General features: G+C 63.5%; 53 protein-coding genes, 1 pseudogene and 1 riboswitch (2 of these 55 running past the window's edge). Of the genes and pseudogenes, 23 read left to right on the plus strand and 31 right to left on the minus strand.

Annotation, left to right across the window (positions count from 1 at the left end):
• On the plus strand, positions 1 to 48 hold the 3' portion of the coding sequence (gene thrS / locus LB566_RS19195; protein WP_224625521.1) for a threonine--tRNA ligase. 1929 nt of this gene lie to the left of the window's left edge; 48 of the gene's 1977 nt are visible here — the last part of the coding sequence; the start codon falls outside the window, past its left edge; the stop codon is at positions 46 to 48.
• Positions 49 to 149: 101 nt separating this feature from the next.
• Entirely contained in the window at positions 150 to 1088 is a 939-nt protein-coding gene (locus LB566_RS19200; RefSeq protein WP_224625522.1) for a lysophospholipid acyltransferase family protein, read from the plus strand.
• 54 nt (positions 1089 to 1142) lie between these two features.
• Here LB566_RS19200 and LB566_RS19205 read toward each other — a convergent pair whose 3' ends face one another.
• Complete coding sequence (locus LB566_RS19205) at positions 1143 to 2105, minus strand: hypothetical protein (RefSeq protein WP_140551510.1); 963 nt, start codon at positions 2103 to 2105, stop codon at positions 1143 to 1145.
• 154 nt (positions 2106 to 2259) lie between these two features.
• Here LB566_RS19205 and LB566_RS19210 point away from each other — a divergent pair, with 154 nt between their 5' ends.
• The 3 genes from LB566_RS19210 to LB566_RS19220 all read left to right on the plus strand — a co-directional run bounded on the left by LB566_RS19210 (position 2260) and on the right by LB566_RS19220 (position 4331).
• Positions 2260 to 2844, plus strand: coding sequence for a nitroreductase (locus LB566_RS19210; protein WP_224625523.1), 585 nt, complete (start codon positions 2260 to 2262; stop codon positions 2842 to 2844).
• Positions 2845 to 3453 (plus strand): flavin reductase family protein, encoded by a 609-nt coding sequence (locus LB566_RS19215; RefSeq protein WP_224625524.1) that lies wholly within the window; start codon positions 2845 to 2847, stop codon positions 3451 to 3453.
• Positions 3454 to 3656: 203 nt separating this feature from the next.
• A complete protein-coding gene (locus LB566_RS19220) occupies positions 3657 to 4331 on the plus strand; it encodes a methyltransferase family protein (protein ID WP_224625525.1) in 675 nt (224 codons plus the stop codon).
• A 3-nt stretch (positions 4332 to 4334) separates the two neighbouring features.
• On the opposite strand, the gene LB566_RS19225 is transcribed toward LB566_RS19220, so the two are convergent.
• Both LB566_RS19225 and LB566_RS19230 read right to left on the minus strand, forming a co-directional pair.
• Entirely contained in the window at positions 4335 to 5216 is an 882-nt protein-coding gene (locus LB566_RS19225) for an HpcH/HpaI aldolase/citrate lyase family protein (RefSeq protein ID WP_224625526.1), read from the minus strand.
• The gene (locus tag LB566_RS19230) at positions 5216 to 5668 is read right to left on the minus strand and encodes a MaoC family dehydratase (RefSeq protein WP_224625527.1); all 453 of its coding nucleotides are present in this window, start codon (positions 5666 to 5668) and stop codon (positions 5216 to 5218) included. Before LB566_RS19230 ends, LB566_RS19225 begins: the two co-directional genes overlap by 1 nt.
• Positions 5669 to 5819: 151 nt before the next feature.
• Between LB566_RS19230 and LB566_RS19235 the strand changes: the two genes are divergently transcribed.
• Positions 5820 to 6944, plus strand: coding sequence for a DUF2336 domain-containing protein (locus LB566_RS19235; protein ID WP_224625528.1), 1125 nt, complete (start codon positions 5820 to 5822; stop codon positions 6942 to 6944).
• 15 nt (positions 6945 to 6959) lie between these two features.
• Here the strand turns inward: LB566_RS19235 and LB566_RS19240 are convergent, their stop codons facing one another.
• Both LB566_RS19240 and parE read right to left on the minus strand, forming a co-directional pair.
• A complete protein-coding gene (locus LB566_RS19240; RefSeq protein WP_224625529.1) occupies positions 6960 to 9026 on the minus strand; it encodes an FUSC family protein in 2067 nt (688 codons plus the stop codon).
• Between the two features lie 38 nt (positions 9027 to 9064).
• Positions 9065 to 11125: a DNA topoisomerase IV subunit B gene (gene parE / locus LB566_RS19245; protein WP_224625530.1), complete on the minus strand. Its 2061-nt coding sequence runs from the start codon at positions 11123 to 11125 to the stop codon at positions 9065 to 9067.
• 235 nt (positions 11126 to 11360) lie between these two features.
• Between parE and cpaB the strand changes: the two genes are divergently transcribed.
• From cpaB to LB566_RS19295, 10 genes are all read left to right on the plus strand, one after another.
• Complete coding sequence (gene cpaB, locus LB566_RS19250; protein WP_318012860.1) at positions 11361 to 12287, plus strand: Flp pilus assembly protein CpaB; 927 nt, start codon at positions 11361 to 11363, stop codon at positions 12285 to 12287.
• 84 nt (positions 12288 to 12371) lie between these two features.
• A complete protein-coding gene (locus tag LB566_RS19255; RefSeq protein ID WP_411910491.1) occupies positions 12372 to 13787 on the plus strand; it encodes a type II and III secretion system protein family protein in 1416 nt (471 codons plus the stop codon).
• A 4-nt stretch (positions 13788 to 13791) separates the two neighbouring features.
• Positions 13792 to 14061, plus strand: a complete 270-nt coding sequence (locus LB566_RS19260) for a hypothetical protein (protein ID WP_140551522.1) — start codon at positions 13792 to 13794, stop codon at positions 14059 to 14061.
• A gap of 24 nt (positions 14062 to 14085) precedes the next feature.
• Positions 14086 to 15300 carry a CpaE family protein gene (locus tag LB566_RS19265; protein WP_224625531.1) on the plus strand — a complete coding sequence of 405 codons (1215 nt, stop codon included), beginning with the start codon at positions 14086 to 14088 and terminating at the stop codon, positions 15298 to 15300.
• Positions 15297 to 16718, plus strand: a complete 1422-nt coding sequence (locus LB566_RS19270) for a CpaF family protein (RefSeq protein ID WP_224625532.1) — start codon at positions 15297 to 15299, stop codon at positions 16716 to 16718. Before LB566_RS19265 ends, LB566_RS19270 begins: the two co-directional genes overlap by 4 nt.
• Before the next feature lie 4 nt (positions 16719 to 16722).
• On the plus strand, positions 16723 to 17688 hold the full coding sequence (locus LB566_RS19275; RefSeq protein WP_224625533.1) for a type II secretion system F family protein: 966 nt from the start codon (positions 16723 to 16725) through the stop codon (positions 17686 to 17688).
• 1 nt (position 17689) lies between these two features.
• Positions 17690 to 18652 carry a type II secretion system F family protein gene (locus LB566_RS19280; RefSeq protein ID WP_224625534.1) on the plus strand — a complete coding sequence of 321 codons (963 nt, stop codon included), beginning with the start codon at positions 17690 to 17692 and terminating at the stop codon, positions 18650 to 18652.
• Between the two features lie 68 nt (positions 18653 to 18720).
• Complete coding sequence (locus LB566_RS19285) at positions 18721 to 19551, plus strand: hypothetical protein (protein WP_224625535.1); 831 nt, start codon at positions 18721 to 18723, stop codon at positions 19549 to 19551.
• A 157-nt stretch (positions 19552 to 19708) separates the two neighbouring features.
• Entirely contained in the window at positions 19709 to 20179 is a 471-nt protein-coding gene (locus tag LB566_RS19290; protein WP_224625536.1) for a tetratricopeptide repeat protein, read from the plus strand.
• A 174-nt stretch (positions 20180 to 20353) separates the two neighbouring features.
• The gene (locus LB566_RS19295; RefSeq protein ID WP_224625537.1) at positions 20354 to 21529 is read left to right on the plus strand and encodes a GGDEF domain-containing protein; all 1176 of its coding nucleotides are present in this window, start codon (positions 20354 to 20356) and stop codon (positions 21527 to 21529) included.
• Positions 21530 to 21538: 9 nt separating this feature from the next.
• Here the strand turns inward: LB566_RS19295 and gcvP are convergent, their stop codons facing one another.
• The 13 genes and pseudogenes from gcvP to LB566_RS19360 form a co-directional block, all read right to left on the minus strand.
• Positions 21539 to 24343: an aminomethyl-transferring glycine dehydrogenase gene (gene gcvP / locus LB566_RS19300; RefSeq protein WP_224625538.1), complete on the minus strand. Its 2805-nt coding sequence runs from the start codon at positions 24341 to 24343 to the stop codon at positions 21539 to 21541.
• A 17-nt stretch (positions 24344 to 24360) separates the two neighbouring features.
• Positions 24361 to 24729, minus strand: a complete 369-nt coding sequence (gene gcvH / locus LB566_RS19305) for a glycine cleavage system protein GcvH (RefSeq protein ID WP_140495853.1) — start codon at positions 24727 to 24729, stop codon at positions 24361 to 24363.
• Positions 24730 to 24736: 7 nt separating this feature from the next.
• Complete coding sequence (gene gcvT, locus LB566_RS19310; protein WP_224625539.1) at positions 24737 to 25834, minus strand: glycine cleavage system aminomethyltransferase GcvT; 1098 nt, start codon at positions 25832 to 25834, stop codon at positions 24737 to 24739.
• Between the two features lie 148 nt (positions 25835 to 25982).
• Positions 25983 to 26069, minus strand: a riboswitch (glycine riboswitch).
• Positions 26070 to 26172: 103 nt separating this feature from the next.
• On the minus strand, positions 26173 to 26964 hold the full coding sequence (locus tag LB566_RS19315) for a molybdopterin-binding protein (protein WP_224625540.1): 792 nt from the start codon (positions 26962 to 26964) through the stop codon (positions 26173 to 26175).
• 1 nt (position 26965) lies between these two features.
• Positions 26966 to 27844 carry a cytochrome b/b6 domain-containing protein gene (locus tag LB566_RS19320; protein WP_224625541.1) on the minus strand — a complete coding sequence of 293 codons (879 nt, stop codon included), beginning with the start codon at positions 27842 to 27844 and terminating at the stop codon, positions 26966 to 26968.
• 116 nt (positions 27845 to 27960) lie between these two features.
• Positions 27961 to 28638: a DUF1345 domain-containing protein gene (locus LB566_RS19325; protein WP_224625542.1), complete on the minus strand. Its 678-nt coding sequence runs from the start codon at positions 28636 to 28638 to the stop codon at positions 27961 to 27963.
• Positions 28639 to 28663: 25 nt separating this feature from the next.
• On the minus strand, positions 28664 to 29131 hold the full coding sequence (locus LB566_RS19330; RefSeq protein ID WP_224625543.1) for a YaiI/YqxD family protein: 468 nt from the start codon (positions 29129 to 29131) through the stop codon (positions 28664 to 28666).
• A 64-nt stretch (positions 29132 to 29195) separates the two neighbouring features.
• The gene (gfa, locus tag LB566_RS19335) at positions 29196 to 29765 is read right to left on the minus strand and encodes an S-(hydroxymethyl)glutathione synthase (RefSeq protein ID WP_140551535.1); all 570 of its coding nucleotides are present in this window, start codon (positions 29763 to 29765) and stop codon (positions 29196 to 29198) included.
• Between the two features lie 64 nt (positions 29766 to 29829).
• Positions 29830 to 30956 (minus strand): annotated as a pseudogene (locus LB566_RS19340) (S-(hydroxymethyl)glutathione dehydrogenase/class III alcohol dehydrogenase).
• A 55-nt stretch (positions 30957 to 31011) separates the two neighbouring features.
• Positions 31012 to 31659: a glutathione S-transferase family protein gene (locus LB566_RS19345; protein ID WP_224625544.1), complete on the minus strand. Its 648-nt coding sequence runs from the start codon at positions 31657 to 31659 to the stop codon at positions 31012 to 31014.
• A 9-nt stretch (positions 31660 to 31668) separates the two neighbouring features.
• A complete protein-coding gene (locus LB566_RS19350; RefSeq protein ID WP_224625545.1) occupies positions 31669 to 33435 on the minus strand; it encodes a Rieske 2Fe-2S domain-containing protein in 1767 nt (588 codons plus the stop codon).
• A 21-nt stretch (positions 33436 to 33456) separates the two neighbouring features.
• Positions 33457 to 34347 carry an aromatic ring-hydroxylating oxygenase subunit alpha gene (locus tag LB566_RS19355; RefSeq protein ID WP_224625546.1) on the minus strand — a complete coding sequence of 297 codons (891 nt, stop codon included), beginning with the start codon at positions 34345 to 34347 and terminating at the stop codon, positions 33457 to 33459.
• A 31-nt stretch (positions 34348 to 34378) separates the two neighbouring features.
• Positions 34379 to 35236: an aromatic ring-hydroxylating oxygenase subunit alpha gene (locus LB566_RS19360; protein WP_140553365.1), complete on the minus strand. Its 858-nt coding sequence runs from the start codon at positions 35234 to 35236 to the stop codon at positions 34379 to 34381.
• A gap of 249 nt (positions 35237 to 35485) precedes the next feature.
• Here LB566_RS19360 and LB566_RS19365 point away from each other — a divergent pair, with 249 nt between their 5' ends.
• From LB566_RS19365 to LB566_RS19385, 5 genes are all read left to right on the plus strand, one after another.
• The gene (locus LB566_RS19365) at positions 35486 to 36319 is read left to right on the plus strand and encodes a GntR family transcriptional regulator (protein ID WP_140553367.1); all 834 of its coding nucleotides are present in this window, start codon (positions 35486 to 35488) and stop codon (positions 36317 to 36319) included.
• Positions 36316 to 37410 carry a BMP family ABC transporter substrate-binding protein gene (locus tag LB566_RS19370; RefSeq protein ID WP_224625547.1) on the plus strand — a complete coding sequence of 365 codons (1095 nt, stop codon included), beginning with the start codon at positions 36316 to 36318 and terminating at the stop codon, positions 37408 to 37410. Before LB566_RS19365 ends, LB566_RS19370 begins: the two co-directional genes overlap by 4 nt.
• Positions 37411 to 37508: 98 nt before the next feature.
• Complete coding sequence (locus LB566_RS19375; RefSeq protein ID WP_224625548.1) at positions 37509 to 39056, plus strand: ABC transporter ATP-binding protein; 1548 nt, start codon at positions 37509 to 37511, stop codon at positions 39054 to 39056.
• Positions 39040 to 40134 (plus strand): ABC transporter permease, encoded by a 1095-nt coding sequence (locus LB566_RS19380; RefSeq protein WP_224625549.1) that lies wholly within the window; start codon positions 39040 to 39042, stop codon positions 40132 to 40134. The genes LB566_RS19375 and LB566_RS19380 overlap by 17 nt, the downstream gene beginning before the upstream one ends.
• 31 nt (positions 40135 to 40165) lie before the next feature.
• Positions 40166 to 41086, plus strand: a complete 921-nt coding sequence (locus tag LB566_RS19385) for an ABC transporter permease (protein WP_140553373.1) — start codon at positions 40166 to 40168, stop codon at positions 41084 to 41086.
• 14 nt (positions 41087 to 41100) lie between these two features.
• On the opposite strand, the gene LB566_RS19390 is transcribed toward LB566_RS19385, so the two are convergent.
• From LB566_RS19390 to uxuA, 13 genes are all read right to left on the minus strand, one after another.
• On the minus strand, positions 41101 to 41943 hold the full coding sequence (locus tag LB566_RS19390) for an SMP-30/gluconolactonase/LRE family protein (protein ID WP_224625550.1): 843 nt from the start codon (positions 41941 to 41943) through the stop codon (positions 41101 to 41103).
• A 6-nt stretch (positions 41944 to 41949) separates the two neighbouring features.
• Entirely contained in the window at positions 41950 to 43737 is a 1788-nt protein-coding gene (locus tag LB566_RS19395; RefSeq protein ID WP_224625551.1) for a CoA-transferase, read from the minus strand.
• Positions 43734 to 44750, minus strand: coding sequence for a hypothetical protein (locus tag LB566_RS19400; protein ID WP_224625552.1), 1017 nt, complete (start codon positions 44748 to 44750; stop codon positions 43734 to 43736). The genes LB566_RS19395 and LB566_RS19400 overlap by 4 nt, the downstream gene beginning before the upstream one ends.
• The gene (locus tag LB566_RS19405; RefSeq protein WP_224625553.1) at positions 44747 to 45535 is read right to left on the minus strand and encodes an enoyl-CoA hydratase/isomerase family protein; all 789 of its coding nucleotides are present in this window, start codon (positions 45533 to 45535) and stop codon (positions 44747 to 44749) included. Before LB566_RS19405 ends, LB566_RS19400 begins: the two co-directional genes overlap by 4 nt.
• A gap of 2 nt (positions 45536 to 45537) precedes the next feature.
• Positions 45538 to 46743, minus strand: a complete 1206-nt coding sequence (locus LB566_RS19410) for a CaiB/BaiF CoA transferase family protein (RefSeq protein ID WP_224625554.1) — start codon at positions 46741 to 46743, stop codon at positions 45538 to 45540.
• 22 nt (positions 46744 to 46765) lie between these two features.
• Positions 46766 to 47551, minus strand: coding sequence for an SDR family NAD(P)-dependent oxidoreductase (locus LB566_RS19415; protein WP_224625555.1), 786 nt, complete (start codon positions 47549 to 47551; stop codon positions 46766 to 46768).
• Positions 47552 to 47553: 2 nt separating this feature from the next.
• Entirely contained in the window at positions 47554 to 48549 is a 996-nt protein-coding gene (locus tag LB566_RS19420; protein ID WP_224625556.1) for an ABC transporter permease, read from the minus strand.
• A gap of 3 nt (positions 48550 to 48552) precedes the next feature.
• Positions 48553 to 50085, minus strand: coding sequence for a sugar ABC transporter ATP-binding protein (locus LB566_RS19425; RefSeq protein WP_224625557.1), 1533 nt, complete (start codon positions 50083 to 50085; stop codon positions 48553 to 48555).
• Entirely contained in the window at positions 50075 to 51058 is a 984-nt protein-coding gene (locus tag LB566_RS19430; RefSeq protein ID WP_224625558.1) for an ABC transporter permease, read from the minus strand. The genes LB566_RS19425 and LB566_RS19430 overlap by 11 nt, the downstream gene beginning before the upstream one ends.
• Positions 51059 to 51190: 132 nt before the next feature.
• Complete coding sequence (locus LB566_RS19435; protein WP_027027652.1) at positions 51191 to 52222, minus strand: sugar ABC transporter substrate-binding protein; 1032 nt, start codon at positions 52220 to 52222, stop codon at positions 51191 to 51193.
• A gap of 27 nt (positions 52223 to 52249) precedes the next feature.
• Complete coding sequence (locus LB566_RS19440; RefSeq protein WP_140553389.1) at positions 52250 to 53101, minus strand: IclR family transcriptional regulator; 852 nt, start codon at positions 53099 to 53101, stop codon at positions 52250 to 52252.
• Entirely contained in the window at positions 53101 to 54249 is a 1149-nt protein-coding gene (locus LB566_RS19445; RefSeq protein ID WP_224625559.1) for an ABC transporter substrate-binding protein, read from the minus strand. The genes LB566_RS19440 and LB566_RS19445 overlap by 1 nt, the downstream gene beginning before the upstream one ends.
• Positions 54250 to 54378: 129 nt before the next feature.
• Complete coding sequence (gene uxuA, locus LB566_RS19450) at positions 54379 to 55563, minus strand: mannonate dehydratase (protein WP_224625560.1); 1185 nt, start codon at positions 55561 to 55563, stop codon at positions 54379 to 54381.
• 134 nt (positions 55564 to 55697) lie between these two features.
• Between uxuA and LB566_RS19455 the strand changes: the two genes are divergently transcribed.
• Complete coding sequence (locus tag LB566_RS19455; RefSeq protein ID WP_224625561.1) at positions 55698 to 56489, plus strand: FadR/GntR family transcriptional regulator; 792 nt, start codon at positions 55698 to 55700, stop codon at positions 56487 to 56489.
• Positions 56482 to 56935, plus strand: partial view of an SDR family NAD(P)-dependent oxidoreductase gene (locus LB566_RS19460; RefSeq protein WP_140553395.1) — the 5' portion only. It continues 332 nt past the right edge of the window; only the first 454 of its 786 coding nucleotides appear in the window; its start codon is at positions 56482 to 56484; its stop codon lies off the right edge, out of view. The genes LB566_RS19455 and LB566_RS19460 overlap by 8 nt, the downstream gene beginning before the upstream one ends.

The raw sequence follows: 56935 nt of genomic DNA on the forward strand, positions 1-56935 counted from the left end.
ACCGAAGAAGCGATCACGCCCGATCGCCGGCGCCAGCGCGCCGCCTGAGCAGACAGTATTTGAAGCCGAAATGGCGGTGGACCAGGCCACCGCCATTTTCATATCCGCCGTTTTCACATCCTTGTCACGGCAGTCTTGTAACAAGCCTTATGCTCAAGCTGAAATTGCGGGAAAAACCGTTTCCCGAGCTTTCTTATGCCAATCCGCGACAGCCGGTGCTGACGCGGTGGGTCATCCATTCCATCGAGGGCCTGTCCGGACGCGACCGTTTTGCAGCGCTTTATGATTTTTGGCGCCGCCAGGTGGTCCCGACCGGCGAGCGCGTGTTCAGTCGCATGCTCGAATTGATAGACGTGCGGGTGCGAACCCCCGATCAATGGCCCCCGAAGAACCTGCCCGACACGCCGCTGGTGATCGTCGCCAATCATCCCTTCGGCATCGGCGACGGCATTGCTGCGCTGTCGCTGGCCGAGCAGCTTGGGCGGCCGTTCCGGGTCATGATCCACAAGGATCTGCTCAAGATCAGCGAGATGGAGCCCTATTCGCTACCGATCGACTTTTCCGAGACCAAGGACGCTCTGAAGAACAACATGGCGGTGCGTCACGAGGCTGTGCGGCTCCTGAAAGAAGGTGTCACCATCGTGGTATTTCCGGCCGGCGGCGTCGCTACCGCGCCGAAAGGTTTTGGCCAGGCACGCGACCTGCCATGGAAGATGTTTCCGGCCCGTTTGGTGCAGGATGCCAAGGCTTCCGTAGTGCCGATGCATTTCTCCGGCCAGAACGGCAGGCTGTTCCATCTGGTCAGCGGTCCCATGAACATGGCCGAGCGCGACGGGCGCGTGGCGAAGTTCGTCGGCAAGGCATCGCTGACGCTGCGCATTTCGTTGCTTATCCACGAGTTCGCCCGGCTTTCCGGCAAGTCGATCGACGTGCGTGTCGGCGATGTGCTGAGCTGGAACGAACTGGAGCCCGTGCGCGACCGCAAGGCGCTGCTCGAGCGCCTCTATAAAGGCGTTTTCGATCTGTCGCCGCCGGTGCCTCGCCGCCGGATCCCATTCCTGCCGGCACGGGCCAAGCTGGCGGCCTAGGTCCATTCGTCGACGATCCGAAGGGAACCGATTCAGGCTTACCCGGGATTTTGACTAATCCGCGCCTTCTTCCGGATCCATCGCGGCGGCTTCCGTCGCGAGAACCTCGATTTCCTGGTTCTGTCCGGCGACGACCGTGAAATCCTTCTGGTAGATGCGGTCGCGGTTCTTGGCGATGATGGTGTAGTCGCCTTCGGCCAGCACCATGGAGGCGAAGGCGCCGACGGTTTCCTTGATCGGATCGCCGGATTCGTTGAGCAGCGACCATGACGTGTCGGCGATCGCTTCGCCGCCTGCCTCACGCACCAGCTTCAACGTAATTTCGGCGGCGTGATGCTCGACGGTGGCTTCGGTCAGCTTGCCGGCCTCGACGCGGATATCGGAGCGGATGACGGCATTGACCGCGCCATAGGTCGAGACCACGTGGTAGACGCCGGCGTTGAGGCGCACGACGCTGTTGGGCTCGACGTCGGGAATGATCAGCGCACGATCGCCATTGGGTTCGGCATTGCCCTCATAGATCGAGAAGCGCAGCTTCTTTGGCGGGATGCGCGCCCCTCCGGAAAGGACGGCGTCGAGCTTCAGGCCGCCGGCATCGAGCACGAGGCTCTCGCGCTTGGCGTCCTTGCCGACGGTGATGCGCTTGGTGGCACCGGCCCGGCCGTAGGAAGCGTGAACCAGATAGCTGCCGGGTTCGAGCTGGAAGACCGCCGTGCCGCCGTGGGCGGAAGCCACCATCGGCAATTTGCCGTTGACGGCCTCCGGCTTGAAGACACGCCAGACGATGCCGCGGGTGATGTCGCCTCCCTTGTCGGTCAATTGCGCGGACAAGGTGATGGCGCCGCCGCCACCCAGAGCCAACGATGTCTCGCCTTTCGGCGTCGCGTAGCTCGAAATTCCGGGAAGCTTCAGGTCGCTGACGCCATCCACGTTCTGCGCCACGGCAAAGGAAACCGGCGCCATGAGCAGCAGGGTGCAGACCCAGATCAGGAAAAGACGCAAAGTCCCCTCAAACATGCCTTGCGTTGAAGCCCATGGCGGTGGCAATTTCAAGGCTTAAGAGTCCGACCGATACGACTCTCCAGCCTGGCGCGCCCGCGTCGATGCCCGAGCCGCCCCGCATCCCCATGGCGCGCTTCAGCTCAAAATTGAACTTAGGAGACTTGCGCCCATGGCGTCCCCGATCATCGACTTCCTGCTGACCCGCAATTCAGCGCCGATTCCAGACTTGAAGGAGCCTGCGCCCGGCGACGCCGAGATCGCCACGATGATCGCCGCGGCCACGCGCGTGCCCGACCATGGTCGGCTCGCGCCTTGGCGCTTCATTCTTTATCGCGGTGATGCCCGCATCGAGATCGGCAGGAAGCTGGCGGCCCTTGCCGAACAGCGGGAGGGACCTTTACCGGATGGCCGCCGCAACCAGGAGCTGGCGCGCTTCTCGCGCGCGCCGCTGGTGATCGGCGTCGTGTCGGTGCCGAAGGAAAATCCAAAAATCCCGCAATGGGAGATGTTCCTGTCCGGCGGCATGGCGGCGATGAACCTGATGATTGCCGCCAACGCACTGGGCTATGGCACCAACATGATCAGCAACTGGTATTCGGACGTGCCGGAGGGCAGGGCGATCCTGGGGCTGGCGCCGCAGGAGCGCGTCGTCGGCTTCGTCCATATCGGCTCTTATGGCGGCCCGGCGCCGGAGCGGCCGCGCCCCGATCCGGCAAAGCTTTATGCGGACTATGCCGGGCCCTGGGCGGGCTAAGTGTTCTACGAGCCGTCAAAGGGGCACGGACTGCCGCACGATCCGTCGAAGGCGATCGTGGCGCCGCGCCCGATCGGCTGGATCTCGACCCTGAACGGGGCCGGCGAGATCAACCTCGCGCCCTATTCCTTCTTCAATGCCGTTTCGACACGGCCCTTTATCGTGTGGTTTTCCTCCGAGGGCGAGAAGGACAGCGCCTCCTTCGCCCAGGAGACCGGCGAGTTCGTCGCCAATCTGGTCGGCCGCGATCTCGCCGAGAAAATGAACCGCACGTCGGTCGACGCGCCGCGCGGCGTCAACGAGTTCATCTATGCCAATCTCGCCATGGCGCCGTCGCGTCTTGTCGCGCCGCCGCGCGTGGCGGCCGCACCCGCCGCACTCGAATGCAAGGTGACCGAAGTGTTCCGGCCAAAGGCCCTGGACGGAACGCCGACCGGCGCCGTCGTCGTGGCCGGCGAGGTGATCGGCGTGCATATTGACGATGCCTACCTGAAGGACGGCCTGTTCGATATCAGCAAGGCCGGCAATGTCGCTCGCCTCGGCTATATGGACTATGCCAGCGTCAACGAAGTGTTTTCGATGCGCCGGCCGCGTTGGGGCAAGGATTAGCCCGCGACGGGCGCCCAGTCATTGTGCTTTCCTGGCGGCGAGCCGTCATCACGACGCGCCCTGAGCTTGATGACACGGCATGACGAAACCTTCTGCACACCAGGACGGTTTCGTCCAGGCGCGTGATGGGCGATAGTCCGCTGAGCGTCGGCGGTAGTCTGTTGCTGGTAGATGCCTGCGGCAAATATTGTGGAAGGTTGGTCATGGTCTCGAGATTGATCCTCCAGACGTTCGTGTGGTTCGGCGCCATGGGCGCGCTGCTTTTCCTGACGGCGGGCACGCTGACCTGGCCGGGAGCCTGGGTATATCTGGCGGTGATGATCGGGCTAAGCCTGACCCTTGGCGTGACGCTGGCCCGGCGCGATCCCGGCCTGATGAACGAACGGCTGAGCTCTCCCATCCAGAAGAACCAGACCGCGGCCGACAAGGTTCTGTTGAGCATACTCCTGCTCGGCATCTTTGCCTGGCTGGCCTTCATGGGTTTCGATCACCGCTTCGGGTGGTCCGCCGTTCCTGTCTGGGTACAGGTGATCGGTGCGCTGGTTCTGCTGGTCGGACTATGGATCAGCTATCTGACGATGTTGGAGAACAGTTTCGCGGCGCCCGTCGTGAAGATCCAGGCCGAGCGCGGACAGCAAGTGATCACAACGGGTCCCTATAGCTATGTGCGCCACCCCATGTATGCCGGCGCCATCCTCTTCTTTGCCGGCACGGCTCTTTTGCTCGGCTCCTGGTGGGGGCTGGCACTGGTCGTCGTGTTCATCGTTCTCCTGGCCATCCGCACATTCATCGAGGAAAAAACACTTCGCACCGGCCTGCGCGGCTATGACGACTATGCGGCCCATGTCCGCTACCGCCTGATCCCGCTGGTCTGGTAGCGGTCAGGCGGAGATTCCGGCTGCCCGGGCGCGTGCCAGAAGCCGCTCGGCCAGCCGCAGATGCGGCCGGTCATACATCTTGCCCTCGATGCCGACGACGCCGGGATTTCCCGCCGCCTGGAATGCCGCGACAATTGCCGCCGACTGTTGCACCGCTTCCACCGAGGGCGTGAAGGCGGCGTTTATGACCGGGACCTGATCAGGGTGGATCGCCATCTTGCCGGTGAAGCCGTCTCGTTCGGCCTCCCTGCATTCGGCCTCGAAGGCCGCCATGTCGCGGAAATTCGGGAAGACGGTGTCGATCGCCGCGACTTCCGCCGCGCCCGCTGCGAGGATGGTCATCAGGCGAGCGTGGCGAAACACGTCGGTATAGCGACCGTGCTCGTTGCGGGCGGTGCGCGCGCCAATGGCCGCCGACAGGTCTTCTGCGCCCCAGGTCAGGCCGGCAAGCCGCGCGCTTGCCCCGGCGTAGCTCGCCGCCGCCAGCACGGCGGCCGGTGTTTCGGTGATGATCGGCAGGATTTTTGTCGCGCCGTCGGCCAAGCCGCTTTCCGCTTCGCGGACCCTCAGCTTTGCCGAGAGGTGCTGGACATCCTGGCCGCCGGCCGATTTGGGCAGCATGACCCCGTCCGGCTTTGCCGGGATGAGCGCCGCAAGGTCGTCGTCCGTCAGTCCGGTCGACAGGTCGTTGACCCTGACGTAGATCGCCGATCTTGTTTGCGCCCGGTGATTGACGATGAAGCGCGCCGCGATTTTTCGCGCCGATGCCTTGCTGTGGGGCGCCACCGAATCCTCAAGGTCGACAATGACCACGTCTGCGCCGGCGCCAAAGCCTTTCTCCAGCTTCCTCTCGGAATCGCCTGGAACGAACAGCAGCGAACGCATCAGGCTGCCTTCTTCAGCATCATGGCCTGTCTCGTGCATTTGGCGACGAGGTCGCCGTTCTGGTTATAGGCCCGATGTTCGAACTCGACGATGCCGCGATCGGGCTTCGACCTGGATTCGCGCACCGAGACGACGGTGGTCTCGACGCGGATGGTGTCGCCATGGAAGACCGGATGCGGAAACGCCGTTTCCTTCATGCCGAGATTGGCGACCGTGGTGCCGACGGTGATGTCGTTGACCGAAATGCCGATCATCAGGCCGAGCGTGAACAGCGAATTGACCAGCGGCTTGCCCCATTCGCTCCTGGCGGCGAAATCGAAGTCGATATGCAGCGGCTGCGGGTTCAGCGTCATCACTGAGAACAGCATGTTGTCGCTCTCGGTGACGGTCTTGCGCAGCGTGTGCTGGAAGACATGGCCGACAACGAACTCCTCGAGATAAAGCCCAGCCATTTAATTCTCCTCCGCTGCTGGACGGTTGATAGGCGCTGCATCCAGCGCTCGCAAGCCAGTTAACGAACATGGTGAACGCTTCATAAACCAATTCGGCCTAACGTCCGGCACGGGGTCGGAAGCCTTCCGGCAAGGGGCGTAAGCAGGCGGTATGGTTGTTGTTTCGCATTTCCTGAAATGGATTTACACGGCCAGGGTGTCGGAGCGCGCCGCGGCGGCAAGCGCGCTGGCCCGCGCCTATGTCGATGCCGAATTGCCTTTCGAGGACCGCTGCGCCGCCGAAGCGGCGCTGACCTTGCTGCTCGACGATGCATCGTCGAAGGTGCGGCTGGCGATGGCCGAGGCGTTGTCCATGAGTCATCACGCACCGCCACAGATCATCAGCGCGCTTGCCTGCGACCAGCCGGAAGTCGCCGGCGTCGTGCTGACGCGATCGCCACTGCTTACCGATGCAGACCTGATCAATCGCGTGGCTTCAGGTTCGAAGGCGACGCAAAAACTGATCGCCGATCGGCCATTGGTCTCGATGGCGCTGTCGGCGGCTATCGCAGAGATCGGCGAGGCGGAGGCCTGCGCCGTGCTTTTGGCCAACAGCGGCGCCGATATCGCTTCGTTGAGTTTCCGCCGCATGGCCGAGCGCCACGGCCATCTGCCGCTGGTGCGCGAAGCGCTTATATCGGATGCACGCCTGCCTGCCGACTGCCGGCACATGCTGCTCGTCAAGCTCGGTGAGATGCTCAAGACCTCGCCGCTGGTCATGGCCTTGATGGGAGCCTCCCGGGCCGACCGCGTCATGCGCGACGCCTGCGTTAAGGCCTGCGTGACGCTGATCGAGGGCACGCGCCAGGAAGAACATGCAGCACTGATCGAGCATCTCAGGCTGCGCGGCGATCTCACCGCGAGCTTCCTCATCCGCACCATCGCGCATGGCAAGGTCGATTTTTTCGGCTCGGCGCTGGTCGCGCTCAGCCAGCAGTCCGCCCAAAGAGTGAGGGCGCTGCTGGCCGGCGGACACGACGTGGCCTTGCAGGCGCTGTTCCGCAGTGCCGGCCTGGCTGCCGCCACGCACGCGGTCATCTTGCGCGCGCTGAAAATCTGGCGGGAGGTCGCCAACGGCAAGCGCGTCGCCGGCGTGCAGGAAGTCAGCTGGCTGATGCTGAAGGAATTGGGCGGACAGTCCGCGGAAGGCGATCTCGCCGCGCTGGTCAAGTCGATCCATCTCGATGCGTTGCGTGAAAATGCGCGCGGCCATGCGCTGGCGATCGCCGCCGCATAGGATCGGCGAACGGGCCTAGCTTCGCTGCCTGGCGAAGAACTCGGGAAAATCCTCCATTGCCGCGGCGATAATGCGCAGTGACGCTGCGATCTGCAGCATGTCGCCGGCGCCGTTGCGCTGAGCGATGCCCGCCGCATATTGCCGGGCGACGGCGACGGTCGATGTCTGCGGATCGCCGGGCTGGCGAAAAAGCAGTTCGCGCGCCAACCCCTTGAGGAAATTGGTAATGGAAAGCGCGGTTTCGGATGGGATCGCGGAACCTTGCTGGGCAGCGCGCAGCCGCAGGATCTCCAGACCGACGGTGACGGCGGCGACACTGCCGCCCAGAACCGCTTCACCCTTCCTGCCGCTGGTCTGCACCAGCGGCATCAACTGGTTGATGCGGTCATAGGCGAGGCTCTCGAAGGCTGAACGCCGCGGCACGCGCTCGTGCAGGCAAAGCCGCGCCAGGTCCTCGCGCATGGCCCGCACGATGCGGTGCGCCGCGAGCCATGGGTCGGCGGGCAGCACGACGATGAAGACGCCGATTGCCAAAAGGATGCCGACCAGGATCGAGGCCGAGCCGGCGAAGAACGGGCCGGGGTCGTAGGACATCGCCTGGTGCGGACTGAGGAAAGCAAGAAAATTGATGGCGAAGGCCGTCGCCACGCCGACATAGCGCGGATTTGCCATGGCGAGCGCCGCCGGCACCAGGATCGGTACGACGAACAACATGAACCAGCCGAAACCAGGAAAAACGGGAAGCGCGATCTGGCCGACGAGAAAGGCAAAGGGCAGGGCCAACAGCGTTCCCTCGAAGAAGCCCCAGGCTACCCGCACCGGATCGGGGCGGGCGGCAAACAAGCTCGACACGACGGCAACCAGAATGACCGTGCCGGCGGCTTCCGACCATCTCGTCGTCAGCCAGAAAGCGGCGACCAGCAGCGTTGCAAGTGCCGCGCGGACCGCGTTGCGGCTCGCGCCGTGATAGTCGCGATGCACCACCAGCGCCGGGGGCCTGCGTTCGCGTGAAGGCTGCGTGACGGGCGCACGCAAGGCATCGAGACCGCGCAGCGCCTGCTTCAGCGCTTCGGCGAAATCGGCGGCGATCGTGAGCCGGGTGACGGTGCCGACCCTGTCGCCTTCCTGGTCGGTCAAGGCGTCGGGCATATGCTTCGCTTTGGCGCCGATCGCGTCGAGCCGTGCCAGCCAGGGCGCCGTGTCGTCGAGTGCGCCCGGCGTCGCCGCCATTTCAGTGACGAGGGCTTGCAGCTCCGAGCGCACCGGAATGAGCGCCGCGTTCTTCGGTGCGGCGTGTGAGTGCAGCGCGCGGGCCGCGGACAGGGCTGAAAGCAGTTGTCCAATGGTGCGCCGGACCGGATGGGCGCGCGGCGCGAAGCTCGGGGCCTCCAGCCTGGCATAGGCGCGCATCTCGGCGAGCGTCTGGGTGTCGGCGACCAACTTCCGATGCAGGCCGGAAAGCATTGCCGTGTCCCCGCCGGAAAAGGCGCCGCCGGCATAGGTGGCAAGGTCGAGAATGCAGCGCTTCAGCCGCGAGGTGATGGCCTCGCTAGCCAATTTGGGCAGGATCAGCCGACTGGTCAGGCCGGCGCAGACAATGCCGAGCACGATCTCGGCACAGCGCGCCACCGCCAGATCGACGACGAGATGCGGCTGTCCAAACGCCGGCAGGCCGATGATCATGGCGGTGTAGCCGGCCAGCGCCGCTCCGTAGGCTTCCGGGTTGCGCAGCAGCGACGAGACGAAGGTGCAGATGCCGATCCAGAGGGCAAGCACCGTCACCAGCACCCAGGGATTCGTGCCGAAGACAGTGGTGATGGCAATTGCCGCGACGCCGCCCGCCAGCGTGCCGAGCAACCGATAAAAGCCTTTCGCCAGCACCATGCCGGCGACCGGCTGGGCAACGATGAACACCGTCATCATCGCCCATTGCGGGTGATCGAGCTTGAGGGCGTAGGCGGCCATAAGCGCGATCAGGCCGGCCGAGACCGTACGCAGGGCGAAGATCCAGTCCGACCGGGTCGGCTGCGTCAGCCCGGCAAGACCCGCTTCGAAATAGCCTTTCAGCCGTTGCCAGCTCACACGCGCGTCTCCGCAAGCCTTGATCGACCGGCCTGCGCTCAGATATCCAGCACTTCCGTTTCCGCGAATTCGGCACGTTCCTGAATGAATCGGAAACGAGCCTCCGGCTTGGTGCCCATCAGCGCATCGACCGCGTCCTTGGTGGCGGCCTCGGCATCGATCACATCGACGCGGAGCAGCGTGCGCTTCCTCGGGTCCATGGTTGTCTCCTTGAGCTGCGCGGCCATCATTTCGCCCAGGCCCTTGAAGCGACCGATCTCCACCTTGCCGCGCCCGGTGAACTCGGTGCGCAGCAATTCGTCCTTGTGCGCGTCGTCACGCGCATAGGCGACCTTGCCGCCCTGCCGGATCGAATAGAGCGGCGGCACCGCCAGATAGAGATGTCCGCCGCGAACCAGGTTCGGCATCTCCTGGTAGAAGAAGGTGATCAGCAGTGAGGCGATGTGAGCGCCGTCGACGTCGGCGTCGGTCATGATGATGACGCGGTCGTAGCGCAAATCCTCGTCGCGGTATTTCGACCGCGTGCCGCAACCAAGCGCCTGGATCAGGTCGGAAATCTGCTGGTTGGCGGCCAGCTTGTCGTTGCCGGCGCTGGCGACGTTGAGAATCTTGCCGCGTAGCGGCAGCACCGCCTGGCTGGCGCGGTCACGAGCCTGCTTGGCCGAGCCGCCGGCCGAATCGCCTTCGACGATGAAGAGTTCGGCGCCGGCGGCCGCATTCTGGGTGCAATCGGCAAGCTTGCCCGGCAGACGCAGCTTGCGCACCGCGCTCTTGCGCGACACTTCCTTTTCCTGGCGGCGTCGTACCCGCTCGTCGGCGCGCGCGATCACCCAATCGAGCAGCTTCGAGGCTTCCTGCGGATTGTCGGCCAGCCAATGGTCGAACGGGTCGCGGATCGCCGTCTCGACGATGCGGATCGCCTCGATCGTCGCCAGCCTGTCCTTGGTCTGGCCGACGAACTCAGGCTCGCGGATGAACACCGACAGCATGCCCGCCGCCGAGATCATGACATCTTCCGAAGTGACGATCGAGGCACGCTTGTTGCCGACGAGGTCGGCATAGGCGCGCAGGCCGCGCGTCAAGACGTTGCGGAAGCCGGCCTCGTGGGTACCGCCTTCGCCGGTCGGGATGGTGTTGCAGTAGGAGTTGATGAAGCCGTCGCCGCCGAACCAGGTCACTGCCCATTCCAGCGAGCCATGGCCTCCTTGCCTGTCGCTCTTGCCGGCGAAGATTTCGCGCGTCACCTGGAATTCGTCGCCGAGCGACGCTTTCAGATAATCCTTGAGGCCGCCGGGAAAATGGAATTCGGCCTTGGCCGGTGTGGTGTCCTTTTCCTTGATCAGCGAGGGATCGCAGGTCCAGCGGATTTCGACGCCGCCGAAGAGATAGGCCTTCGAGCGCGTCATGCGGTAGAGCCGCGCCGGCTCGAACGCCGCGCCCTTGCCGAAGATCTGCTCGTCGGGGTGGAAGCGGGTTCTTGTGCCTCGCCGGTTGTGAACTTCGCCAAGGTGCTCGAGGCCGCTCACCGGAATGCCGCGCGAGAAGCGCTGGCGGTATAGTTGACGACCCCGCGCGACTTCGACTTCAAGATGGTCCGACAGCGCGTTGACCACGGAGACGCCGACGCCGTGCAGGCCGCCCGAGGTTTCATAGACCTTGCTATCGAACTTGCCGCCCGAATGCAGCGTCGTCATGATCACTTCGAGCGCCGGCTTCTTGAACTTCGGATGCGGATCGACGGGAATGCCGCGGCCATTGTCGGTGACGGTGAGAAAGCCGTCGGCCGAAAGCTCGACATCGATGAAGGTGGCATGGCCGGCTACCGCCTCGTCCATCGAGTTGTCGATGACCTCGGCGAACAGATGGTGCATGGCCTTGTCGTCGGTGCCGCCAATATACATGCCCGGACGGCGCCGCACCGGCTCCAGGCCTTCGAGCACCTCGATATCGGCGGCGCTGTAACCCTCTGAGCCGTCACGAGACGCGGCCGCCGGACGCTTGGTTGCCGCCTGCACCAGCGGATCGGCCGGACGCGCCGGTGTGCGAACCGGTTGCGGCTGCTTCTCCAGATTGCCGAAAAGATCGTTGTTGTCGTCCATGCCTGCTATAGAGCCCAAGCTGCGAATCACTCGCCGATACTGCCACGCTTTTCAGCGCCAAGCGACGGAGGTTCCTGTTACGTTCGGGGATTAACCCCCTCTTATCCTAAAACCATTCGATAACCAAGCCGGCGGAAATCGGGCGGATAGCCAGCGAGAAGATTCCTGATTCTTTAACAATGCCGCCTAGCGTGAGCCAACATAACAAGAAACTACGGGCATCAGGGGTTTGGGCGTGAGGGGCAAGGCCATAACGATGATCGGCATCGCCGCCGTTTTCGGCGCGATCTCGATCTTTGCCGCGGATTTCTGGGTCAAGCGCCAGGCCAGGGCCGATGCCGAGGAGAAAACCGCATCGATCGCGGCGCCCGCCGCGCCCACGGTCGAATTCAAGACCATCGTGGTGGCGAATGCGCCATTGCGGTACGGCATGGATCTCGACCGCGCGAAACTCAACGAAATCCCGTGGCCGCAGGATTCGCTGCCTCAAGGCGCCTTCGCCACCATCGATGGACTGCTCGGGGGCGGCAGCCGCGTGGTGCTGTCGCCGATCGAGGTCAACGAACCGGTGCTGCTTACCAAACTGTCCGGCCCGAATGGCCGCGCCACGCTTTCCAACATGCTGACGCCCGGCATGCGGGCGGTCACCATCCGCACCGACGAGATCGCGGGCGTCGGCGGCTTCGTCACGCCGGGCGATCGGGTCGACGTCGTGCTGACGCGCGATGCCGGCGAAATCCAGGAAGTGGCAAAGAATGCGCAAGGCGCCGCCGGTTCGACGATTACCTCAGAGATCGTCGTTGCCGACGCGAAGGTGCTGAGCGTCGGGCAGGGCGCCGACGAGCGCCAAACGACCCCGCAGGTGGCCAATTCCATAACCATCGAGGTGACCACCGAAGGCGCGCAGAAAGTGGCGCTGGCCCGCACTGTCGGCACGCTGTCGCTGTCGCTTCGCTCCGCCAGCGAAGGCGGCGACGGCAAGAACGGTGTCACCACCATCTCCTCCTTTGGCGGATCGGTGGCGGGCAAGGCGCAAGCCGCAGCCGGCTCGCTGTTCGACGCCATGGCAAAGGAGCCGGAGCAGCCGAAATTCAAGACGGTCATCGTGACGCGTGGAACGACGGCCGAGGAATATCAGGTTCCTGCGCGGGACCAGAAATAGAATATCAGGTCCTGAGTGGGACCAGAGCAGGACCGGTGGGGACCGGACGGGACGGGAACAATGTTCAGGCAACTTCAATATCGAATGGCAGGCCGGTTGCACGTCGCGCGGGCCGTGGCGATGGCGGTGACGATGGCGGCCGCCGGCATCTTCGCCGCCCCGGCCAGGGCGGACAATGACATCGTCTATGTCTCGGCGACCAAGAACGCCTCGATCAAGGTCGCCAAGGGCAAGCCCAAGACGATCATGACCAGTGCTGCCTTCTACCAGATCGTCATCGGCGATCCGGAGATCGCCAACGTCAACCCGTTGACCGACAAATCCTTCTATGTGCTGGGCAACAATCTCGGCACCACTGGCATCGCCCTGTTCGACGAGAACAAGCAACTCGTTGGCACCGTAGACATCGAAGTGACGCTCGATACCGACCAGTTGGCCGACACCATCCGTGCCAGCGTGCCAGACGCCAAAATCAAGGTCGGCTCCGCCAATGGCCGTGTCGTGCTGTCGGGCGAGGCGGATGACGCGGTCGCCGCCGAAAAGGCAAACAAGATCGCCACCCGCTTCTCCGGCAATGAGGAGGTGATCAATTCGGTCAACATCTCGTCCTCGCAGCAGGTCCAGCTCAATGTCCGCTTCGTCGAGATCAACCGTCAGGCCGGACAGGACCTCGGCGCCAAATACAGCGCCAATTTCGCCTATGGCATGGGCGGACGCGACGTTACGATTGCTCCCGGCACCATTGAGCCGGCGGGGACCGGCGAGATCATCGGCAAGCTGCTGTCGAACGGCGTTTCCATCGACATCGCCATCAAGGCACTGGAAGAGCGCGGCCTGGCTCGTCGGCTGGCCGAGCCGAACCTGATCGCCCGGTCCGGCGAGACGGCGAGCTTCCTGGCCGGCGGCGAGTTTCCGATCCCGGTTTCCGAAGACAACGGCAAGATTTCCGTCAGCTATAAGAAGTACGGCGTCAGCCTGGATTTCACGCCCACGGTTCTGAAGGACGGGCTGGTCAGCCTCGACATCGCGCCGGAAGTCTCCTCGATCGACGCATCGGCTTCCTACAATATCGGCAGCATCTCGGTGCCCGGCTTCATCGTGCGCCGCGCCAGGACGTCGGTCGATCTGAAGAATGGCCAGAGCTTCATGATCGCGGGGCTGCTGCAATCGCAGAACGACATCACCACCTCGCGCATACCGGGCCTCGGCAAGATGCCTGTGCTCGGGGCCCTGTTCTCGTCGAAATCCTACCAGCGGCGCGAGACGGACCTGGTGATCATCGTCACGCCTTACCTGGTCAAGCCGGTGGATCCATCGAAGAAAATGGCCGAGCCGACCGATGGCACGCAGCCTGCCAGCAATGTCGACTATTTCCTCAACAATACCGAGGAGGTGAAGGCGTCGGACACCAATCGCGCGCTGGCGCTGGCTGATGGCGGCGCCGTGCGTGCCGCTCCCGCCACCAAAGTCGGGCATTTCCTCGACCTGCCGAAGGACTGAAGCCATGCGTCTGGTCTTGAGCTCGAGCGTCGCCTTGCTGCTTGCCGGCTTCACCGCCGGCTGCACGAGTGACGACTATATGCGCAGCGAAGGCGTGACGAGCGGCGCCGGTGAGGCCCAGGCCGCCAATACCGTGATGCAGATGGTCGATCCCTGGAAATACGGCGTCCAGAACACCAGGCTCCTCGTGCCCGCCGAGCGCGGCAGCACGGAACCCGTCACCGCCGAGCAGGCGGCCAGCGCCAAGGCCTCGCAAGCCAGCGCCGACAATTGATCCGAGATCACAGGCTGACAAGAAATGGCAAACGGCATCAAGACCAGGAAAATCCTGCTCGTATCGACGGACAGGACCTTCGCGCAGGACACGCGGACGGCGTTTGCCGCCTCGGAGATCATCCAGCTCTCGACGGTGGAAAAGAACATCACCGAACTGCGCGGGGAGGTCCAGGAGGCCGATCTCGGCGCGATCATCGTCGATATGGATGCGGCGAAGCTTGAGGAGATCGATGCGCTGCAACGCGTTATGCGTCGGCTGGAAGGCAAGGCGCCGGTCGTGGTCGTCACCCAGGAGTTCAACGCCGCCGCCGCGCGCATCCTCGTGCAGCTCAAGGTCGCGGATTTCCTGGTCAAGCCGATCACCACGGCCGATCTCGTACGTTCGGTGGTGCGTGCGCTGCAAGGGCCGGGGCGCGAGGAAAACACCGAGTCGCAAATCTACACCTTCATGCCCGCGGCAGGCGGCGTCGGCACCACCACGCTGGCTTTGCAGACCGCGTTCCAACTGCATCATTCGGTGACGCGGGGCGCCTCGACCTGCGTGGTCGACCTGAATTTCCAGCAGGGCGCCTGCGCCGAATATCTCGACCTGGAGCCGCGTTTCGACATCACCGAAATCGAGAACCAGCCGGAGCGTCTCGACAGGCAACTGCTCGACGTGATGCTGTCGAAGCATGCCAGCGGGCTGTGCGTGCTGGCCGCACCGACGCAGCCGGCCGAGATGCGTTCGTTCAAGACCGATGTCGTGGTGCGGATGCTGGACCTCGTCTCCGCCTATTTCGACAATGTCGTCATCGACATGCCGCGCACCTGGTTTCCGTGGACGGAGACGGTGCTGCTCGGCTCCAACAAACTCTACATCGTCGCCGAAATGACGGTGCCGTGCCTGCGCCACACGCAACGGCTGATCCAGGCGGTCTACGAGACCGCCGGCAAGGAAGTGAAGCCGAACGTCATCGTCAACCGTTTCGAGCAGAAGATGTTCGACAGCGGCATCAAGCAGGCGGACGTCCAGGAAATCCTCGGCGAGCATTTCGTCGGCGGCATCGCCAACAATTACCGGCTGGTGCGCGAGGCCGTCGATCGCGGCGTGCCGCTGCACGAGATCGATGCCAATGCCAACGTCGTCAACGACCTGAAGAAGATCATCCTTCCGGAGGAAGTGGCGGCGGCGCCGGGCAAATCGAAGTCGCTGTTCGGCTTCGGCAAGAGCCTTTTGAAGAGGAAGGCCGGATGAGCAGCCGCTTCTCCACCTTGCAGAACCGTGATGCGCGTCCGCCGCGCTCCGCCGAGCCGACGGCGGTCGCGCATCACGCGGTCGTCATCCCGACGAGCCGGAAGATAGTGCCGGCGAAAGCAGAAGCCGTGCCGGGCAAGAGCGCCAACAAGGTGCTCGATGCGCGCGTGCGCATCCACCGGTTGCTGCTCGAGGAGATCAATCTTGTCGCGCTGGAGCGGCTGCCCAGGGACGAGATGCGCCGGCAGGTGCATGATTTCGTGTCGGAAAAGACGCGCGAAGAGCGGATGGCGATCAACACCGTCGAACTCGATGCCCTGGTCGACGACATCGTCGACGAGATGGTCGGGCTCGGCCCGCTCGAGCCGCTGCTCAAGGACCCCGATATCAACGACATCCTAATCAACGGCCATCAGAACTGCTTCGTCGAAAAGAAGGGCAAGCTGCAGCAGGTCCACATCCCGTTCAAGGATGAGGCGCATCTGCTTAGAATCATAAACAAAATCGTTGCTGCGGTCGGCCGCCGCGTCGACGAATCGCAGCCGATGGTCGACGCCCGCATGCTGGATGGCTCGCGTTTCAACGCCGCCATCCGTCCGGTGGCGGTCGACGGGCCGCTGGTGTCGATCCGCAAATTCTCCAAGAACAAGCTCGGCCTGCACCGGCTGGTCGAATTCGGCGCCATCACCCAGAACGTGGCCGAGGTGCTGGCGGCGGCAGTACATGCCCGCAAGACGACGATCATTTCGGGCGGCACCGGCACCGGCAAGACGACCATGCTCAACGCGCTGTCGGCCTTCATTCCCGAAGACGAGCGGCTGATCACCATTGAGGACGCGGCGGAACTTCAGTTGCAGCAGCCGCATGTCGCGCGCATGGAAACCCGGCCGGCCAACATCGAAGGCCATGGCGAGCTCAAGCAGCGCGATCTCGTCAAGAACGCGCTGCGCATGCGGCCCGATCGCGTCATCCTCGGCGAGTGCCGCGGCGAAGAGGCCTTCGATATGCTTCAGGCCATGAACACCGGCCATGAAGGATCGATGGCCACCATTCACGCCAACACGCCGCGCGATGCCATTTCGCGGCTTGAGCAGATGCTGGGCATGACCGGCATGCCGATGACGGTGCAGTCGATCCGCAGCCAGATCGCCAGCGCCATCGACATCATCGTCCAGTTGACCCGGCTCTCCGACGGCAAGCGCAAGGTGACGAGCGTTGCCGAGGTGACCGGCATGGAAGGCGACGTCATCCAGATGCAGGAGATCTTCCGCTTCGTGCGCACCGGCATGGAGGCCGATGGCACGATCCTCGGCCATTTCGAGGCGACCGGGATCCGGCCGCGCTTCCTGGAAGACCTGCGCGCCATGGGCATCGAGTTTCCCGGGCGCTATTTCGAACCCGGCCGGCCGCAGGAGTAACCAGGTGTTGGATGGGTTCAGCGCGATCTATGTCGTCTATGCCGGGGCTGCATTGACCGGCATCATGATCGCCGAGGCCGTTTACCTGCTCTATGCCGGCCGCAGCGACAGGCGCACCGCCATCAACCGGCGCATGAAGCTGCGGGAAAACAGGATCAGCCAGGAACAGGTGCTGATCCAATTGCGCAAGGAACGCGGCCTCGATGCGGGCACGTCGGTGTTCTCGCCTGACCGTTTTCGCGCGCTGCGCGCCCAATCGGGCATGATCATGCCTCTATCGAAGTTCCTGATGATCACTTCGGCGATGGCGCTGGCGGCGGCACTTGTCGCCATCTGGTATGGCTTGCCGCTGCTGATGGGCGCCATTCTGTCTGTCGTGCTGGTGCCGGTGCTACCCGTGATGGCGATGCGCTCCATGCGCAAGCGCAGGCTGAAACGGTTCGGCATGCAGTTGCCGGAAGCGTTGGAACTGATCACGCGCGGCCTCAAGGCCGGCCATCCGGTGCCGGTGGCCATCGCCATGGTGTCGCGCGAAATGCCCGACCCGATCGGCACCGAGTTCGGCGTGATTGCCGATGAGGTGACCTTTGGTTCGGATCTGGTTTCGGCGCTGAATTCGCTGTTCGACAGGGTCGGCCATGAGGATCTGCCGCTGTTCGTCACCGCCGTGTCAATCCAGACGAGTTCTGGCGGCAATCTGCGCGAAATCCTCGACGGGCTGTCGACGACGATCCGCGAGCGCGGCAAGCTGCGCCGCAAGGTACGCGCCATTTCAACCGAAGGCCGCCTGTCGGCCTATATCCTGACGGCCGTGCCGGCGCTGCTGTTCACGACCATCATGGCATTCATGCCTGGATATTACAGCGACGTCTGGGGCGTGCCGAAGACGTGGTACATGGTTGGCGGCTCGGTAACCTGGCTGATGCTGGGCAATCTGATCATGTTCAAAATGTCGAACTTCAAATTCTGACATGCAGAAGGTCGTCGAATTCCTCGCCTCGCTCGCGCCAACCTCGCTGATGCCGGTGGCTGTCCTGCTGCTGGCCGTGGGCGCTGCCGCTTTTGCCTGGCCGATGGTGGTGGCCAAGGGCGATCGCAACGAAGTCAGGCGCAGGCTCAAGGTCGACGACGGTCCAGTGGCCGCCAGGCCGGAACCGGCCCAGAAGAAGAATACCGGTGTCGTTCGCGAGAAGGCGGTGAAGAAGGCGCAGGAATTCTACGCCAAAAGCGATCCCGAAAATGTCGCCCGCCTGCGCTTGAAACTCATCCAGGCGGGCTACATGGAGCCGCGCGCGGTCGGCATGTTCTTCCTCATCCGTTTCACGGCGATGGTGGGCATCGCGCTCGCCGTCTTCGTGCTCAACCGCTGGATGGCCAGCCCCGACGCCACGATGGCCAGCCGCTGGGCCTTCGTCGTGCTGTCGGGCGTGGCCGGCTATTTCCTGCCTGGGCTGGTGCTGACCCAGAAGATACGGGAAAAGATGCGCGAATACCGCAACGGCTTCCCCGATTTCATGGACCTGATGATCGTCTGTTCGGATGCCGGCATGAGCATGGAAGCGGGCGTCGAGCGCGTTTCGAAGGAACTCGCCAGGACCTATCCGTCGCTCAGCCAGAACTTGCAGCTCGTGTCGCTGGAGCTGCGGGCCGGGCGCAGCCTCGACGATGCGCTGAAGGCGCTCGCCGACCGCCTGAGCCTGGACGAGGTGCGTTCCTTCGCTACGCTGCTGCAACAGTCCAAGGAGCTTGGCACCAGCCTGTCGGGGGCGCTGCGCGTCTTTTCCGACGAGATGCGCCACAAGCGTATGTCGCTGGCCGAGGAAAAGGCGCATGCCTTGCCGGCCAAGATGTCGGTGCCGGTCGTGGTTTGCATCCTGCCGGTGGTGCTGATGATCGCGGTCATTCCGATCATCGTCAAAATGACCGCCCATTAGGATTTGCTGATATTCAGTGAAGCCGGCCTGAGTCGATCTGCAAAGTCCGCGAAATGAATGAGAACCCCATGCGAATGCTCTTGCGCGCCCTCGTCCTCGGCCTTGCCGCGGCCAGTCTGCCGCCCGCCTGGGCTGCGCCCGACGATTGCGGCGATGCCGCTGCCCTGGTGCAGCAGGCCTACCCCAGGGCCCGCAAGAACGCTGACGGTGCCTCGTTCACGCTCGAACCCCACACCAGCATCGCCCTGACGTCTGCATATGGCGACCCGCCGGGGCTGGTCTGCAAGATCTGGCCCGCCTATGACGACCTCCTGTTGGTCGCCGTGCCGCTGATGGACAGTTCCCAACCCAGCGACTACGCGCATGCCGGCGATATCGAGCTTCTGGTCATCGAGCGGAAGAGCCGGCAGGTGCGCCAGCGTCTGCTGCAGCCCGGGCTGATGAATGATGATGCCATCGCCATCCGCAAGGTCGAACTCGATACCGGCCGGTATGCGCTGGCGCCCGATGTCTCCGCCTTCGGCCTGCGCATCGAAATGGCGAACAATTCGCTGCCTAACCCCTTCAGTGAAACCGACCTGAGGCTCTATGCCGTCGACGGCGATGCCCTGCGGATGGTGCTCGATGGCCTGGCCGTGGCGGGCAATGGCGGCGAGGGCGATACCAATTGCGCCGGATCCTTCCACACCAGTCAGGTGAGCCTGGCGATGAGCCCGGCCAAACATCATGGCTACCACGACATCACGGTGGTCGAACGGATGGATACCGACAATCCGTTGCCCGACAGCAATGGCGAGTGCCACTCCCATCCCGGCAAGTCCGTGAGCCAAACCTATCGGCTGCGCTATGACGGCAGCCGGTATACGGTTCCGGCGGAGCTCAAGGCCCTGGAACCGTGAGAACGTCGCTGGCCGTGATTGAGGCGTTGCGGCCTGGTGGTTAACAGCTGGTGTACCCGAGGCCTAATTTTGGCGGCGTTTCGGCACCCAAGTTTAATTGCTCTCGTATAGTGTTCCTGAAGAACGACCCGGCAAAATCGGGCGATGGGGCAGGGACATGCATCACAGTAATTTCACGGCAATGGCCGCGATGGCGGCCATCTTGATGATGTCTGGTTGTACGACGAGTGGCGTCGACACCACCAAAACCACCGCCATTCAACCGGCCGCTAAGGACGTCAGTACATCCGATCTGGCGGAAGGCAAGGCGCAGTTTCGCGATGCGAATTACGGCCTGGCCGAACAGCATTTCCGCAAGGCCGTCGAGTTGAAGGCGGACAATGCGGAAGCCTGGATGGGGCTCGCCGCTTCCTATGACGAACTCGGCCGCTTCGACTTCGCCGATCGTGCCTACGACCAGTTGCTCAAGGTCGCCGGGCGCAAGCCGCAGATCGTCAACAATATGGGCTATTCGCAATTGCTGCGCGGCAACAGAAAAAAGGCAAGGGCGCTGCTGCTCGAAGCCAAGGCCGGCATGGCCGACCCCACGGTCGTCGATGCCAATCTTGCCCTCCTGAACAAGGGCTGACGGCTGTCCGGCGGCCATGATCCTCGCGAGGACGATTTTGGAACACCCGGCGTCGACGCTTTATAAACCCTATCCGAAGTCTCGGCCGAAAGGTCGGCTGAAAAACATGTCCGATGGCTGTCGCTGACCTAGAATGCAGCGGTAAGGCCGACGCTCAGGGAACCCCCGCCCAATATGCTGGATTTCAGTTCGCTCCTGCTCGCAGCCGCGCTGTCGGGCATCTGCCTCAGCATCACCATGTTCGCGATCTGGTTCGCCGCGCCCCGGGCCAGCTTCGTGCTGACGGTGGGGTGCGGCATTCTCGTGCTCGTTGTGCATGTCATCCTGTTCTGGCGATACACGAAGGAGCCTGATCCGCTGCTTTGCCAGATCGCGCTGGCGCTGCTCAGCCTCGGTTTCCTGGTCATCTGCCTGTCGGCCATGCAGTATCTCGGCGTGCCGGATTACCGGCGTGCCATTTTGCCGACATTAGCCGCCATGACGGTCTGCGCGGCGGTGACTTCCCTCGGTCTCGACGGGGTAGGCTTTATCGTTACCTATGCGACGGTGACTGTGCTGCTCTCGGCGATCGGAACCATGTTCTGGCTCAACGGCAGTCACGATCGCAAAATCCTGCTAGTGATTTCGTTCCTGGGCGGCACCTGTGCGGTGTCGTTTGCGCTTTGCGCGGTCGTCCTGATAGCCAAGGGGCAATGGACGCTCGGGGCAGCCCCCGATAATTGGGCCGAACGCCTGAACTCGGTCGTGGCCGTGGCCTGCATGACCGGCCTCGGCGCATTGACGCTTTCCCTGCATCACTTGCAGGCGCAGATCGAGCTGAAGGCCGAGACGATGACCGATCCGTTGACCGGGCTGATGAACCGCCGAGGATTGATGTCGCTCCATGGCGAACGGACCTTCGGTCCTTTCATGGCGGTCGTCATGTTCGACCTCGATCATTTCAAGAGGACGAACGACATCTATGGTCACCCGGTTGGGGATCAGGTTCTGTGCCGCTTCGCCGCCGTCATCAGAAAATATGCCAGAACGGGCGTCGACGCTTTTCGCCTCGGTGGCGAGGAATTCGCGATCGTCATGTCCCGGGTGACCGAAGAGAGGGCTTACGAGCTCGCAAGCAAGATCGGCGTCGCCTTCGGCACCGAGATCGTCGCCACCCCTCACGGCCCATTGCGCAGCACCGTCAGCGGAGGCATCGGCTTTGGCGGCGCCAACGGCAACAGCCTTGGCGAGGTGCTGGCCGAGGCGGACGCAGCGCTCTATGCGGCCAAGCGCGCGGGCCGCAATTGCGTCGTCAGCCACAAAAGGATGGGCAAGGCCGAGCCGATCAAGCCGGCCTTGCGCTCAGCATAGTTTGCGAGACTATTCGGCGGCCCCCAAATAGTCCGACAGCGGTGGGCAGGAACAGACCAGGTTGCGGTCGCCGGCGACATTGTCGATGCGCGATACCGGCGGCCAGTATTTCGCCGCCATGTCTCCGGCGGGGTAGGCCGCTTCCAGGCGCGAATAGGGATGGCTCCACTGGCCGGCCAGCGCCTCCGCGGCGGTGTGCGGCGCATTGACCAGCGGATTGTCAGCCAGGGGCCACTCGCCCCTCGCAACCTTGGCCGCTTCGCCCGCGATGGCGATCATCGCCTCGCAGAAACGGTCGAGCTCGCGCTTGGGCTCGGATTCGGTCGGCTCCACCATCAGCGTGCCGGCGACCGGGAACGACATGGTCGGCGCATGGAAACCATAGTCGATCAGGCGTTTGGCGATGTCCTCGACACTGATGCCGGCGCTCTCCTTGAGCACGCGGGTGTCGAGGATGCACTCATGGGCAACGCGGTCGCTCCTGCCCTTGTAAAGGAGCGGGAAGTGTGGGGCGAGCCGTGTCGCGACATAGTTGGCCGAGACGATCGCCGTCTCGGTCGCCTGCTTCAGGCCGGAAGCGCCCATCATGCGGATGTACATCCAGGTGATGGGCAGGATGGAGGCGCTGCCGAAAGGGGCGGCGGCCACGGCATGCGCGGAGCCTTCGGTGACATGGCCCGGCAGATAGGGCTTCAGATGCGCCCTGACGCCGATCGGGCCGACACCCGGGCCGCCGCCGCCATGGGGGATGCAGAAGGTCTTGTGCAGGTTCATGTGGCAGACGTCGGCGCCGATGTCGCCCGGGCGGGCGAGGCCGACCAGGGCGTTCAGGTTGGCGCCGTCGAAATAGACCTGGCCGCCATGCTCATGGATGAGGGCGCAGAGATGTCGCGCGCCCTCTTCATAGACGCCATGGGTCGAGGGATAGGTGAACATCAGCGCCGCGAGGTTCCTGGAGTGCTCGTTGGCCTTGGCCCTCATGTCGTCCATGTCGATATTGCCGTCCTCCAGGCAGCGAACGACGACCACGCTCATGCCGGCCATCGCCGCGCTTGCCGGATTGGTGCCGTGCGCTGAGGACGGGATCAGGCAGACCGTGCGATGGCCCTCGCCGCGCGAGCGGTGATAGGCGCGGATGGCCAGCAATCCAGCATATTCACCCTGGCTGCCGGCATTCGGCTGGAGGCTTACCGCATCGAAGCCGGTAATCTCCGAAAGCCAGCCTTCGAGGTCATCGATCATGGCGCGGTAGCCTGCCGAGTGCGCGGCCGGTGCGAATGGATGCATGTTGGCGATTTCAGGCCAACTCACCGGCATCATCTCGGCCGCGGCATTGAGCTTCATCGTGCAGGATCCCAGCGGGATCATGGCGCGGTCGAGCGCCAGGTCCTTGTCGGCCAGCCGGCGCAGGAAGCGCATCATCTCGGTTTCCGACTTGTTCTCGTGGAAGACGGGCTGGGTGAGAAACTCCTTGCCGCGCGGCTTGCCTGGCATGGTGGCGGCGGCCTCCGCGCTCGGCTTGGCCCCAAACAGGGCGGCAATGGCCTCCAGGTCGGCTTCGTCAGAGGTCTCGTCGAAGGCGACGCCGACACGGTCGGCATCGATGACGCGCAGAAGCCGGCCGCCCTTTTCGGCGGCGGCGGCGATCTGTGCGGCCTTGCCCTTCGTCTCCACCGTCACCGTGTCGAAGCGGCTCGTGCCGATGACCGGCAAGCCGGCCGCCTTGAGACCGGCCGCCAGGCGGTTGGCCAGCGCGTGGATGCGCCCGGCGATCGCCTGCAGGCCGGCGGGGCCGTGCCAGATGGCGTAGGCTGTCGCCATATTGGCAAGCAGCGCCTGGGCGGTGCAGATGTTGGACGTCGCCTTGTCGCGGCGGATGTGCTGCTCGCGCGTCTGCAAAGCAAGCCTGTAGCCGGGACGGCCCTTGCTGTCGGTCGACTGGCCGACCAGGCGGCCGGGCATCAATCGGGTCAACTTGTCGGCAACGGCGCAGTAGGCGGCATGCGGGCCGCCAAAGCCCATCGGCACGCCAAAGCGCTGCATCGGACCGACCGCAATGTCGGCGCCGAGTTTCGCGGGCGCGTCGGTCAGCGCCAGGCCGAGCGGGTCGGCGATGAAGACGACCAGCGCGCCGGCCGCGCGCGCCTTTTCGATGGCCGCCTTGTGATCACCATAGACGCCGAAAGTGTCCGGCCAGGAGACGAGCAGGGCGGCTGTGTTGTCGTCGATCGTCTCGCCGTCGATCTCGATGCCGAGCGGCTCGGCGCGGGTGCACGCCACATCCAGCGTCTGCGGATGCGGCGTGCCGGCGAGAGCCACCTTGGTGCGCTTGTCGCGGTGATGGCGCAATGCGATGCCGATCGCTTCGGCGACCGCTGTCGCCTCGTCGAGCAACGAAGCCGACGCCACCGGCAGACCGGTCAATTCCGCGACCAAGGTCTGGAAATTGAACAGCATTTCCAGGCGGCCCTGGCTGATCTCCGCCTGGTAGGGCGTATAGGCCGTGTACCAGGCCGGGTTCTCGAACAGGTTGCGCTGGATGACCGGCGGCACGTGGACGCCGTGATATCCGGCACCGATGAAGCTCTTCAGCACCCTATTCCCGGCCATGGTCGCCGACAATTCGGCCAGCGCTTCGGCTTCGCTGGCCGGCGCGGGCAAGGATAGCGGCTGGTCGAGGCGGATCGATCTCGGCACGGCCTGGCTGATCAGCGTCTCGACCGAGGGCACGCCGATGACGGCCAGCATGGCTCTCACATCGGCAATGCCGGGTCCGATATGGCGGGCCGAGAAGGGGTAGGGTGCTGCGGTCATGTCAATGCGTCCTGATTTCAGCCGATATGGGCTTTGTAGGCGGCCTCATCCATGAGGCTGGCGAGCTGGCTTTCGTCGGCAAGCTTCATTTTCCACAGCCATCCGGCGCCGGTCGCCGCCGAATTGACCAACGACGGGTCGGACGAAAGCGTTGCGTTGGCTTCGGTGATCTCGCCGTCGACCGGCGCGTAGACGTCGGAGGCCGCCTTGACGGATTCGACCACGACGGCGGTGTCGCCCTTGGCGAGCTTCTTGCCTGTTTCGGGCAGTTCGACGAAAACGAGGTCGCCCAGCTGCTCCTGCGCGTAGTCGGTGATGCCGACGGTGGCGATGCCGCCTTCGACACTGAGCCACTCGTGATCGGCGGTGAAATAGGTCTTTGCCATCTGAAAATTATCCTTTGCGATAGCGGTGCGGGACGAAGGGCAGGGAAGAAACGTCGACAGGTATCTTCGTTCCGCGCACGTCGGCGAAAACCCGAGTTCCGGGTTTTGCCAGCGGTGTCGGGACATAACCCATGGCGACGGGATGGCCGGCAGACGGACCGAAGCCGCCCGAGGTGACGTGGCCGGCGGGATTGCCGTCGGCATCGAAGAGCGTGGCGCCGGTGCGCACCGGCTGGCGGGAATCCGGCCTCAGGCCGACGCGCTTCTGGGCGGAGCCGCGCTCGACGGCGGCGCGCAGCGCACCGGCGCCGATGAACGTGCCGTTGGCGCGGATGTCCTTCGGGATGGCCCACATCAGCGCAGCGCTTGCGGGATCGGTTTGCGCGGTGATGTCCTGGCCGTGCAGGCACAGGCCGGCTTCCAGCCGCAGGCTGTCACGGGCGGCAAGGCCGATCCATAGCACGCGCTCGTCTTCGAGCAGTTTCGCGACGAGACCGCGCGCGTCTGCCTCCGGCAGGCCGATCTCGAAGCCGTCCTCGCCGGTATAGCCGGACCGGCTCATGAACCAGTTCTCTCGCGGTTCAATGCCATGCATGAACAGCAGCGACCCGGTCTCGATACCGGCGCGGGAAAGCGCCGCCCAGGCCTCGGGACCCTGGACGGCGAGGAAGACCCGATCGAGCGGTTCGACCTCGACATCGAAGTCGGTCGCAAGCTCGCGCAAATGCTTCTCGTCGGCGATCGCGTTGCCGGCATTGGCGACGACCATGAAGTTGGTATCGCCCAGCCGGGTGACGATCAGATCGTCCAGGATGCCCGCGGCCTCGTTCAGGAAAAACGTCAGCTTCGACTGTGAAATTTCGAGCGCGCCCCCATCGATCGGACAGGCACGGTTGAGCAGGGGAATCGCGCCCGGCCCGCTGACCCTGAACAGTTTCATGTGCGAGATGTCGAACAGGCCCGCATGTTCGCGGGTGTGAAGATGCTCCTTCATGACGCCGGCCGGGTAGGTCAGCGGCATCGACCAGCCGGCAAAGGCGCCAAAGCGCGCACCGGCAGCTGCGTGGACGTCTTCGAGAGGAAGGTGTTTGGTGTCGCCCGTCATGTGTTCTCCAGAGTCGCACGCAATCGGTCGCGAATGGCGACCAGTCCGTGCCCCTCTGTCTGAAGCCTGAGAGACTCGCGCCCCGTAACTCTGTCGGCAGCGCTTACACCTTCGGCGCGGGGGCAGGCCCCGACTTTCCAGAGTGTCTTTCCCGTCTACGGTTCTTTTGCCTGAGAGATTTCGGGCGATTTCCCCTTCGGCGGCAGCTCTCGCTGCTCTCTCCCGCAAACAGGTAGGGCTCGCAAAAGCCCTCGACTCGTCATCCATAGCCCGTCAACGACGGATTGTCACCTGCATGCGACGTGCAAAATAAGATGGCGGCATCGTGCCGATTGCGATCAGATCCCGCCGTACCAGTCGTAGCCATTGTCTTCCCAATAACCGCCACGTCCGCCTCCTATGGCGGCGAAGCCGTCGACCAGCTCGATCTTGTAGAGATATTTCGGCATCTTGTAGCCGAGCTGGCGCTCGACCCGGACACGCAGCGGCGCGCCGTTCTCGACCGGCAGCGGCTTGCCGTTGACGCCGTAGGCCAGGATCGTCTGCGGGTGGCGGGCGTCGATGAGGTCGATGCTGCCGTAATATTTGATGTCGCCCGACAGGCTGCGGTCGATCGTGTCCAGGCAATGGAACATGACGTAGCGCGCCTCGGGTTTCACCACCGCCTGGTCGAGGACCAGCGACAGCGGCGTGCCGGTCCATTTGGCGATGCAGCTCCAGCCTTCGACACAATCATGGCGGGTGACCTGCGTTCGGCTCGGCATGTTCATGAGCTGCTCGCGGGTCAGCGACAGCGGCTTTTCGACCAGGCCCGAGACCTCCAGCCGCCAGTCGGCGAAGTTGTTGGCGAGCAGGGTCTTGTAGGTATCGTCGTCGGGTGACGTCACCCCGTTGGGGCGCATCGGCTGACGGATATCGGCTTCAGTGAACTCCGGCGCCAGCGAATCGCGGCCCGCGAGCAGGCGTTGCGCGCGGTGCGTGAGATCGTTGGCATTTTCGAGGAAGCTGCGCAGCCCGCCGCCCACGCCGAGCTGGCTGTCGAAGGCGTCGCAGCCTGAAAGCGTGATGCCGGAAAGGCCAAGGCTGGCCGCGGTCAGGAATTTCCTGCGGTTGATCTCGAATTTTGCCATGTCAGGCGCTCCTTTCGGAGGATTTTGCGTCATGCGGCGGATCGGTCCGATACCATCCGGTGACGATCGAGCGCAGTTCGTTGATCGGGCCGGCGGCCACGATCATCAGAATATGGATGATGAAGAAACCGACGAGCAGCACCATGACGGTGAAATGGATGGTGCGCGCAGTCTGCCGGCCGCCGAGCAGGTCGTTGAGGAACGGCAGCACCGCGTTCATGCTGGGCGACATTGCGAGCCCGGTGAGGATCATCAGCGGCAGCAGCACGAACAGCACGCCGCTATAGGCCATTTTCTGCAGCGTGTTGTATTCGCGAGTGTGGTGGAACTTCAACCTGGCGTGATTGGCGATATCCTGCGGCAGGCGCCTGAGATCGTCCAGGCGTGGGGCGAGATCGCGTCTGATGTGGCCGTTGACCAGGCTGGCGACCAGCCAAACAAGCAGCGTCGTCGTCAGCACCCAGGCGAAGAAGAAATGCACCACGCGGGCCGTGCCCAGATCGTAATAGGAGGGGATGGTCGCCCAGGACGGAAAGGCGCGGGGCGTTTCTTGTCCCGCCGGCCCGGACCAGCCGAGCACGCCGGTGGTGTCGAAGCGGTGACCCAGGATTTCTGTATAGCCGCGCGGCCCGGCATTCGTGTTCTCCGCGCCGATGGCGAAGACGGTGTTGTTGTAGTCGAAGCCGGACTGCTTGCCGAGATAGAGCTGCGGACGGGCGTTGAATATCTGGAGGCCGGAAAGCAGCATGAAGAACAGCGAGATGGCCCACAGCCAGTGCGTCAGCCGCGTCCAGGCCGATTGCCGGTAGATCAATGTCGTGGCCTTCGGAGCGTCACTGTCCGCGCTGGCGGCGGGTTGGTTCATGGCAATCGATTCCATCTGGTCTCGCTTCCTGGCCGTTCAATCCGGCGCGGCCGCTATTCGCATCATTCTCCTCCTGATACGTCGCCAGCCAAGCCGATGTTTCATCGATCACGAAAATATCAGATCGGCGCTCAAGGCCCGCCCAGGCTCACGGCGAGATTGACGGCGGCGGCGACGATGACCGTGTTGAAGAAGAACGACAGGATCGAATGAACAAGGACGACCCGGCGCATTTGGGTCGTCGAGATGTTGGTGTCGGCGGTCTGCGCCGTCATACCGATGACCGTCGAGAAGTACAGAAAGTCCCAGCCTTCCGGCCGCTTGTCGCCGGGGAACAGCAGCCCGCCGACCGGGATTTTCTTCTTGGTTCCGGCATCGACCAGGTCGCCGTCCATCCAGTACACATGCGCATAGTGCAACGCCGCCATGGCGTGGATTGTGAACCAGCCGAGGGGTATCGACAGCAGCGCGAAGGTGAGTTCGATGGGATGGCCCTTATCCTTCTGGTTGATCAGCAGGAACAATGAGACAAGGGCAACGCCAACGACGACCAGCGTTACGGCGAAGATGACCAGCACGGGCTGATCGGCGGCGCGCGCATTCTTGCTGAGATAAGTGCCGGTGAATTTGGGCATCTGGGCGACAACCAGCGTGACATAGGCGGCAAAAAAGGCGTTGGCGCCGATCGAATAGGCGAGCGGCGCATGAAGCAGCAGCGCCATCAGAAGCGCAAAGACGCCAACACAAGCCGACACCGCGAACAGCATGTGCCGGTGCATGGGTTTCCTGGACGGGATTTCGGCGGCCATGATGGTTCCGAATGGCGCTGGGCTTCTACTGCGGTGTGGCGGATTTCAGCGCCCGCCGCAAGATGCGGTCGAGTTCACCGAGAAACCGCGAGCGGTCTTGCGGTGCGAAGCTCGCATTGTAGCCCTTGCTTTCGCCGGTCTCGCGCAAATGCTGCTTCAAGTCGCGCATCGCCACCGCCATGCCGATCGTTTCCGGCGTGAAGGGACGTCCGGTCGGCCCCAATACATGGGCGCCGAGCGCCACCGTGCGTGCGGCCAGTGGAATGTCCGCGGTCACCACGATGTCGTTGGGTTTTGCGTTTTCGACGATCCAGTCGTCGGCGGCGTCGGCGCCCTTGGAGACGATGACATTGCGGATCATCGGGTCGCGGGAAGGGCGCAGGCCGCCATTGGAAACGTAGGTGACGACGACGCCGTGGCGCTCGGCAACCCTTTCCACTTCGGCTTTGACCGGGCAAGCGTCTGCGTCGACGAGGATGGCGGGTGCGGGCATTGTCTCTCCAAATGAGCATGGGGCCGGTAACCCGTCCGGCCCCATGCTCAAAATCTCATGATCGTCAGGCCGGAAGCGCTCCCGACCTCTTGGCGGTCCAGGTGGCGATATAGTCCATCAGGCCGGGGTTGAGGCAGTCGTAAGGTTCGAGCCCGATCGACTTCAGCTGGCCGCGAATGCCGTCCATGCGGCTTGGGTCGACACCGGATTCGATGATCGACGAGACAAAGGCGGTAAAGCCCGGCGGCGACCAGCCATCCTCCTCGAAGCGCTCGGGATGGATGAAGGACAGGCCCTTGAACGGATGGTCGCGTTCGACCGGTCCATGCATGTGGACGCCGCAGCCGGTGCAGGCATGGCGCTGGATCAACGCGCTCGGGTCCACCACCTTCAGCTTGTCGCCATTCTCGACAACAGTGACGTCGCCGGTGCCGGCTACCGCGACCACCGAGAAGATCGCCCCTTCGGGCTTCCAGCACTTGGTGCAGCCGCAGGCGTGGTTGTGGGCGATCTGACCCTTTACCTTCACCTTGACCGGATTGCTGGTACAGGCGCAGACCAGCGTGCCGCCGGTAAAGCTCGCACTCTCCCTGGGCAGACCATTGTCGATTTTCGGATGCAGTTTTTCCGCCATGCTTTTCTCCTCCCATTTTTGACCACAGAGGCCGGGGGCACGTTGCCCCCGACGTGTGGCTTTCTCAGTAAACCACGACACTCCTGATCGACTTGCCCTCATGCATGAGGTCGAAACCCTTGTTGATGTCCTCGAGCTTGAGCGTGTGGGTGATCATCGGGTCGATCTCGATCTTGCCGTCCATGTACCAGTCGACGATCTGGGCACGTCGGTGCGGCCGCGCGCGCCGCCGAAGGCGGTGCCCATCCAGGTCCGGCCGGTGACCAGCTGGAACGGCCGGGTCGCAATCTCCTGGCCGGCGCCGGCGACGCCGATGACCACCGACTTGCCCCAGCCGCGATGCGAAGCCTCCAGCGCCTGGCGCATCACCTTGGTGTTGCCGGTGCAGTCGAACGTGTAGTCGGCGCCGCCGATCTGGTCGGCGCCGCGCTTGGTCATGTTGACCAGGTAAGGCACGATGTCGCCGTCGATCTCCTTCGGATTGACGAAATGCGTCATGCCGAATTTTTCGCCCCAGGCTCGCCTGTCATTGTTGAGATCGACGCCGATGATCATGTCGGCGCCGGCAAGCCTCAGACCCTGGATGACATTCAGCCCGATGCCGCCGAGGCCGAAGACCACCGCGGTCGCGCCTTGCTCGACCTTTGCCGTGTTGATGACGGCACCGACGCCGGTGGTCACCCCGCAGCCGATGTAGCAGATCTTGTCGAAGGGCGCGTCGGGATTGACCTTGGCAACGGCAATCTCCGGCAGCACGGTAAAGTTGGAGAAGGTCGAGCAGCCCATATAGTGAAACAATTTCTCGCCCCCGATCGAGAAGCGCGAGGTGCCGTCCGGCATCAGCCCCTGGCCCTGCGTGGCGCGGATGGCGGTGCACAGATTGGTCTTGCGCGACAAACAGGACGGGCACTGCCGGCATTCGGGCGTGTAGAGCGGGATGACATGGTCGCCCTTCTTGACCGAGGTGACGCCCTTGCCGACATCGACCACCACGCCGGCGCCCTCATGGCCAAGAATGGCCGGGAACAGGCCCTCGGGGTCGGCGCCCGACAGCGTGAACTCGTCGGTGTGGCAGATGCCGGTCGCCTTGATCTCGACCAGCACCTCGCCCTCGCGCGGGCCGTCGAGGTCGACCTCCATGATCTCAAGCGGCTTTCCGGCAGCAACGGCCACGGCGGCGCGGGTTTTCATTTCTCTCTCCCAAAACTTACTTGCCGGGACGATCGCCCCGCCTTGCGATTGAAAATCATGCGGCCTTGGCCGGCCCCGCCGGGAACACGCCCGACATCACGGTAAAGCCTTTGATGCGCTTGACGCGATCGCACCAGCGCCGGATGGCGGGATAGTCCTGGCGCCCAATGCCGCCTTCCTCCGACAGCATGACATAAGGAAAACAGGCAATATCGGCGATGGTCGGATGATCGGCCGAGCAGATCCAGCCGCGGCCCTGCTGCTCGCCGAACCACAGATGCTCGTCGAGGATACGGAACAGCCGGTGCGCGCCGGCGCGCGCGGCATCGATGTCGAAATCGTAGAACAGCGCGTCGTGCAGGCGGGCGACCGACGCCGTCGAAGTGATGCCGTCGGCGAAGGCCAGCCACTGGCTGATCTCGCCGAGCAAAGCCGGGCTGTTCCGGGGATACCATGTGCCCGACGGATCGTATTTCGATGCGAGGTAGACCAGGATCGCCTGGGCGTCGCGCAGGATCAGCCCGTCATCATCGATGACCGGCAGTTGGCCGAGTGGATTGAGCTTCAGGAACCATTCCGACTTGTGCTCGCGGCCGGGGTAGAAGTCGACCGGCACGGTCTTGTAGTCGATGCCGAGAAAACTCATCAGCAGCCGCAGCTTGTAGCAATTGCCCGACAGCTCGTAGTCGTAAAGCGTGATCATCGGCTGCTCCTAGATGTCCAGCACGAGGCGTGCCGATTTGGCGCGCGAGACACAGGTCATGATCTTGGTTCCGGCCTTGCGTTCGGCATCGTTGAGGTAGACGTCCTGATGGTCAGGCTCGCCTTCGATCACGGTGGCGACGCAGGTGCCGCATGCGCCCTGCTCGCAGGATGACGGAACGTCGATGCCGTTCTCGCGCATCACCTGCATGATCGTCTTGCCGGCCGGCACCTGCAGCGTGACGCAGGAGCGCGCCAGCGCCACCTCGAAGCTCGAACTGTCGTCGATCTTGTTGGTGTTCTTGAAATATTCGAAATGGATGGCGGTATCCGGCCAGCCCTGCTCGGCGGCGATCTTGCGCGCGGCTTCCAGCATCGGGCCGGGGCCGCAGATGTAGAGGTGCATGCCGTCCCGGTAACCGGCGAGAATCCCTCGAAGCTCGGCGCCGGTCGCGTCCGGCGAAAGCCCGAGATGCGGCTTCAGCGCATCGCCGAGATGCTTCAGCCGATCGGCGAAAGCGAGGTGCTCTTCGCCTTGCGCGAAATAGTGAAGCTCGTGCGTCAGCTCCTGGTTCTTCAATGCCTGGGCCATGGCCAACAGCGGCGTGATGCCAATGCCGCCGGCGACGAACAGCGTCTTGATCGCATCACGGCGCAGCGGGAAATTGTTGCGCGGCTCGGAAATCGCCAGCACGTCACCCTCGCGCACGGTCTCGTGCATGCATTTCGAACCGCCCTTGGAATCGCGCTCCAGCTTGACGCCGATGACAAAGCTGTCGGTCTCGCCGGGGCCGTTGGTGATCGAATACTGCCTGATCTCGCCATTGGGCATGTGGACGTCGATATGGGCGCCAGGCTGGAAGGTGGGCAGCAGTCCCTTGACCGGGCGAAGCTCGAATGCGGCAACGCCGTCGGCCGCCTGCCATTTCCTCGCCACGCTGACGCGCAGCGCCGCCTTGCGGCCATGCGCGGTCACCGCGGGCATTTCGGAGAGTTCGGCCGACACCCTTTCGTAGACCGGTTCGATCGGCGCCGGCGAAGGTGCATTTGCCGCCTCCCGCTCGGCCTCATCGCGCAGCTTGGAAAGCCGCTCATTGTGATGGCGCAGGATGGCGATGCGCGCGGCTGCTTCGACCTCCTGATCGAGCACGCCACGGATCACCGAACGGTTTGAATCGACCGGCTGCACGAAGAACACGCCGCGCGTCTCGGCACTACCATCGTGCGAGCGCAGCGCCACCGCAAAATCCCGCGCGGCCTCGATGATGGTTTCCGCGCCCTCGCCTTCGATCGCTGCGTTGGGCTGAAAGCGATAGGCTTTCAGCCTTTCCACGACCTTGTCGGCCGGCGCGTTGACCGGAATTCCGCGCAAGACGAGCAGCTTGCCTTCGGTCAGCGCGGCAACATCCGGCACCTCGCCGCGAGGCTCCTCGGACGACCAGACAAGACCGTAGCGTTCGACCGCCGGGAAGGTGCGGTTGGTGATGGTGCGGGCCGGCGCGTCGGCAGGATGCGCGGGAATGTAGGTGCAGCCGGCGGTGCGGTTCGAATAACGCCAGCCGTGATACTGGCACTTCAGCTCGCGCCCGTCATTGATGCCGATCGACAGCCTGACGCCGCGATGCAGGCAGCGGTTTTCCCAGATGTTGACGTAGCCGTCATCGGCACGCCAGACGGCGAATTCCCGGCCGAGCAATTGACCATGGAAAACGTGGCGGTACGGCAAATCATGGGAAGCAGCGATCGGATGCCACTGGCTTCTGGCTTCTTCCAACATCAATCGTCTCCAAGAATCTCGTCAGGCCGCAACCGGAATGACACCGTAGGTCACGCCCTTCTGGCTGAGCCAGCGCCGGTAGGCGATGGCCGACTTGTCGGCCCGGATGGGCGTTTCGGCGCGCGGATCGAGCGGCAGGCGTTTGGGCACCTGGTTTTCCAGGATCGGCTTGTCCTGGCCGAAGATCGTCTGCTGAAAGCGCTTGATCACCTTGTCTTCATTGTCTTCGTCGAGCACGCAAAGCAGCATGTGAGCGCGCACGTGCTCCTGGTCGACCGGCTGCAGGAAGATGGCGATGACGTCGCGCCGTGCCTCGTCGACCGGGCTCGATTTATAGAGCACGGAGCAATAGGGGTGCGGCACGCGATAGACATAGTCCACGTCGGCGCCGCCACCGGAAGCCGTCGAAGCCATCGGCTGGAAGAAGCGGCAGCGTGTGGCCAGGATCTCGTCACGATCTACCGAGATCTCGACGTCGTATTCCTTGACCTCGGTGTGCGGCTCGACACCCAATATATCAGTATGGACATAGGGGAAGTGGCCCATGTCGAGAAAGTTCTCGATGGCGCGTGGTGCCGAGACGTTGACGCCAAACGTGGCCGCGTTGAGCTTGCGGCGGTCCGGCTCTTCATATTCCGGGATCGGAAACAGCTCGGCCGGTGGCGAGCCGAGCGAAGTCCAGACATAGCCGTAGGCGCTTCTTGCCGGCAGCCTGTCGGCGCCTGGAATACGATCCACCCCTTCTACATCGGGACGTGAGCGCCAGACGACGGGCTCACCATCCATATCGACCGCAAAACTGAGGCGCTCCTCGAGCAGAACGGTGTCCTGGACACCGCCGGGAACGGTCTCGGCGATCGCCCCTACGGGATGCCAGAGATTGAGGATCACGGGATCCGAGCATTTTGTCATCGTTTTATCCTCTGGATGCCCTCAGACGTCATCAGGCTTGTGCCGGTATCGCGCCATAGGTGACGGCCCGATCACGCAACCAGCGTCGGTAGGAAACCGACACGGCATCGGCACGGATCGGGGTCTCGGCACGCGGATCGAGCGGCAGGCGCTTGGGTACCTGGTTCTCCAGGATCGGTTTGTCCTGGGCGAAGATCAATTGCATGAAGCTGCGCACCGTTGCCGCCTCCATGCCTTCCTTAAGATAGCAGAGGTAAGGATGCGCGATGCAGTTTTCCTCGTCCACCGGCTGCACGAACAGGGTAATGACGTCGAGCCGGTCCTTCTGGATCGGGTTGCTCTTGTAGAGAGCCACCGTGTAGGGCCGGATCACCTTGTAGATATAATCGACGACAAAGCCTTGCTTGGCGGTCGGCGAAGCCACCGGCTGATAGAATTTGCACTCGGTCGCCAGCACTTCGTCCTGCGCTGTGATCTCAACCTTGTAGGGCGCGACCTCGGTATGCGGCTCCTCGCCGAGCCAGCCGGTATGAATGAAGGGAAAATGCCCCATGTCGAGAAAATTCTCGACCGCGCGGAGGCCCGACACCTTGACCGCGATCGAACCGCCGCTGACAAGATGCCGGTCTGCCTCATTGGCCTCGGGGATATAGATGATGTCGCGCGAAGGCTTGTCCAGACAGGTCCAGATGAAGCCATAACGCTGGGCGCTTTTCAGCGTGGCGCCCGTGTCGCTGCGAACGACTTCGATCTTGTTTGAACATTTGTGGACGGAGAGATCGACTCCAAGCAGGCATGTGGCAAACGGCGTATCCTGGCTTAGCGATTCCTGATCCGCGACGATGTGCCAATCGTTCAGAAGCTCGCGGTCAACGCAACGGGTTGCCATCGGCTTCCCTCCCAACTCGGCTAGCCCTTCACCATGAACCTAGCCCGACGTTTCGAGATGACGAAACCACAAGATTGGATACCAATCAACATTTTTTTGTCGTCCAAAATCCCTTTTTGTGTTGACAGATTATGATGATTGAATTCCGATATGGGAAAGCTGAACTTGGGATATGTCGTGTCCTGACGGGGCATGTCGCCATCACGAAAGCCTGCTGATCATGTCGTCGAAATGGCGGAGAACCATGCCTTGAGCAGCCGTTCCCAGACCATCGCGGATACGCTGACCCGCGCCATCATCGACCATCGCCTCGTGCCCGGCTGCAAGCTCGGCGAACGCGAACTCTCCGAAATATTCAACGTGAGCCGCATTGTGGTGCGCCAAGCCCTGATCCGGCTCGCCGATGACGGGCTGGCCCAGATCGAACGCAACCGCGGTGCCTTCGTCGCCAAGCCGAGCATGCAGGAGGCGATGGAGATCTACGACGCGTTGACGCTCGTCGAACAGGGCGTCGCAGCACAGCTCAGCGATCGCCTCGGGCCGGCCGGCTGGGCCGAGCTGCGCCAGCATGTCGAGCGCCAGCGCCAGGCTGTTGCCGCCGGCAACGATGCGCTGGCCGACGTGCTTGGCCAAGAGTTCCATACCGTGTTCGTACGCCTCAGCCGCAACAAGGTCATGCAGGAAATCCACGCGCAGCTGGTGCGCCGCACGACGCTGCTGCGCTCCCTCATTTCAGCCGATTTCGACTATTGCAATCTGCTGGACGACCACTCGCGGGTCGTCGACCTGCTGGAGAAGGGCCGGCTGAAACCGGCCATGGACCTGATCGACACCCACCACCGCGCGGTGGTGCGCGGCTACATCATGGATCGCGCAGTGTTTCCAGAGATGACGCCTGCCGAAGCGCTGGCGCCCTATCTCGACGGCAAGGCCGACGGCGCGACTGTGCCGCTGCGAAGGTTGTCGAATGCGTCCGGCGACGGCGACGCGGCAACGCATCTCCACCTCCATCTCCCCAGAACAGACCGGGCACCGACAAGCCGGGCATCAACAAAAAAGACCAACAGAGGGCTACCATCATGAACAAATTGACGAGACGCGAATTCCTGAAATACAGCGGCGCGGCCGGCGCGGCTCTTGGCGCGGGAGCGCTAAGCACCATCGCACAGGCGCAGGAGGTGCTAAAGATCGGCGCCGTCTACGTCTCGCCGGTCGCCGAGATCGGCTGGACCAAGCAGCACAGCCTCGGCGTCGAGGCCATCAAGGCCGAATTCGGCGACAAGGTCGAGCTCACCGTCATCGACAACATCTTCATGCCGCAGGACGCCGAGCGTGTCTTCCGCGAACTGGCCAGCGCTGGTAACAGGCTTATCTTCGGCACAAGCTTTTCGCATGGAACGCCGATGCAGAAGGTGGCGCCGCGCTTTCCCAAGGTGGCGTTCGAACACTGCTCGGGCATCGTCCACCTCGCCAATCTGGGAACCTTCGAAGCGAAATATTACGAAGGCACCTTCGTCGCCGGCGCGGCGGGCGGCTACATGTCCAAATCGGGCAAGATCGGTTTCATCGGCGGTTTTCCTATCCCCGACATCGTCGGTCCGGCAAATGCGCTGCTGCTTGGCGCGCAGAGCGTCAACCCAAACGCGACCTGCAACACCATCTTCCTGAATTCCTGGTTCGACCCGGGCAAGGAGAAGGAGGCGGCCAAGACGCTGATCTCTCAAGGCTGCGACGTGGTCTGCTCGATGACGGACACCGCAACCGGCGTACAGGTCGCCGGCGAAGGCGGCGCCTGGTCGATCGGCTATGCCAGCGACATGTCGAAATTCGCCTCGGGCAAGCAGCTGACCTCTTTCGTTCTCGATTGGACCAGCGACTATGTCGGCGCAGCCAAAGCCGTGGCCGCTGGTACCTGGAAGCCGGAAGTACGCTGGGACGGATTGGCGGCCGGCGTGGTGAAAATGGCCCCCTACAATGAGGGTATCCCCGCCGATGCGCGCGCCAAGCTCAAGCAGCTCGAGGCCGACATCGGCAGCGGCAAGCTTCATCCCTACGCCGGGGAGCTGAAGGATCAGGACGGCAACGTCAAGGTTGCCGCCGGTTCGGTTCTGGCCGATGACGACATTCGCGGCATGAACTGGTTCGTGAAGGGGATGATCGGCAGGCTGAGCTGATCGCCGTAAAAGTGCCGGGAGACGCCCAAGTCCATATCTTCGGCGTCTCCTTGCCTGGTTCCCGTCCAACCTCGCTTCACGCCACGGCAGGACCCGCCATGCATCCGCGACTAGAACTGCGCAACATCTGCAAGCGTTACCCCGGCGTCGTCGCCAATGACGATGTGTCGCTCTCGATTCAACCCGGCGAGATCCATGCCGTGCTGGGCGAAAACGGCGCCGGCAAATCCACTCTGATGAAGATCATCTACGGGGCGACGCAAGCCGATTCCGGCGAGATCTTTTGCGATGGCAATCCGATCGCCACGCACACCCCGGCGATGTCGCGCGCGCTCGGCATCGAAATGGTCTACCAGCATTTCGCGCTGTTCGAATCCGTTTCGGTGGTCGAGAACATAGCGCTCTCGGCCAGCAGTGCGTACGACCTGCCCTTGCTCGCCGACAAGATCCGCGATCTGTCACGCCGCTACGGCATGCCCATCGACCCGCATCGCCAGGTGCACGACCTGTCGGTCGGCGAGCGCCAGCGCGTCGAGATCGTGCGCTGCCTGCTACAGTCGCCGAAACTGCTGATCCTCGACGAGCCGACCTCGGTGCTGACGCCCCAGGCGGTGGTGAAGCTGTTCGAGACGCTCCGCCAACTTGCCGCCGAGGGCTGCAGCATCGTCTATATCAGCCACAAGCTCGACGAGGTCCAGGAGCTCTGTGATACCGCCACCGTGCTGCGCAACGGCAAGGTCACCGGTACCGCGCGCCCGAAGGAGACGACATCGCTGGAGCTTGCCCGCATGATGGTGGGTTCGAAGCTGCCTGAAATGCATGTCGGCCCGCCGACGCCAAGCGACAGACCGGTGCTCGAGGTCAACAGGCTTACGGTAAAGGCCCGGGATCATTTCGGCGTCGACCTGAAGGACGTTTCCTTCAAGGTGCATGGCGGCGAGATCGTCGGCCTGGCCGGGGTTTCCGGCAATGGCCAGGCCGAGCTGATCGCCTTGCTCAGCGGCGAGCGCATGCATGAGCGCAGCGACGCGATCCGGATTTGCGGAACCGGCGCAGCCCGCCTTCGCCCGCACGAGCGCCGCAAGCTCGGCGTTGCCTTCGTTCCCGAAGAGCGGCTCGGGCGCGGCGCCGTGCCCTCGCACACATTGTGGGAGAATGCGGTGCTGACCGCGCACCGCTTCGGCACGGTGCGCAACGGGCTGGTCGACCGGCGCCGGGCCAAGGCGTTCGCCGCCGGCATAATCGACAGGTTCAAGGTCAAGGCCAACGGGGCGCAGGCGATCGCGCAAAGCCTGTCCGGCGGCAATCTGCAGAAATTCATCGTGGGGCGTGAAATCGCGCTCCAGCCGAAGCTCCTCCTGGTGTCTCAGCCGACCTGGGGGGTCGATGTCGGCGCGAGCGCCTTCATCCGGCAGACCATCGTCGATCTCAGCCGCGCCGGCGCGGCGGTGCTCGTCGTCTCCGAGGAACTCGACGAGTTGTTCGAGATCTGCGACCGGCTGCTGGTCATTTGCCAAGGGAAGGTTTCCCCGCCGCTGGAGCGCAAGACGACCGATCGCGAGGAGATCGGACTTCTGATGACGGGCCGCGGCATGGGCAACGGCGCGTTGGCGAACGGAGGTGGCAACAATGCGCTTCAGGATTGAACAAAGGCCGGAGCCCTCCTCGCTGATGCGCGTCGCCGCGCCGGCACTGGCGACCCTGTTGACCGTCGTCGTCGGATCGATTTTCTTCGCCTCCCTCGGACATGATCCGCTGGCTACTCTCCATGCCTTCTTCATCGAGCCGCTCTCTTCCCTGAACGGCGTGTCCGAATGGCTGCTCAAGGCCTCGCCGCTGATCCTCATCGCTTGCGGGCTGGCGGTCGGCTTCCGCGCCAATGTCTGGAATATCGGCGCCGAGGGCCAGTTCACCATGGGGGCAATCGCGGCCAGCGGCGTGGGGCTTTTCTGGCCGAACCCCGAAAGCGTGCTGCTGTTGCCGCTGATGTTCATCGCCGGCATGGGCGCCGGCATGGCCTGGGCGGCAATCCCCGCCTTTCTGCGCGCCCGCATGAACACCAACGAGATCCTGGTCACGCTGATGATGACCTATATCGCGACGCTGTTTCTGTCCTATCTGGTGCACGGACCGTGGCGAGATCCGGCCGGCTTCAACTATCCGCAGACGGCGCTTCTGCCGACGGCGGCCCTGTTCGAATCTTTTGACCCCTCCTATCGGCTCAACCCGTCGATCTTCATCACGGTCGTTGCCGTGCTTCTGATGTGGCTGTTCACCGACCGCAGCTTCCTCGGCTACAAGATGTCGGTGAGCGGGGCTGCACCGCTTGCCGCCCGCTATGCCGGCTTTCGCGAATCGGCTGCGGTCTGGATCGGCCTGCTGGCGGGAGGTGCCGCGGCCGGCATCGCCGGCATGGCGGAAGCCGCCGGGCCGCTCGGGCAGCTCTCGCCTCAGATTTCGCCAGGCTACGGCTTCGCGGCCATCATCGTTGCCTTCGTCGGACGGCTGAACGCCTTCGGCATCGTGCTTGGCGGGCTGTTGATGTCGCTGCTTTTCCTCGGCGGCGAAGGTGTGCAGATGACGCTCGGCCTGCCTTCGGCCCTGACGCGGATCTTCCAGGGCATCCTGCTGTTCTTCCTGCTCGCCGCCGATTTCTTCATCTTCTATCGCGTTCGGCTGGTGCGACCCGTCCTGCACACGCATGCGCTGGAGACGGCACGATGAGCGGATTTCGGATCGTGCGGGAGATAGCCTGATGGACCTGTTCATCGCCATCTTCACCGGCACCGTCATTGCCGCCACACCGCTGATCTTCGCGGCGCTCGGCGAACTCGTGGTGGAGAAGTCGGGTGTCCTCAATCTCGGCATCGAAGGCATGATGCTGATGGGCGCCGCATTGGCATTCTGGGCCGTCACCGCAGGCTATCCCATGCCTGTCGCGATCCTGGCCGGCGCGTTGGCGGGTGCCGCCGCCTCGCTGCTGTTCGGCGTTCTGGCGCTGACGTTCCTGACCAACCAGTATGCAGCCGGCCTGGCGCTGGCGATCTTCGGTTCGGGCGTCTCGGCCTTCCTCGGGCGCGGCTTCGGCAGCGAGCCTATCGAGGCACTGCGCCGCCTCGACATCCCCGTTCTGTCCGATCTGCCACTGATCGGTCCGCTACTGTTCCGCTTCGATCCAATGGTCTATCTGGCCCTGCTGATGTTCGTCGCCATCAGTTGGTTTCTCTACCGGACCAAGGCTGGCCTGGTGCTGCGCACGATCGGCGAGTCGCCGCAGACATCGCATGCGATCGGCTACCCCGTGATCAGGATCCGCTACATGGCCGTGGTGTTCGGTGGGCTGATGGCAGGCCTGGCAGGCGCATATTTGTCGGTCGCCTACACGCCGCTCTGGGTCGAGAACATGACCGCCGGCAAGGGCTGGATCGCGCTTGCGCTGGTGGTCTTCGCCACCTGGCGGCCGCTACGCATCCTGCTTGGCGCGTGGCTGTTCGGCGGCATGACGATCCTTCAGCTGCAAGGTCAGGCGCTGGGGCTGGACATGCCGTCCGAACTGTTGTCGGCGCTGCCGTATCTCGCGACCATCATCGTGCTGGTGCTGATCTCACGAAACCGCCAGATGCTGGCCCTGCACTTCCCGGCCTCGCTGGCAAAACCCTTCCGCCCGACCAGTTGACCTTCTGCGAAATGCTACTTCTCTTGCTGGAGAAGGCTCAAGTCGATTTCGGTAATATGCCAGCGACCCAGATTGGCGGTATAGAGTTTGTCGCCCTTGAAGGCGATGTTGGTGGGGTGCGCCAACGTGGTTGCGGCGGGATCCTCGATCAGCACTTCGAGACCTCTGTTCTTTTGCCAGCGATAAATCCGGCTGGGCTCATAACATGAGATGAACAAGGAGCCGTCGGGCGCAAAGGCAACTCCGTCCGGAACATTGTGCACGCCTTCGACGACGATCTCACGAGCCCCCGCCGTCCCGTCAGAGAGGACCGGTACATAGCTGACGCACGGCGCGTCGCTTTCCACCACGTAGAGACCACAACCGTCCGGCGCCATCGCCATGCCATTGGCGAACGACATGGGCTCGCTGCACCAAAGACCGCCCTCGCCCGTCTTGAGGTCGTAGCGAAAGATGCCGGAGCGATTGTCCTGGCCAACGCTGTCCGAAACGAAGAGCCAGCCCCTCGCCTCGTCGACGATCGGATAGTTCGGCACGCGAATGCCGGCCGACGCGAAGCGCTCCATGCGCGCTGTCGCGACGTCCCAGCGGAAAATCGCGGCATGCCTGAGATCGCAGGCAAAGCAGTTTCCCGCGCTGTCGAAAGCAATGCCGAGCAGAAAACCGTCGGTGCCGCCCATGCGCTCGACCGAGCCGCCATCGGTGGCCAGCCGCAGCAGGTCTCCGGTTTCGGTGCCGCACCAGATCGAGCCATCGAGGTGGACGGCGACGCCCTCCGGATGCGCGACGCGCGGGCTGGTGAAGATGCCATCGAAGAAAACGCGCGCGGCTGATATGTCGAGCAATGGTTTTGCCATGGGGTCTCAGCTTTCGACAAGCGTCGTCTGCGCGGCGATGCAGCGTTCGACCATCGCGCGGTCGGCTTTAAGAATCTCGGCGATCAGCGCGCCGCGCTCCTTGGCGCTGACGAACTCCAGACGGCGCAGGCCGAGCGGGTCGATGCGGTTTCGCAAGGTGGCGAGCGTGCCGTCGGAAGGCAGCGAGACCTCGCGGCAGTCGGGATCGAACGACACCGCAAATCCGGTGGCGTCACGGATCCGCTGCTGCGTGACGCCAGGCATGGTTTCGACAACGATCAATTCCCTCGAAGTCTGATCGAGCCGGAAGACACAGAGATCGGTGAAGACCAGCGCCCTGCCGGTGCGATAGCCCATCGGCGCGCGCTCGGCCGGAGTCAGCAGCCCGCGAGCCGAGCTGACGATTTCGACCTCATTTACCAGCGACTGGATCGAGTGGCGGGGGATGTAGAGCAGGTAATCGCGGTGCATGTTGGCAACATCGGCCATGCCGCCTTGCCCCGGCAACCGGATGAGGCCGCCGCTTGGTTTGCGCAGTGCGATCGTGTTGACCCGGCCGCGCCGGTCGACCTGTGCCGCGCCGACGATCTCGTGCGTCACCGCGCCGGCCTGGTAGTAGGTCGAGTAGGTGTCGTCGCCGCCGGCATGCGCCACCGCCGTTTCGCAATCGAGGCTTTCGATCAGCGACAGGACCATCGGGCTCGGCGCGATGTCGAGATGGCCGCAGCTCATCGTCGCGATGATCATGTCCGGCGCGTGCGTCGCCTTGGCCAGGCGGTATGCGACATTGGCCAGCGGCGAGACCGCACCCGCGCTGGCGAAGCTCTCATTGTCGAGTTCGGCAGCGATGCGGGCGGCGATGATCTCGTCGACGGACGCTTTCTTCTCGGCGTGCGCGAGCGCGGGCATGGCGAGCACTGTCTCAGCGCGTACCTTCGCGGCGATTTGCAACGGCTTCGGCACCCCTTCGGACGGCGGTTGCAGATTGTCCGCCAAGGGCATTTCCCCGGCCGCGAACGCCTCCGACAATCGCTGATAATCGGTGACGTAAAACGGCAGACAGGAGGCCGGATAAGCGCCGCCCGGCGCCAGGGCAATGGCCGAAACCTGATTGCGGGTCAGCACGCTCTGGCGGCCGTCCCGGCGCAGCGTCCCGACCGGAACGATTTCCTCGACCGTGACCAGCACCTGGCGCGCCGCACCCGCCATGGCGAAGTCCAGCGCGCGGGGCCCGATGATCTGCACATTGCCGCTTTCATCCGCGCGCTGGGCATGGACGACGAATGTGTCGAGCCGCAGCGGCGGGACGAATCCGTTTTCGGTACCGGCAATCGGATCAGGTCTGGCGCTCGCTCCCGGCACGCGCGCCAGCATGTCCGATCCCAGCGGAAGCTGGAACGACATCGAGGGCAGGTTCTGCTGCGCCGCCCGCAGCGCCTGGATCATGGCCAGTGCCGTCCAATCGCGAACCGGTATCGCGCCGCTCTCGGCGGCTGCGCGGAATTTTGGCGGCAAGCCGAAAATGTCGAGGCTGGAGAAACAGAGGTCGATCTCAGCCACGGCATGCGCCTCGAGCAGCAGTTCGAGGGGCAAGCCGCCGGCCCAGCAGATGTAATGCAGATCCTTGACGTCCGACCGGGCTATCGCACGCAGCAATGCGATCGGCAGCCGGGCGAAATGGTGACCGCCGACGCCGAGCAAGTCGCCATGGCCGACCATCGCTGCCAGTCCCTCGACATCCGTGAAGCGCGGCCGGTTCGGCTTGACCAGGGACATTGCGGCACGGTTCGTCATAGCGCGGATGCCTCGATGCGATAGCGGGTGACGAACGGCTTTTCCGGCGAGAATTCGAGCGCGGTCGCAATGCCGGATTGTGCGATCGGATTGTCGGCCAACGCCGTCGCCGGGCCGAGCCCGAAGGGCGAGCAGATCGGCTCGATGCCGATGGCGAGATGGCGCTCGCTCCAGGGTGCCGCCTTGCGGCCGCGATTGGAGTACCAGAGCAGAAGGCTTGGGAAATGCTCCTTCTGCCAGGAGAGGTCCACCCGGTAGCCCTCCTCGTGGTTGACAAGCGCCGCCGCACCGTCGGTGCCCTCGATCTGCAGCAACTCCTCCGTAGCGGCAGCCAAAGGCAGCCGCGAGGCATCGACCGCTTTGCCGTTGCGCGACGGCACGGCTGTCAGTTCAAAGAACGTCTTGTTCCGGGCAAACAGCGCAGCACCTGGTTCGACATCATGCGGATAGGTGCGGCCCTCGTCGAAGCCACCGAATTGCAACGTGGCTGCACCCGTCTCGAACGGCAGCCGGAACACCGGATGCAGGCCGATCGGCAGGCGGCAGGCACGGCGAACGACGATCTTCAACACGATGTCGATGGCGGGCGCCAACGGGTCGGGCCGCACGGTCCGTTCAACGCGCTCGACCGGACTTCCCTCGGGATAGGTAAGCGTCAGCGACAATGATCCGCGACTACTGGGACGCCATGTCCACTCGTGATTGGAGCTATGGCCATGGATTTCTTCGCCTGCTTCCGGCGGACCCATCGCCCGCGCCCAGTCCTCGGGCCATCCATCGGCCGGCACCGAATAGCCGAAGGGCACGCAGGGCCATTCGCCGCGAAGCTTGCGCAGGATGCCTGGCAGTGCTTGCGCCCGCGGTTCGTTCGACCACGGCGCAATGTGCATCGGCGAGATCTGCCGACCGTCCTCCAGAATGAACGTAACCGGCGCCAGCATCGCGCCAAGCCGCTGGACAGTCAGCGCGCCATGCGCCCAGGCCAATCCGCGATAGTCGTCGCCCGCGTTCACGGCCCGCCCTTCTTTGCCTTTGTCGTGCTCCGCTCGGCGAACTCCCTGACGCGCTGCTGGCCGATCTCGCTTCGGTAGAGCTCACCCAATATGTTGCGCTCCATGGCGAGACCCTCCGCCAGATCGCCTGACACGGCATGCGCCGCCAAGACCTTCAGACCTTCGATTGCTGCGGCCGGCTCCGCCGCGATCATTGCGGCCAATTCCAACGCGCGCGGCATCAGCTTCTCGACATCGACAATTTCGTTAACCAGACCCGCATTGACGAATTCCGAGGCCGGCACGATGGCGCCGGTCATCAACAGGAAATTGGCGCGGTTGCGGCCGAGCTTGGTCACGCTGCGTTGCGTGCCGCCGCCGCCCGGGATCAGCCCGAGCTTGATCTCCGGCAGGCCGAGCTTGGCGAACTGATTGGCGATCACGAGGTCGCAACACAGCACCAGCTCCATGCCGCCGCCCAGCGCGAAGCCGTTGACCGCCGCGATCACCGGTTTGCGGTTGTTCTCGATGGCTCCGTACATGCGTGTGCCGGCAGCCTGGAAAATGTCGAACTCCGGTCCGGTCTGTGCGGCATATTCCTTGATGTCGGCGCCGGCCATGAAGCCACGTCCCTCGCCGGTCACCACGATTGCGCCGACGCTCGCATCGCCCGACAGCGCCTCGAAAACCTCGGTGATCTCGCCTTGCATCAGCCGGTTCATGGCGTTGAGCTGATCGGCGCGGCGGAAGGTGACGACGGCGACGCGGCCCGCGGTTTCGACCGAGAGTGTCTGGTAGGCTCGCATGGTCAGGCGGCGTCCACGGTCATGTCGCCGGACGCCTCCAGGGCGGCGATCTCGTCCTTCGAGAGGCCGAACTCGGCCAGGATCTCGCGACCGTGCTGGCCGACCAGCGGCGCCGGCCGTTCGATGGTCGCGGGCGTCTCGCTCATCTTGACCGCGGGTGCGACCACCCGCACCTTGCCGCCGCGCGGATGGTCGTAGCTGGTGATCATGCCCATGTGCTTGACCTGCGGGTCCTCCGCGGCGCGGCGGATATCCTTCACCTCGGCGCACCAGATGTCGGCTGCCAGCAGCCGCGCCAACAGATCCTGCGTGGCGAATTTCCTAGTCTCGGCATTCACCTTCTCGAAGACCTCATCGCGCTTGTCGAACAAAGTCTTGAGATCGTCGTAGATGGCAAGCTGCGGCGCCTCCAGCACTCCATACAGCGTCTTGAACGGGCTCATGGCGATCGACACGTAGCCGCCGTCGCTGGTCTCGTAGATGCCGAACGGCGCCTGCATGCCGGGATGGCCGATGCCGGAATTCGGCCGCACAAAATCCTGACCGAGGTTGAGCACGGCGACATATTCCTGGTTGAGATGCGCCAAGAGGCCGGCCAGCAAGTTGACCTCGATCTTTTGGCCCTTTCCCGTCTTCTCGCGATAATAGAGCGCCGACAGGATGCCGTAGACCATGTTCATGGCGCCGATCTGGTCGGCGAGGCCGGCGCCGGCGGGAACCGGGGCCTGGTCGCCGCGGCCGGTGTTGGCGATCAGCCCTGCGAGCCCCTGGATCAGCATGTCCTGGCCGGGGCGCTCGACATAAGGCCCTTCCTCGCCATAGCCCGAGCCCGAGCAATAGATGATGCGCGGATTGACGGCCCTGAAGTCCTCATAGCCATAGCCGAGCTTGGCCAACACGCCTGGGCGGAAATTCTGCACCACAACGTCAGCGCTTTTCGCCATCTCCATGATGATGGCATGCACCTTGCGGCTCTTCAGGTTGAGTGCGATCGAACGCTTGTTGCGGTTCCAGGCGAGGAAGTTCGGGCTCTCCGAACCGCCGACCCACTTGGCGAAAAAGGTCATGCCACGGAACATGTCGCCGGCGCCGGCGCGCTCGATCTTGATGACATCGGCGCCCATGTCGCCGAGCAGCTGGGTAGCGAACGGCCCCTGCAGCAGATGGCTGAAATCGAGGATGCGGACGCCTTCGAGGGCCTTGTTCATGTCATGTCTCGTTTCAAAATTTTCAAAGCAGTTCGGGAACGTAGCGCGGTGCCGCCGTCAGCCCGCCATCGACGCGCAGGTCGGTGCCGGTGGTGAAACCGGCGGCATCGGAGGCAAGATAGACGGCGGCCTCGGCCACTTCCGAAGGCTCGCCGATACGGCCGAGCGGATGCATCTTGACCCAGGCCTTGGCGAGATTGCCGCCGATCTCCTTGATGAGTTTATCGTTCATCGGCGTGTTGATGGTGCCCGGCGAGATCGAATTGACACGGATGTTCAGCGGGCCGAATTCAACCGCCATCTGGCGTGTCATCGCCATTACCGCGCCCTTGGCGCCGGCATAGGCGGTCCAGCCATCAAGCCCGATATGGCCCTGGGCGGAGGCCATGTTGATGATCGAGCCCGATTTCTGCGCGATCATGTGCGGCAGCGCGTATTTGCAGCCGCGAAACACGCTCGTTAGGTTGACTGATATCAGCCGGTGCCACTGCTCGTCGGTCATCTCGTGCACCGGCATGCCGCCAATGGCGATGGCCGCGTTGTTGACCAGTATGTCGAGGCGTCCCGTCTTTTTGACGGCGCTGTCGATGAGGCCTGAAATGTCGGCCTCCTGCGAGACGTCGCAATGCAGATAGTCGGCGCGGTGGCCGGCAGCGCGAAGCGCGGCCGCGAAATCCTCGCCCGCGCTGTCGGCGATGTCGCCCAGGAAGACATGCGCCCCTTCGCGCGCCATCGCCTGCGCGATCGCGTGGCCGATGCCGTCAGCCGCACCAGTGATGACGGCGATTTTTGCTTCAAGACGAGCCATCTTCAGCCTCCATTCGCACGCCGGCGTTTCGCTTCATCGAGGGCGACCGCGGCAATGATGATCATGCCGGTGATGACCAGCTGCCATTCGGTCGGCAGGCCAAGCCCGCGCAGGCCGTTGGACAGGAATTGCAAGATCAGCACGCCCAGCGCCATGCCGGTCAGGCTGCCGATGCCGCCGGCAAGGCTGACCCCGCCGAGCACGGTGGCGGCAACCACCTGGAATTCGAAATTCAACCCCGCCGTATGCTGCGCCGAGCCGACGCGCGCGGCCAGGATGATGCCGGCGACCGTGGCCAGCAGCGCGCTGATGATAAAGCAAATGAACTTGACCCGCCGCACGTCGTAGCCTGCAAGGCGGGCCACTTCCTGATTGCCGCCGACGGCATAGATTTGCCGTCCGAACGGCCGGTGCTGCATCATGTAGGCGAAGGCGGCGAGCAGGACGATGGCGATGACAGCCGAATAGGGGATGATGTTGAAGAGCCGGCCATCCGACAGGGCAATGAAGCTGTCGAGGGCGGCATCGTCCGGGATCGCGCGCTGGCCGGTGTAGAGATAGACGCCGCCGCGCATGATGAACATCGTGCCCAGCGTCACGATCAGCGAGTTGATGCCGGCATAGGCGGTGAGATAGCCGTTGACGACACCGATGATCAGCCCGAACAACAGCGCGCCGCCGACGCCGAGCAGCAGCGAATTGGTGTCGTTCATGATGATGATCAACGGCAGCGCAATGGTCGCCAGCAGCGAGCCGATCGAAATATCGACCTCGCCGGAAATGAAGACGATGGCGCAGCCAATGCCGGCGGTGAGCGCGAGCGAGGCCTGGCCAAGCACATTGGTCATGTTGCGCACGGAGAAGAAATTCTCGACGGTGACGGAGAAGAAAGCCAGCACCAGCACGAGGCAGACCAGCAGCGCCAGTTCCTGCCGGGCAAAGAACCGCGCCAGCACGGACGGCTGGGCTTTCGCGGAGACTGTATTTGCAAGGCTCATGGTTTATCCGATCGCCGCATTGAGGATCTTCTCCTGCGTGGCTTCGTCACGCGGCATGATCGCGGTCAGGCGGCCTTCGCACATCACCGCGACCCGGTCGGCAAGACCGAGCAGCTCCGGCATCTCCGACGTCATCATGACGACAGCCAGGCCTTCGCCGGCGAGCCGGTCGATCAGGGCGAATATCTCCGACTTGGCGCCGACATCGATGCCGCGGGTCGGCTCGTCGACGACGATCACTTTCAGGCCGCGCATCAGCCAGCGTGAGATCAGCACCTTCTGCTGGTTTCCGCCCGACAGGTTCTTCACCTCTTGGAACAGGCTGGGCGTCTTGATGCGGAAGCGGTCGACATAATCCTGCACCGCTTTGTGTTCCCTGGTCTTGTCGACGAAACCCATGCGGGCGAAGGCGCCGAGCGAGGCGAGGCTGGCATTCTGGTAGACAGGCAGCTCGCCCATCAGCCCTTCGCTCTTGCGATCCTCGGTGAGCAGGCCGATGCCTAACCTGACGCCGGTGCGCGTATCGTGCGGCGAGAGGCGTTGACCGTCGACGGTGATCGTGCCCGAAGTGATCGGATCGTAACCGACGATCGCCTTGGCGAGTTCGGTGCGGCCGGCGCCCATCAGCCCGAAGAAGCCGAGCACCTCGCCGGCGCGCGCCTCGAACGACACATCGTTGAGCTTCTTCGCCGTGCCGAGCTTGTCCACGGACAGGGCTATCTTGCTAGCTGGCGCGCCGCGCTTGCGGGGAAACAGATTTTCGATGCGCCGGCCGATCATGTCCTGAATCAGCGTGTCGTTGGTGTGTTCGCCAATCGGCTTGGTCGAGATGTGGCGCCCGTCGCGCAGCACCGTCACCGTGTCGGCGATCTCGAACACTTCGTCGAGCTTGTGGCTGACATAGACCACCGCGATGCCGAGGCTGGCCAGCCGGCGGATGACTGTGAACAGCAGCGAAACTTCGTTCGGCGTCAGCGAGGATGTCGGCTCGTCCATCACCACCACGCGGGCCTCATGGGCGAGCGCGCGGGCGATCTCGACCATCTGCTGCTGGCTGACCGGCAGCGAGCCGGTGCGCGCCGCCGGATCGACATTGAAGCCGATGCGGTCGAAGAGCGCGGCTGAATCGGCGCGGATCTTCTTCCAGTCGATGGAGCCCGTCCTGCCGGTCGGATAGCCTTCCAGGAAGATGTTCTCGGCAACGGTGAATTCGGAGATCAGCGCGATCTCCTGGAACACGACCTTGATGCCTTCTTTCAAGCTGTCGCGCGGCGACTTGATGTCCACCTCGCGTCCGCGCATGCGGATGGAGCCGGCATCCTTGCCGTAGACGCCGGCCATGATCTTGATCAGCGTCGACTTGCCGGCGCCGTTCTCGCCCATCAGCGCATGGATCTTGCCGGGCTCCAGGGTGAAGTCGACATTGTCGAGCGCCACGACGCCGGGAAAGCGCTTGCCGATGCCGCGCAGTTCCAGCGCCGGTACATCGGTGTCGATGGCCGCGCCTTCGCCGGGATGCAGGAAATCAACGGACATTGGCTCTGTTCCGGATGATGTCGAGATAGGTTGCCAGGATGATGACGATGCCCGGCACCACCATTTGCAAATCCTGGTTCCAGCCGAGGATGATGATGCCGTTGTCGATCACCTTCAGCACCAGAACGCCAAGCAAGGTACCGAACAGCGAACCGCGGCCGCCAAGCAGGCTGGTGCCGCCGAGTATGACGGCGGCAATCACCGTCAGCTCGAAGCCCCGGCCGGCGGTAGGCTGGCCGGCGTTCATCAGCGACGACAGGATCATGCCGGCAACACCGACGCACAGGCCGGTAACGACGAAGGCCAACAGCTTGAGCCGTTCCGAGCGAATGCCTGACAGGCGCACCGCCTTTTCATTGGCGCCGACCGCGTAGAGATAGCGGCCAAGCGTGGTGAAGCGCAGCGTCACATAGGCAACCACGAAGATCAGGGCCGCCAGGATGACGGGAACCGGCACGGGGCCGACATAACCGGCGCCGAGATCGGTGAAGCTTGCCAATTGATTGTGGTTCTGCACCGCCTCGCGCGTGAACAGATAGACGCCGCCCTGCAGCATCATCATCGTGCCAATGGTGGCGATCAGCGAATTCACCCTGAGCCTGGTGACGACCAGTCCATTGAACAGGCCGACCCCGCCGGCAAAGGCGAGCGCCGCCAGCATGGCGAGCGCAAGGCTATGCGTTGCATTGAGCACCGCCATGCCGATGCAGCCAACGAAGGCGAGCGACGCGCCGACCGACAGGTCCACCTCGGCGGTGATGATGAGCATGGTCATGCCCGAGGCGACGATCAGCACCAGAGCGCATTGGCGCAGGATGGCGATGATGTTGGCCTCCGAATAGAATTGCGGCGCCGCCATCGAGATGGCGATGCACAGCACGGCCAGGATTGCGCCCAGCACGAGCTGGCTGCTGCCCAGAAGGTTGCCGCCGATGAAACGCTTCGACGCGGAGACCTGTGTAAGCTCGCTCATTTCAGTCCATTCCCGGCCGTTTGCCTGGTCCCTCTGGAACCTGTCGTGTCGAACCCGGCATTTGTCTTGGCCACCGAAAGATCCTGACCGCCTGCCCTTCCCGCGACGCGGGAAGGGCGATGTCGGCCGGCCTTATTTCTTCAGGTCGGCGGAGGTCTTCATGCACTTTGCCGGCGGCTGCAGCGCGTTGACGGCATCCCATTTGATGGTGCGGGTGGTGCCGTCATAGTCATAGAACTTCTTCCAGTCGTCGCCGTTCATCGGCGCGGTCGGGCTGACGATGTGCTCCGGCACTTCCTCATTGTTGAAAAGCTTCACCGCGGCATCAATGGCGGTAAAGCCTTCCTTCTCGGGGAACATCGCGGCTTCGATGCGATAGGAAGGCTCGTTCTGCATCGCGTTGATGAAGGCAAGTCCCTCGCCGCCCGTGCCGACCGTCAACAGGCCATCCTGCGACTTGCCCGCCGCTTTCCAGGCCTGCAGGCCACCCAACGAAGAAGAATCGTTGATGCCGTAGATGATGTTGATATCGGCGTTCTTGGCCAGTGCCGCGGAGGACACTTCGAGAGCGCGGTCCGGATTGCCGCCGCCGTCGAGATCGTGGACCATGACTGCATCGGGGATGATGGTCTTCAGCCCGTCCATGAAGCCGTGCGAGCGCAGCACGGTGGCGGAAAGCAGCGGCAGGCCGACATTCATCACCTTGGCAACGCCGCCAAGCTTTTCCTTGGCGTATTTGCCGGCCTCGACGCCGGAGAAATAGCCGGTGTCGTAGTCGCAGATGGCGACCATGGTCGTCATGCCCTTGACCGGATTGCCTTCCAGCACGACCGGGACATTGGCGGCCTTTGCCTGGCGCAGAAGCGGCACCACGCCCTCTTCATTCACCGGGGTGATGATAAGCACGTCGACGCCCTTAGCGATGAAGTCTTCGGCCGCGGCGACCTGCTTGGCTATGTCGAGATTGGCATCCTGCACCTCGACCTCGATGCCGAGTTCCTTGCCGTGAGCCTTCATGCCCTTGATGACGTTCTGATACCACTCATGGGTGGCGTAGTTGGTGACGTAGCCGATGCGCTTGGGCATGTTCTCGGCATGCGCGGCGGCGGCGCCGAGCGCCAACACGGCGGCGGACGCAAACAGGATTGACTTGGACCAGAGCATTTTCTTCTCCCAGATTTATCGCTTTTGTTAGTCGCTGAACGGATAGTCCCGCCGTTCCGGGTCGGCACGTAAGGAGTTGGTGGCTTCGCCCCAGCCGAGTGCCGCCGAGATCTTCTCGGCGGCGGCGCGGGTGCGTTCGAAGACGGTTTCGCTGTCGAACCGCGCCGCCTTCTGCGGCAGCAGCGGCACGGTTAGCGCGGCGATGACGGCACCGGTGTGATCGCGCACAGGCATGGAGATATTGGTGCAGGCAGCAACGGCCAAGGAAGCGCGCATCTCATAACCGAGCCTGGCGACCTCGTTCAGCCGAGCCTCGATTTCGGCCCGCGTGCCCTGGCCCTCGCCGGCGGCCACGATGCGCTCGACGATGCGGTCGCGCTCGGCGCGGTTCGAATGGGCGAGCAGCACGGCACCCGAACTCGTTTCGAGGATCGGGAAATGCGACCCAAGTGCTACCGAGTAGCGCATCGGCAGCGGCGAATCGATCTGCAAAACCACCAGTGCGTTCTGGCCTTCGCGGACCACGAGATGGCAGCTCTGGTCGGCATTAGCGGTCAATTCGCGCATCACCGGCAGAGCGCATTCCACCAGCCGGTTTACCGGCGGATGCATGTGCGCCAGTTCGAACAGCTTCAGCGAGAGCCGGAAGCGGTCCGATTGCGTGCGGAAGATATAGCCCCGCTTCTCCAGCAGAAGCAGGATGCGGTAGATCTCGTGTATTGAGCGGCCGAGGCCGGTCGCGATCTCCGTCTGGGTCAGGGTTTCGGCGCTGGAGGCCATGAACTCCAGAACGTCGAGCGCCTTTTCCACCGCTGGCACGCGATAGCCGTTGCGGCCGCTTTCGCCCTCGTCCAGCGTCTGGGCAACGCTGGCGGCCATCAGGCGACGCTCCGTTCCGGCTGGACTTGCCTGGTTTCGCGGTAGAGGCTGTTGACGTGGCCTGCGAGTTCGGTCGCCGACATATCACCGGCTATGGCGGCGGCGGCATGCGGCGCGCATTCGCGGAAGAAGGCGATGAAGCCCGGATGGGTCGGACGCAGATAGGACGAGGCGATCGTCCGCAACGTCGAGCCGAAGAAATCGCCGGCAAGACGATTGACCCCAGCATCCTTCCAGGCCACCAGAGAACCCGGTTGTCCGCCCGATTTCACATAGTCGCCGCGCTGGTATTCGGGCGAGCACAGGAACAATGCGTAGTCGATCGCAGCCTGCTTGTGCTTCGATTGGGCGCTGACGCCGATGCCGGCACCGCCGAGCAAGGCGCCGGCGGCTTGCGGGGTGGGCACGTCGGCGAAGCGCAGATGGGGCCTGTCGGGTTTCGAGGCGTAATTCACATAACCGAAGGCGAACGGCACGTAGACCACGTCGTCATGCGTGATCATGTGGTCGTAGCAGCGGATCGGATTCCACTTCGACGAGTCCGGGTGCGAAAGCGCCGCAAGCTCGCGCAATTGCGCAATCGCCTGCTCGACCATTTCCTTCGCCATGAATTGCTCGCCGTCTTCCTGGGGGCGGCCGAGCGTCAGAAGCAGGCACATGGCGTCGGTCGGCACAAAGGGCAGGCCGAGCCACTTGCCGTCGCTGCGCGCGCGCCGGCCAAGCTCCAGCACGTCTTCGTGCGTGCCGGGCACCGGACCGTAGCGCTCCAGCAAATCCGGCCGATAGGAGGCTACCTGGCAGGCGGCATCGATCGGCAGCGCCCACTGGCGGCCGTTCTTCTGGTAGGAGCGCCAGGACGCACCGACTGAATCACGCTCGAAGAAATGGATCTGTTCGGCCGACAGATAAGCGTCGAACGGGACCATCAGTTCATCCTGCGCGATGTCACCGATGAAGGGATGGTCGAACACGACCAGATCGTATGTGCCGAGCACCGGGCCGAGGGCGCCCTCACCGAATTCATAGAGGCTGCGGCGATCCCATTGGATTTCCAGGCCGGGATGCGCGGCGCAATAGGACTCGATGCTGCCATCCAGCGGACCCCAGCATCGTCTATGATCCCACGCCAATCCGCGCAGCTTCGTCATGCCACTAAAAACCTCCCGGCGCCGGCAACGGCCGGCCCGCCATCGACACTAGCACGATTTTTCATATGCGCAACTTGTTTTCATTTACGCAAAAAGCGCATACATCCTCCCGCTTGGCCGGTGCATGCTTCAAGCCAGATCGAAACGCTCCACGGCGCGCATGATGCCGCGCAGTTCAGCCAAACCCTTGAGCCGTCCGATAAGCGAATAGCCGGGGTTGATCTTTTTCTTGCCGATGTCGTCGGCAAGCAGATGCCCATGGTCCGGCCGCATCGGGATTTGCCAGTCGGCCCGGCCTTGCTCGCGACGGCGCTTTTCTTCCTGCATCAGAGCCAGGATAACGTGCGCCATGTCAGTGCCGCCTTCGAGATGCTCGGCTTCATAGAACGAGCCGTCCTCCTCGATGGTGATGTTGCGCAGGTGGACGAAATGGATGCGGTCGGCGAATTCCTTGACCATGGCGACGATGTCGTTGTCGGCGCGCGTGCCGTAGGAGCCGGTACAGAAGGTCAGTCCATTGGCGGGACTGTCGACGGCGTTGAGGATAAAACGCGCGTCCTGCGCCGTCGAAACCACGCGCGGCAGGCCGTAGAGCGAGAATGGCGGGTCGTCGGGATGGATGCACATGCGCACCCCCTCCTCTTCGGCCGCCGGAACAATTTCGCGCAGGAACCAGGCAAGGTTGTCGCGCAGTTCGTTGGGCCCGATCGAATCGTATTCCGCCAGGGCTTCGCGAAAACTGTCCCTGTTATAGCTGCGTTCGGTCGCCGGCAGGCCGGCGATGAGATTGCGCTCGATCTGGTCGATCTGCTCCGGCGTCAGCGTCTTCAGCCGCTTCTCGGCCTCGGCGATACGCGCCGGCGTGTAGCTTGCGGCACCATTCTTGCGCTGCAGCACGAAAAGATCGTAGGCCGCGAAATCGATAGCATCGAAGCGCAACGCATAGCCGGTTGTCGGCAGGCGATACATCAGGTCGGTGCGGGTCCAGTCCACCACCGGCATGAAATTATAACAGATCGTCTCGATGCCCGCCTTGGCGAGCGCCCGGATGCTGTCGCGGTAGTAGCCGGCATAGCGCTCACGCTCGGGCGCGCCGATCTTGAAGGAATTGTGCACCGGAATGCTTTCGACGACCGACCATTTCAGGCCGGCCGCCTCGATGATCCGCTTGCGCTCGAGCACATCGGCCTCGGGCCAGGCGCGGCCGTCATAGAGCTGATGCAGTGCTGAAACCACGCCGGTGGCGCCGGCCTGCCTGACATGTTCAAGCGTCACCGGATCATCGGGACCATACCAGCGCCAGCACTGTTCCATGAAGCCTCCTCAAGGTTTGGCGGTGACCATATTGTCGGACCACAGAGCTGTCAACGGAGCCTTTCCACGGCCATGCAGTTGATTTCCTGCCGATCGAGCCCTAGTCTGGTCCAACAATAGGAAGGAGTTCTGCTGTGGAGCAGGCGAGCCACGATTTGATGGAGGCGGCGGACGAAGCCGGGACCAGCAGTTCCGCCGTCGACCATACCGTTCGGCAGATTCTCGACCTCATTCGCAATCGCGCCCTATCCGTCGGCGACGTGCTGCCCACCGAACGGGAGCTTGGCGAACTGTTCGGCGCCAGCCGCAACACGATACGCGAGGCGCTGCGCACCATCCGCACCTATGGGCTGATCGATCCCAAGCCACGCGTCGGCGCGGTGCTCGCCGATCGCCAGAACGTCGCGATCCAGAATTTTTTCGCCGCGCAGATGGACATATCGAAAACGTCCTTTCACGACATACAAGGATTTCGCCGCATCATCGAAGTGAGCGTCGGCGATCACATCATCCTCAATGCCAGTGCCGCCGAACTTGAAGCCCTGGACGAGGTCAATGGCCTGATCGAGACCAGCAAGGATGTCCAGGAAGCCGCGCAACGCGATTTCGATTTCCATCTGGCGCTGATGAAGCTCGCCGGCAACCGCATGCTGGTGCAGACCTATCAGTTCCTGTCGCCTGTCATCCTGCACATCATGACCGTCGGCAAATCCATCCGGCCGGTGCTGAGCGAAACACGCCACGCACATGGCGAGATCATCGCGGCGCTGCGCGCGCGCGACCGCATTGCCTATTGCTATCTGATGAGCCGGCATCTCGATTTCGGCTTGCGCTTCGTTCCCGACGACCTCGAACACGCCCGTATCTCGGCGGCAAACCCGGTGCAGCCGGGTCCGACATCTTCCAAGGATCTGCATCATGTCTGATTTTGAGAACAAGGTGGCGCTGATCACCGGCACGACCGGCATCGCGCTCGCCACTGCGCGCCGGCTGGCGCAAGGCGGCGCTGCGATCATCGCCTGCGGCATCGACCGGGCGGCCAATGCCGCCATGCAGGAAAGCCTCGCCAAGGCTGGAGCGAATGCGCTGGTGCAAACGGTGGACGTCTCCGTTTCCGACCAAGTGCGCGACGCGGTCGCGGCGGGCGTCGCGAGGTTCGGCGGCATCGACATCATCGTCAATTCGGCGGCGGTCCACCCCTACGGCACGGCGACCACGACCGACTGGGAAACCTGGAACCGGACGATGACGGTCAATGTCGGGTCGATCTACCTGACCGCGCATTTCGGCATTCCCGAAATGATCCGCCGAGGCGGCGGTGCCATCGTCAATGTCGCCTCGGTGCAGGGGTTCGCCTGCCAGCAGAACGTCG

The sequence above is a fragment of the Mesorhizobium sp. CA13 genome, from assembly GCF_020165235.1.
Lineage (GTDB): Bacteria > Pseudomonadota > Alphaproteobacteria > Rhizobiales > Rhizobiaceae > Mesorhizobium.

Excerpts from the sequence above, each read along its gene's own strand:
- LB566_RS19200 (WP_224625522.1), top strand. The coding sequence starts at position 150 with ATGCTCAAGCTGAAATTGCGGGAAAAACCGTTTCCCGAGCTTTCTTAT.
- LB566_RS19205 (WP_140551510.1), bottom strand. The coding sequence starts at position 2,105 with ATGTTTGAGGGGACTTTGCGTCTTTTCCTGATCTGGGTCTGCACCCTG.
- LB566_RS19210 (WP_224625523.1), top strand. The coding sequence starts at position 2,260 with ATGGCGTCCCCGATCATCGACTTCCTGCTGACCCGCAATTCAGCGCCG.
- LB566_RS19220 (WP_224625525.1), top strand. The coding sequence starts at position 3,657 with ATGGTCTCGAGATTGATCCTCCAGACGTTCGTGTGGTTCGGCGCCATG.
- LB566_RS19225 (WP_224625526.1), bottom strand. The coding sequence starts at position 5,216 with ATGCGTTCGCTGCTGTTCGTTCCAGGCGATTCCGAGAGGAAGCTGGAG.
- LB566_RS19230 (WP_224625527.1), bottom strand. The coding sequence starts at position 5,668 with ATGGCTGGGCTTTATCTCGAGGAGTTCGTTGTCGGCCATGTCTTCCAG.
- LB566_RS19235 (WP_224625528.1), top strand. The coding sequence starts at position 5,820 with ATGGTTGTTGTTTCGCATTTCCTGAAATGGATTTACACGGCCAGGGTG.
- parE (WP_224625530.1), bottom strand. The coding sequence starts at position 11,125 with ATGGACGACAACAACGATCTTTTCGGCAATCTGGAGAAGCAGCCGCAA.
- LB566_RS19255 (WP_411910491.1), top strand. The coding sequence starts at position 12,372 with ATGGCAGGCCGGTTGCACGTCGCGCGGGCCGTGGCGATGGCGGTGACG.
- LB566_RS19260 (WP_140551522.1), top strand. The coding sequence starts at position 13,792 with ATGCGTCTGGTCTTGAGCTCGAGCGTCGCCTTGCTGCTTGCCGGCTTC.
- LB566_RS19265 (WP_224625531.1), top strand. The coding sequence starts at position 14,086 with ATGGCAAACGGCATCAAGACCAGGAAAATCCTGCTCGTATCGACGGAC.
- LB566_RS19270 (WP_224625532.1), top strand. The coding sequence starts at position 15,297 with ATGAGCAGCCGCTTCTCCACCTTGCAGAACCGTGATGCGCGTCCGCCG.
- LB566_RS19280 (WP_224625534.1), top strand. The coding sequence starts at position 17,690 with ATGCAGAAGGTCGTCGAATTCCTCGCCTCGCTCGCGCCAACCTCGCTG.
- LB566_RS19285 (WP_224625535.1), top strand. The coding sequence starts at position 18,721 with ATGCGAATGCTCTTGCGCGCCCTCGTCCTCGGCCTTGCCGCGGCCAGT.
- LB566_RS19290 (WP_224625536.1), top strand. The coding sequence starts at position 19,709 with ATGCATCACAGTAATTTCACGGCAATGGCCGCGATGGCGGCCATCTTG.
- LB566_RS19295 (WP_224625537.1), top strand. The coding sequence starts at position 20,354 with ATGCTGGATTTCAGTTCGCTCCTGCTCGCAGCCGCGCTGTCGGGCATC.
- gcvP (WP_224625538.1), bottom strand. The coding sequence starts at position 24,343 with ATGACCGCAGCACCCTACCCCTTCTCGGCCCGCCATATCGGACCCGGC.
- gcvH (WP_140495853.1), bottom strand. The coding sequence starts at position 24,729 with ATGGCAAAGACCTATTTCACCGCCGATCACGAGTGGCTCAGTGTCGAA.
- gcvT (WP_224625539.1), bottom strand. The coding sequence starts at position 25,834 with ATGACGGGCGACACCAAACACCTTCCTCTCGAAGACGTCCACGCAGCT.
- LB566_RS19315 (WP_224625540.1), bottom strand. The coding sequence starts at position 26,964 with ATGGCAAAATTCGAGATCAACCGCAGGAAATTCCTGACCGCGGCCAGC.
- LB566_RS19320 (WP_224625541.1), bottom strand. The coding sequence starts at position 27,844 with ATGGAATCGATTGCCATGAACCAACCCGCCGCCAGCGCGGACAGTGAC.
- LB566_RS19325 (WP_224625542.1), bottom strand. The coding sequence starts at position 28,638 with ATGGCCGCCGAAATCCCGTCCAGGAAACCCATGCACCGGCACATGCTG.
- LB566_RS19330 (WP_224625543.1), bottom strand. The coding sequence starts at position 29,131 with ATGCCCGCACCCGCCATCCTCGTCGACGCAGACGCTTGCCCGGTCAAA.
- gfa (WP_140551535.1), bottom strand. The coding sequence starts at position 29,765 with ATGGCGGAAAAACTGCATCCGAAAATCGACAATGGTCTGCCCAGGGAG.
- LB566_RS19345 (WP_224625544.1), bottom strand. The coding sequence starts at position 31,659 with ATGATCACGCTTTACGACTACGAGCTGTCGGGCAATTGCTACAAGCTG.
- LB566_RS19350 (WP_224625545.1), bottom strand. The coding sequence starts at position 33,435 with ATGTTGGAAGAAGCCAGAAGCCAGTGGCATCCGATCGCTGCTTCCCAT.
- LB566_RS19355 (WP_224625546.1), bottom strand. The coding sequence starts at position 34,347 with ATGACAAAATGCTCGGATCCCGTGATCCTCAATCTCTGGCATCCCGTA.
- LB566_RS19360 (WP_140553365.1), bottom strand. The coding sequence starts at position 35,236 with ATGGCAACCCGTTGCGTTGACCGCGAGCTTCTGAACGATTGGCACATC.
- LB566_RS19370 (WP_224625547.1), top strand. The coding sequence starts at position 36,316 with ATGAACAAATTGACGAGACGCGAATTCCTGAAATACAGCGGCGCGGCC.
- LB566_RS19375 (WP_224625548.1), top strand. The coding sequence starts at position 37,509 with ATGCATCCGCGACTAGAACTGCGCAACATCTGCAAGCGTTACCCCGGC.
- LB566_RS19380 (WP_224625549.1), top strand. The coding sequence starts at position 39,040 with ATGCGCTTCAGGATTGAACAAAGGCCGGAGCCCTCCTCGCTGATGCGC.
- LB566_RS19385 (WP_140553373.1), top strand. The coding sequence starts at position 40,166 with ATGGACCTGTTCATCGCCATCTTCACCGGCACCGTCATTGCCGCCACA.
- LB566_RS19390 (WP_224625550.1), bottom strand. The coding sequence starts at position 41,943 with ATGGCAAAACCATTGCTCGACATATCAGCCGCGCGCGTTTTCTTCGAT.
- LB566_RS19395 (WP_224625551.1), bottom strand. The coding sequence starts at position 43,737 with ATGACGAACCGTGCCGCAATGTCCCTGGTCAAGCCGAACCGGCCGCGC.
- LB566_RS19405 (WP_224625553.1), bottom strand. The coding sequence starts at position 45,535 with ATGCGAGCCTACCAGACACTCTCGGTCGAAACCGCGGGCCGCGTCGCC.
- LB566_RS19410 (WP_224625554.1), bottom strand. The coding sequence starts at position 46,743 with ATGAACAAGGCCCTCGAAGGCGTCCGCATCCTCGATTTCAGCCATCTG.
- LB566_RS19415 (WP_224625555.1), bottom strand. The coding sequence starts at position 47,551 with ATGGCTCGTCTTGAAGCAAAAATCGCCGTCATCACTGGTGCGGCTGAC.
- LB566_RS19420 (WP_224625556.1), bottom strand. The coding sequence starts at position 48,549 with ATGAGCCTTGCAAATACAGTCTCCGCGAAAGCCCAGCCGTCCGTGCTG.
- LB566_RS19425 (WP_224625557.1), bottom strand. The coding sequence starts at position 50,085 with ATGTCCGTTGATTTCCTGCATCCCGGCGAAGGCGCGGCCATCGACACC.
- LB566_RS19430 (WP_224625558.1), bottom strand. The coding sequence starts at position 51,058 with ATGAGCGAGCTTACACAGGTCTCCGCGTCGAAGCGTTTCATCGGCGGC.
- LB566_RS19435 (WP_027027652.1), bottom strand. The coding sequence starts at position 52,222 with ATGCTCTGGTCCAAGTCAATCCTGTTTGCGTCCGCCGCCGTGTTGGCG.
- LB566_RS19440 (WP_140553389.1), bottom strand. The coding sequence starts at position 53,101 with ATGGCCGCCAGCGTTGCCCAGACGCTGGACGAGGGCGAAAGCGGCCGC.
- LB566_RS19445 (WP_224625559.1), bottom strand. The coding sequence starts at position 54,249 with ATGACGAAGCTGCGCGGATTGGCGTGGGATCATAGACGATGCTGGGGT.
- uxuA (WP_224625560.1), bottom strand. The coding sequence starts at position 55,563 with ATGGAACAGTGCTGGCGCTGGTATGGTCCCGATGATCCGGTGACGCTT.